The following is a 57,671-nucleotide window of genomic DNA, read 5'->3' on the forward strand; positions in this document are numbered from 1 at the left end:
GGTCGAACTGTCGCTGCCCTCATAGCGCAGCTTCGCCAAGGGTGACGTGAAGCTCTGCCAGGCATCGGACGAGATGTGGTCGACCCGCAGCCCGGCTCCGACGCGGAGACGGTCGGCAAGCGCGTATTCGGCGAAGCCGTAAGCCGCCGCGCCAATCTGGTCGATCTCGGTATGGCGGTCGGTCGACATGGAGCCGAGATTGAAATCGGCATCCGTATCTTGACTGAAGGCGTTCAGGCCCACCACCCACTTCACAGGTCCCTCGCTGGTCGAGGTCAGGCGGACCTCCTGGGATATCGTGCGATCGCTGAGATCCATCTCGGTGACGCCGAGCAGTAGAGGAGAGCCGTCGAAATCCAGCACGAAATCGCGGTCGAACGTGGTGAGGCCGGTAATCGCGGTCAGATCGAACCCTTCAAAGCTGGTGCCAAATTCCAGCGCGGTGACGGATGTGCGGCGTTGCTCCCATGAAGGGTCGGAATAGACGCTTTCATAGCGGTCGGTTGCAAGCGGGCCGGAGACATAGCGGAACTGTTCCTTGTTGAATTTCTGGTCCTCGACCAGCGTGGTCAGTCGCAGATAGCTTCCATCCAGCGAATCCCATTCCACTCCGGCGAAGCCGGTGGTGCGCTGGTTTTTACCGCCGTCATCGGCCCCCGTGACGGGGTTCGAGATCACGCCTGGATCGCGGGCATGTTCCACCCCGAAGACCAGCGCGGGGCCATCCGCAGCGCGACCCGACCAGAGAACCGAGCCATTGCCGCCAATCGGAGACGCCCCCGCATCGGAGCCCGAGAAGCCGAGATTGATTTCGCCGCCCTCGCTGCTGCCAGGTTTGATCGTTTCGAAGGTCACAAGCCCGGCTTCCGAGTTGCGCCCGAAGGTCGTGCCCTGCGGCCCCTTCAACAGCGTCACATTCTCCGCGCCAAAGAAGTGCGGCAACTGGATCGTGCCCATCGGCAGCGCCACGCCGTTCACCAGATAGCCGACCGGATCGGCGAGCGCGTTGTCAAAGGACGTCATACCGCGAACCACCAGACGCTCCTGGGAATTGGCGCGCTGGAAGACAGTGTTGGCGGAACGGGTCGCCATGGCGCTGAGATCGGGTGAGACCGGCTGCTTCAGTTCGTCATGGCTGAGCGCCGTTGCCGTCACCGCGACCTTGTGCGCGAGTTCCTGCCTGCCATCGGCGAAAACGGTGATCTCATCGAGATAGACCGTGTCTTCTTCTGCGAGCGCCGTATTCGCCACAAGACCTCCAGCCAGTAGGGTGGGCAGACTCAAGAACGCGCTGCTGCTCAAAAACAATCGGGACAAGTGATATTGGGACATGCACGGCCTCCTTTTCGTGGAGGTTCGTGCCATGGCTGATCGTGCGAATCTTGAAGTTGACGAAATTACTCTTGAATATGACGAAAGCGGTCAGGATTTTCTCGCGCCCACACGTCGCCAATCACTGGCAGTGACGCCATAGCGTTTGCGAAAGGCGTTCGACAGATGGCTTGCATCGGAAAAGCCGCATTCTGCCGCGATCTCAGTGAAGCTGCGGTCCGTGAGGCGGATCAGGCGTTCGGCCGCTTGCAGCCGCAGGTTTCGCAGATGTTCGAAGACCGTCATGCCGGTTTCCGACCGGAAGACCTGATTGAGCGTTACATGGCTCAGGCCCGCTTCGCGCGCGACCTCTGCCATCGTAATCGTCTGGTCCAGGCGCTCGGACAGAAATGCCGTCACACGCGCAACGAACAGGGTATTGTCACCCATTGCATTGCCGAGGTTTGGCGTGGCCGAGAGTTCTTCCAGCGCATGGCCAATCAGGGCCAGGCACTGCCCTTCCTTGCGCAGCACCGCTGCCGGATCGGTGCGCCCGTCGAGCAGCGTCTCGAGCGTGGTCTTGCCGGGCACTGGCAGGCGCAGGCGCCGAAACGGAGCAGCTTGCGGCAGTGAGTGTTCCAGAACGCTCACAAGCGCCGGCGAAATCCGGGAGATGGCCAGGGCGATGACGAGGTTCGAGCAACCGTCGCCCTGCTCGACGATCCGCCGTAATCTTCTGCCGCCGGAGCGGATGATCCAGCCCTGTCCGCCGGTGATCTCATGCGCTGCGGCCTGCGGATCGATCAGCAGCATCCGGCCCGAAAGGTTGAAAGCGAGAATCAGTTGATCCTCCGGGCGGCGGATGTCGTCGTCATGCCGGATGGATGGGGAGAAATGGCTGTGTGCCAGCACGAGTTCCGGATTGATCCGCAGCACCTCGACATGGGTGTCGCGAAGTCCGGGCAGTGTCACCGAGGTCGTGTGCCCCGGCTCATAGGGGGTGAAACGATGCGGTTCGATCAGGTTCATGCCGGTCTGTATCCAGGGACTTGACCATATGCGCCGGGAATATGACCAGGAGGAAATTGCCCATGGCCGCTGCAACTGTGATGGTCAAGCATCTCTTCTCCAATTCCACGTGGCTTGCCGGTTCGGGCTGTGTTTGTGTCGCGAGAGCGAAGGCTGGCAGCGTCTCTCCGTCATAGGATGATTTTACTTGAGTGAAAATATCATGTTATTGGTGTCTCTGCATGGTAGATTTTTGGGGGTGGTCTACCCCCTGATGCAGAATCCTGATTTTCACTACCGCTGTTTGCGGACCGGCAGACGAAACACTGCAAGGCTCTGCCACAGCAACATGGGAAGTGCACTGAAGACGAGGATGATGGCCCACATTTCCGGTGTCGGGACAATGACGCCCAGCACGCTCGCGAGAACTGGCACATAGACCGGAACGATCAGTAGAAACAAGCAGAGTGAGAGTGCTGCCCAAATCCAGGGGTTGTGCGTGATCCCATTGTTGATCAGCTGCGCGTCGCTAGAGCGCATGTTGAATACATGCCAGAGCTGCGAGAATGCGAGCGTTAGAAATGTGATTGTGACTGTCGCATCGCTATTGTCGCCCCGATACACGGAGGCACCCATTGCCGCAAAAACCGCTGCACCCATCAGTATGCTATGCAAAACAGTTTCGATCCACTGCGGCTGACCGAGTATAGGTTCCTGCGGCCTTCTCGGAGGCCCCTCAAGCACATTGCCGTCACCTTCGCCAAGTGCCAGCGCAAAGGCGGGGAACACGTCCGTAATCAGGTTCAGATAAAGGATTTGCAACGGCAATACCGGCAATGGCAGCGAGGAGAGGACCGCAACGCCGATGACAAGAATTTCTGTCAGGTTACACGCCAGAAGATAGGCAGTAAAACACCTGATATTGGCAAAAATGATCCGTCCTTCGCGTATAGCGGCGACGATTGTCGAAAACGCGTCGTCAATCAGTATCATTGCGGCAGCCTCACGGGCGACATCCGTGCCACGCATGCCCATCGCAACGCCGATATCCGCCTGACGGAGCGCTGGTGCATCGTTTACCCCATCGCCCACCATTGCGACGATCTCCCCTGCAGCCTGATACGCTTTGACGAGATCAAGCTTCTCCTTGGGACTCACGCGTGCGAATATTCCAATACGCGAGAGTTCGTCACTTCCGTTTGCGGAAAGCTGCGCTACCTCGACACCCTCAGCAACACTGTCGTCATCGGAAAGCAGGCCGACGCTCTTGCCGATGCTGCGCGCGGTGGCGGCATGGTCACCGGTGACCATGACGACTTTAATGCCAGCTCGGTGGCAGGCAGCAATGGATTGCGCAACATCTAGACGGGCCGGGTCCTCAAGTCCGATCAATCCAAGGAAGGTGAGGCCCTCGTAGGGATCGACACAATCCCTTCTTTCAGTCTTTGCAGCCAAGGCAAGCACCCGCAATCCCCGATGTGCAAGTTCGTCGATGCGGTTGAGCCAAAGCTCTCGATCATCGGCGCAGAGCGGCTGCGGTTGCCCATCGAACGACATGAATTTGCTGGTTCGCAGCACCGCTTCCGGAGCACCCTTGATAGCATAAAGATAGTCGAGCCCGTGATCATGGATCGTGGCCATCATCTTACCAACATTGTCAAAGGCCACTTTTCTCACGGCCGGATAACGCTCCAGCAGCTTCCTGCGCGAGTAGCCTCTTTCGAGCCCGGCACGCAGCAGTGCCACCTCCATCGGATCTCCGGCACCTTCTGATCGTAACTCGTCGAGCGCGGCGTCATTGCACAGCACGGCAACCTGAAACAGGGCCGCAAGCTGGCTGTCGTCGTTGGCCTGCACCGCCGCAGGACTTCTGGTTGTCTCAACCTCGCCGCCTGGTAGCCAGATGCGGCGAACTGACATCCGGTTTTCAGTGAGCGTGCCAGTCTTGTCAGTCAAGATAACAGTCGTTGCGCCAAGTGTTTCGACGGCAGGAAGATACTCGACAAGTGCGTTTTTCCGAGCCATCCGCCACATCCCGCGCGCAAGGGTGAGCGTCGCGACAATGGGCAGGCCTTCGGGGATCGCTGCAACGGCAAGTGCGATCGCGGCCTGCGCCATCAGAATGATATCCTTCCCGTTCAAAATTCCGACCCCCGCGATGAGGAGCGAGAGCGCCAGCGTCACCCAGACGAGCTGCGATGAAAGATTCGCAAGTTTCCTTTCAATCGGCGAACGGCTGGGTCCGGCCTCTGCGACGAGTTTGGAGACCTGGCCGATCTCGGTTGCAAGACCGATGCCGGTCACAACTCCAGTCGCTGAACCGCGGGTGAGAGCAGAACCCTTGAACAGCATGGAATGCCGGTCGCCAAGCCTTGCCTCGGTCGGTACCGGCGAAAGGGACTTGGCAATGGCGACGGACTCGCCCGTAAGGGTGGATTCGTCGACTTGCAGGCCTGCGCATTCAATTAGCCGCAAGTCTGCAGGTACGGCATCACCCGCATCGAGAAGAACGATATCTCCCGGCACCAATTGTTCCGCCGGGATCGTCCTGTCGTGGCCATCTCGGCGCACACGCGCAGTCCTTGACTCCATGGATCTCAATGCTTCTATCGAGCGGGCTGCTTTTAACTCGGTGAAAAATCCGATCAGCGTGTTGAGCACCAGCACAATTACGACAGCGATCGCCTCTTCAAATTCTTCGAAATAGGCTGCTAGCGCGGCGGCACCCAAAAGCAGAAGAACAACAGGGCTGCGAAGCTGGTGAATGATCAGTGTAAGGACGCGTGCCGTTCGCTTGGCTTCGATCGTATTCTTCCCAAACTGCTTGCGCCGATGCTCAACCTCGCCTTCGCCCAATCCTTCAGTAGGCGACACCCGCAATTTTTCGAGGGCGTATTCGAGGGTCAAAGCGTGGTAAGGAACATTAGAATCGTCCTGATTTGACACCTCGGGTCTCCTGATGCTGATTGATTGAATTCCGGCAGGCTAGCTGCACTCTCGCCCAAATCGTTGATCGTTCGCAATTGGGCGCCACAATCAGTGGAACTTACAGCTCATAGAGACGGCAATCGTAAAGATTGGCAACGCAGATTGGACTGTAACCGGTTTGGCAGACATTTCAGAGCCACACGCTGCGGCGGTTTCGAATGCCTCGGAACTGATGCTGTCGAGATGCGTGTGGCGGCGGGTGCTGACCTGAGGCCATACCCCGGATGGCTGGTAACTAGAGCAGGCCGGGGCCAGTCCAGTTTTCAGGATTTTCGTGCTGAACTCGAAGCTTGGCAGGATCGCCGGAAATTCTGTCCAGAAGGGCGGCAATCTGAGCGATGGCAGCACGTCAGTTTGCCGACAGTGCACCCAAAAGCCGATCAATTGCGGACACAGGTTCGACATGGATGATGGCTGTCGAGCACAGGCTCACGCCAAGTCCCATCGCCATCGACACGAGCACCAGAACCGTGCCATTGGCCAAGGTTATGCGCGACCATCGAGACCGAACGATAGGCCCAGGTCTCCAGAAAATAGACGCCGGCAATCCCGGTTGCCGAGAACACGCAGAGAGGAAGCGCCTTGTGGCGGAGCTCGATCAGGCCCCGGCGGTACCTGGCAAACGGAAGACAGATCGATGCGGCGATAACGAAGGCGCCGAAACACTTGAAGAAGGCGATCTCGGCGTGGCCGGCGCCTGCCTCAAAGGCAATGCGGCTGAACGGCCCGATCGTGCCGTTCGCCATTGCTGCCAGGAGCGCCAGAATTTCCGGCCGCAGTCCCCGTGCAAGAGATGACCCGGACACGGCGGCCCTCCTTCCCGGCTGCTTGTGCATGGCTCCTCCAGACTTTGAAATGTCTGCTGGAATAAATGCCGTGAGTTGCCGACCTCAATCGATATCCGACCAGGCGGCAAAAGCGTCGATGAACGAGCACTCGAGGGTGTCTACGAAACTCTGGGCTATTCATTGTCCGGCAGTCGGACAAGTTTGAATTTCAACTGGATTTCAATCGGATGGCGTCCGTACTGTGCCTCATGTGAGAAGGAAATAGGTCCCGGCTTCTGCCTGAAATGCACGGCTTGCTACCGCAGTGCTGCAGTAAATGCCGGGTGGGAGGAGTGGACGCATGTCGATTATTTCACTTGGCTATATGGGGATCAATTCCAAGAAGCTCGGCGATTGGGAGGGCTTCGCGACGGATCTGCTTGGCATGCAGAAGGTGGATCAGGGCGGTCCCATGCGGATGTTCAGGATGGATGATCGCAAGCAGCGCCTGATCGTGACCGGCGAAGGCGAGGAGGACCTCGCCTTCATGGGTTGGGAAGTCGCCTCATCCGAAGATCTTGAAGCTCTGGCGGCTAGGCTCGAGAATGCGGGGTTCCCTGTGACCTTGCATGGAGCGTCGCTGGCGGACCAGCGTCACGTTGCCCGGCTGATTTCCTTCCATGATCCGGACGGCAACCGTCTGGAAGCATTCTGCGGACCCGAGATTGCCAGCGATCCCTTCCTGTCGGGACGGCCGATCAGCGGTTTCAAGACAGGGTCTCTCGGAATGGGTCATGCCGTACTGCATGTGGCTAACGTCGAGGGCATACTGCATTTCTACAGGGACATACTCGGGTTCAAGGTGACCGATTACGGACTGACGCCCTACCCACTCTACTTTTTCCACGTGAATGGACGCCATCACAGTTTTGCGATGGTCGGTTCCGGCCGCAAGGGCATCCATCATTTCATGGTCGAACTGCTGTCGCTCGACGATGTGGGCCAAGGCTACGACATAGCCCAGCAGCGTGACGAGGGGATCGCCTACACGCTCGGCCGTCACTCAAACGACCATATGATGAGCTTCTACACCAACACGCCGTCCAAGTTCTTCGTGGAATATGGCTGGGGTGCTCAGGTGGTGGATCCCGAAACCTGGAAGCCGTTCGAAACGCATGAAGGGCCTTCAACCTGGGGGCATGAGCGCGTTTATCTTCCCGAAGACGATGCGGTCAGAATTCGGATGCGCGAGATGCGGCACAAGACCGCCCGTGATGGTTTCCGCGCTCCCGATCCGAAACCGAATTGTGCATGGCTCGATAGCGTCGTGCGTGCCGAATAGGAAGCTTATTTCAGATCAGTAAAAAACGAAGAGGAGACGACATTGCGAGTTGCATCATTCATTTTACCGGACGGCACTGCATCTTACGGGGTGATCGAAGGCGACACGATCAGAGACGCGGGTGCCACGCTGCGTGGAAAACATCCCGATCTGAAGGCGCTAATCGGGGCAAATGATCTTCAGGCGCTGACTTCTGCCGATGGTGAAAGACTGGCGATCGGCAGTGTCAAGCTGGTCCCGACTATTCCGAACCCGGACAAGATCATTTGCATCGGGCTCAATTATCTGGGCCACATCAAGGAGACCGACCGGGACAAGCCTGAGTATCCATCGATTTTTACCCGCTATCCTTCGACACTGGTCGGACATGACCAGCCCATGATCCGGCCAAAGGCTTCGGGCATGTTTGACTACGAGGGCGAGCTTGCGGTTGTCATCGGCAAGGCCGGACGCGCCATTGAGAAGGACAAGGCCTTCGATCACGTGGCCGGATACACCTGCTTCAACGATGGATCCATCCGCGACTATCAACGGCATACGACCCAATTCTGGGGGGGCAAGAACTTTGACCGGTCGGGCTCCATGGGACCGTGGATCGTCACGGCCGACGAGTTGGGTGACGTCGACAAGCAAACTCTGGTCACGCGGCTCAACGGTGAAGTCATGCAGCAGACCTCGGTTGGCGACCTGGCATTCAAGGTGCCGGATCTGCTCGCCTATCTTTCCACGATCACGGAGCTGTTGCCGGGCGACATTATCGCAACGGGGACACCGAGCGGGGTCGGATTCTTCAGAGACCCAAAGGTGTTCATGAAAGCCGGCGATCAGGTCGAGGTCGAGATTTCCGGTATCGGAACGCTCCGAAACGTCATTGCCGACGAATAACCAGAACAATCGCCAGGAAGCTGGGAGGACAACGATGATACCGACGCGCACAGAAGTCGCCGTGATAGGTGGCGGCCCCGTCGGCCTGACTGCAGCAAGCCTGCTGGGCCGACTTGGCATCAATTGTGTTTTGTTCGAGCGCAACCAGACAACGGCCTTTCATCCAAAGGGTCACGTGGTGAACACCCGGACCATGGAAATTTTCCGAATGATGGGTATGGCCGATGGTGTCGACGCAGAGGCACTTCCACTTGAACGACACGCCGGTATCGGGTTCGTCACCAGCCTTCTTGGCGATGAGATCGGCGCGATCAAGACGCGTAGCGACCCTGAATGGGCCCGCGTCGAGCGCTCTCAGAGTCCCATGCTGAAGCGCTCCTGCCCGCAGGACAGGCTGGAGCCGGTGATCCGTAAGCATGCGGAAGGCTTCGAATGCGTATCGCTGAACTTCGGCTGCAATGTCATCGGCATCGAACAGCAGGATGAAGCCGCCACGCTGAGATGGGAGGACGCCGGCGGCAGTTCCGGCAGCACCCAGGCAAAATACGTGATTGCCGCCGACGGTACGCGCAGTGAAGCGCGCGATGCCGTCGGTGTCGGCATAAGCGGCGAATCGATGGGGCAGCAAATCGGGATCTATTTCCACGCCGATCTTTGGGAATATGTGAAAGACCGGCCTTACCTGCTCAATTGGATATACAATTCCAAGACGTCAGGCGTGCTCATTTCTCTGGATGGTCGCCATCGCTGGACCTACAATTTCGGCTATGCGGATAACGAGACGCGGCATGACTTTTCCGGAGAGCGCTGCTTGGACATCCTCCATGCGGTCATCGGCACAGACGATATCGAAATCGAGATCAAGAATATCATGCCGTGGCGAATGCAGGCCCGTATTGTCGACGCCATGTCGTCGGGGCGGGTCTTCTTCGCCGGCGATGCCGCGCACCCGCTGCCGCCGACCGGCGGACAAGGGGTGAACACCGGCGTTGCCGATGTTCATAACCTGGCATGGAAGCTGGCTCTCGTGCTCAAGGGGTTGGCGCCTGAAAGTTTGCTGGAGACCTATGACACGGAGCGCCGACCGGTCGCCAAATTCAATGTCGAGCAGAGCGCGCGCAATGCCCGGGCCATGGAAAAGAAGGGCCTGTCGGGAATGCTGTTCAATGACAGCAAGCTCCTGTCCAAACTTGAGGGACCCGCGGGTGCGGCAAACCGGGCGAAGCTTGCCGAGGGCATTCCGGAGCAGCGCGCGCATTTCGACTATCCGGGCCAGACTTTCGGTTTTCGCTATGAGTCCAGCCTCGTCACTGGAGATGGAACGCCCGCGCCGCCAGTCGAGGTTGAGACCTACACGCCAACGGCGCGTCCGGGTCACCGCGCTCCGCATATTCCGGCACATTTCGACGGCCGGGACATTTCGATCATCGACCTTTTCGATCTCGGCTCCTTCACACTTCTCGCGGGCCCGAAGGGGCAAGCCTGGAAGGCGGCGCTCGAAGACGTGGACGGCAAGACACTGCCCAAGGTCAATGCCTATCTGCTTGGAAGCGACCTCGATGTTGAAATCGACCTGGACGCCTGGAAAGAACTGTATGGCGTCTCGGATGAGGGGGCAGTTCTCATTCGTCCCGACGGTCATGTGGCGTGGCGCTGTTCCCAAGGCGGCGATGCGGAGGCCCTGATTGCCGCGCTTCGCAAGTCAATTGGCCGGAATTCCACGTCTGGAGACGAAATCGTTGCGAGAAAGACCGTGCTGAATGCTGCATCCTGAATACCAGACAGCAGTCATCATCAAAGGAGCCGGTGGTCCCGAAGTCCTCGTCGCCGAGCGGGTGCCCGTTCAAAGTCCCGGCCCCGGCGAGGTGCTGATCCGGGTTTCGGCGGCAGGCGTGAACCGGCACGACGTGCATCAGCGTGCGGCGGGAAAGCACAGCGATGGCCAGGCCGTTCCCGGGCTCGAGGTTTGCGGTACCATCGTTGCCGTAGGCGAAGGCGTGGGCGGCGTCGCCAAAGGCGAGCGTGTCATGGCGCTTGTCCAGGGCGGCGGATATGGCCAGTATGTCGTCGCAAATGCCGGCCTGGTGATGCCGGCCCCCGTTTCACTGTCCGATGCCGAGGCCGCTGGCATTCCGGAAGCCGTGTTCACGACATGGTGGAACTTCTTCAATCTGATGGCGCTTGAGAAAGATCAGTTTGCGTTGTTTCACGGCGGCACAAGTGGTGTTGGTCACATCGCACTGCAGGCAATGTCGGCCCTAGGGTATAATGTTCTGGTAACCTGCGGCAGCGACAAGAAAGTGTCGGCAGCTCTGAATTTCGGTGCCAGGGCCGCCTTTCGTTACGATGACCCAGAGCTTGCGGACAAGGTTCTGGCGGCCACCGGCAACAAGGGCATATCGGCACTTCTGGATGTTTCGGCCGGCGCACACCTGGCCCAGGATCTGAAGATGATGGCCCCGGATGGTATGATGGCGCATCTGTCCGGCGGTGGCGGAGCCGATCTCGGCGTTCCGTTGCGGGAGATCATGGCCAAGCGCATTCGCATCACCGGTTCGCTGCTGCGCCCGCTGCCGATGGCGCGCAAGATTGCCGTCGCCAATATGATCCGCAAGGATGTCTGGCCGCTCTTCGGACGCGAGGTGCGGCCTCAGATCGACGGCAAGTTCGACTTCACCAAAGCGGCCGATGCCCATCGCATGATGGAAAACAACAGCCATATCGGCAAGATAATCCTTGAAGTCCGCCACGATTGAATGGCCAGCAAGCGGCCTTCGGGTAGCGAAAGGTAGGCTTGTCCAGCTGCGATGCGTCGCGGAACGTTCTCCGCTCAATTTCAGTACGCTGCCGAACTGGCATCTGGATGGGTCACTTGCCTTGGCATCACGGCTGATTTTCGACTAATAGGGGGTGACCGCGGACTTGAAAACGCGAAACATGGCATTGGCAAAGCCTTGCGCTTATGCACCCGGAGAGCAGTTCGAGAATGGCCACCAAGGGCGGATCACGCTACACAAGGATGCTCGATCAGTTTACGGAAGACAAGCCGGCCTGGACCGTGGCCGATTTGGCGAGCCAGCTCGATATCGCCAGCAGCACTTTATACAAATGGGTCCGGGAACTCGTGGCGCTTGGCTTTCTTGAGGCCACCCTCGACGCCCAATATCGACTGGGTCCGGCGTTCCTGGAGTTCGAACGCCGTTTGAGGCGAACTGATCCCCTGTTGCGCGCGGGTGATGTGTTTCTCGCAGACCTTGTCGAGAAGGCAGGGTTTGAGTGCACGGCGATTCTGGCACGGCTTTATGGAAACAAGGTCATGTGCGTCGCCGATGCGCATAGCGCAGGCATGCAGTTGACCAGCAGCTTCGAAAGAGGGCTGCCCATGCCTTTGACGAAAAGCGCGACATCGCGCGCCATCCTCTCCGTGATCGAATCACGCCGTCTGAAGCGCTTCCTCCAGCGTGAAACCGAATTGACGGGGCAATCATTGAGCCGATTTCTGGAGGATGTTTTTACAACGAGAAAGCAGGGATACTGGATATCGCATGGCGAGGTCGATCCGGGTGCAATGGGCATTGCCGTTCCGCTTTTCGACCGGCAGCTCGGGCTCGAGGCTTCGCTCAGTCTCGTGGTGAGAACTGATGATGTCACCGAGGAAGAACTTGGCGGAGTGATTGCTCTGCTTGCGCAGAAGGTCGAAAGCATAAGGTCGTTTCTGGCGGCATGGCATAAGGCGCCTGAAGCCGGATAAGACTTCAGGGGCACGCAGTGTCGAGCACCCGCACCCCTGAAGCAGACGTAAGCGTCCTATGATCGCAGAATGGCCTTGCCCCATGTGTTGAGGGACCGCGCCTCGTGCGGCCAGTCTTCGCACGGGCGGTCGTGAATGACTTCAAGCTCAGCCGAAATTTCGATCCAGTTGCCGTCCGGATCGGCGACAAAAGCAAAGAGATTATGGCCAGGTCCATGCCGACCTGGGCCCCATATCAACTGAATATTCTTGCTGGCGAAATGCTCGCACCAGTCGCGAAGATAATTCCATTCCCCGGCTTCATAGGAATGGTGATCCATGCCAGTGCGGTCGCCATCAAACGCGGCAATGGTGTGGTGCTCGTGATTGGACGTCACGAAAATCGTAGCGATCGATCCGTCCTCGCGCACCACGCGGTCAACCATACGGAACCCGAGTTTCTCGTGATAGAATTCATAGAATCCGGTGATATTCTGTGTTCGATAGGTCATGTGCTGAACTGGGCCCCAGATAGGTTTTCCGCTGTTTGCCCGGGGCCAGCCCATTGCTTTCACATAAGCGGCTTTCGATAGTCCGAACACAACGACATTGCCGTCGTAATCGCGCACGGCGAACGCGCCGTCCCTGAAATAGGGCGACGGGCTTTCGAACATTTCAACGCCCTGCGACCGCGCTCGCTCGCGGATCATTTCCAGACCGTCGGCGTCTCGCACCGCAAGTCCGGAAAAACCGAGCTTCCGGTCTTCCCCCTTCAAGACGATCATGCGGCGGGCCGGTCCTTCGCACCGCCATTCCGTATCGGAGATCTGTTCCACCTCCATCTGCATGGCGCTGCCGTAAAATGCCGCAAGCCTCTCCGGGTTGGCGCTTTCGAAGGCAACGTGGTGAAGGTAGGCGCCAGCTTGGGCGACGGTATCGGACATTTGCATTCTCCTCCAAGTTTTCACGTTGCAATATTATCTAAAAAAGAGAATACTGCAACGAAATAGAATTGCAAAAAAGCAATCTCCCGATCCGCGCATTTTTGATGAGGATCGGGATTGAGGGGGCAAGCATCGCAATCCGGCAAGCAGGAGGAGCAGAAGTTGGAAGATTCCAAAGGGAAATGTCTGGCGCAGACATCGGCATGTCGCGGGGCAATCGACCGCGACGATGTTGCGTTGTTTCGTTGCAGCAGACGACCGATCGTCAAAGCATCCAGCCGCCATTACGAAGAGGGGCTGATTTGATGACAGAGCCGACCGGGCGTGACCTTCACGCATCAAGCTTCATATCGCCGATCTCTTGCGCCGATATTTACGATACCTTCCATGCCGAGGTGGACGTCTGTTTTCTGCAGTTCAGAAGCCTTGGAAAATGGAGGTCTTTCTTCGGGCCGGCGGAGACGGTTTCGACGTTCGAGGATCACTCGCCGGTTCTCGCTGCGGTTTCTACTGCCGGCAACGGACGTGTCCTTGTCGTGGACGGCGAGGGGTCACTGACGACCGGCTTGATGGGGGATCGTCTTGCGGACATCGCCAGACTTAACGGCTGGGCTGGTGTTGTCATCAATGGGGCGGTTCGCGACAGCTTGGCAATCGATGCCATGGAGTTTGGCGTGAAGGCGCTTGGCACGACCGCAAGGCGGGGATGGCATGCGACCTCGGGCAAGCTTGGAGAACAACTGCGTTTCGGTGGCGTCACCATCAATCGCGGCGACTGGATCTATGCCGATCGGGACGCGGTCTTGGTCAGCAGATCGGAGTTGGAGTTGGCCTCCGTCAAGGGCGCTTTGATATCTGAAGACAACGGGAGGGAAACCGGGACGACCGGACTTGAAGGCGCGTCCTGATCGTCCGGGAAAATCGGGTCGCTGCGATATGCTGACCAAAACCGGCATACGTGAAGCGACGACATGCATGCCACATGACGATGGGTAGGAACATGACAGAAGTTATTGAGACCGACGTGCTGATCGTCGGAGCAGGCCCGGTAGGGTTGTCATTTGCAAACGAGCTTGGCTATCACGATATCGACTATGTCCTTGTCGACGAGGGGGAGGGCAAGATCTTCTTCCCGGCAGGCGAAAATATCTTTTCGCGCACGATGGAACATCTGCGCCGCTGGGGCATCGCCGAGCGGGTGCGCTTCGGTGACGCGATATCGCCCGACTATCCGCGGAACATGGGATTCTGCACCACCGTAGACGGCTGGCCGTTGGCACTGTTTCCGGGCGTGTCCAATGCACAAGCGCCCGTGAAGGATCCGTATTCGCCGGAAGGCGGATTGTTCTATCCCAAAAAAGGGTTCGATTCTGCATTGCGGCAGGCCGCGGAGGAGAACGGCGGCGATCTGCGATACGGTCACAGGCTGATTTCGTTCGAACAGGATTCCGAATATGTGACGTCCACGGTTGAACGCCTGAAGACCGGAGAAACGTTTCGGATACGCAGCCGATATCTCGGGGCATGCGACGGCGCGCGCAGCACCGTTCGCAAACAACTGGGCATCAATTACATTGGAAACTTCGGCGAGGGGTTCAATTTTGCGGTATACTTCCGCTGCCCCGGCCTCGGAGATAAGCTCAAGAGCCTGTTCGGGCAGGACATGGCACAAGTACATACGGTTTGCCATGACAATCGTGCCTATCTCACGGCAGTCGACGGCCGTGATGAATGGCGTTTCTCCATGTACACGGAAGAAAAACGGGATTTTGACCCGAAAGAAGTGGTCGCAGCGGCCATCGGCCAGGGACTCGCGTTCGAGGTGATGCAGGCCCAGCCGTGGACAGGTCACCGCGTCGTCGCCGAGCGCTATAGGGACAACCGTGCGTTTCTGCTTGGCGATTCAAATCATCTCCGTTGGCCAAAGGGTGGATTCGGCGCCAATACTGGTATCGGTGATGCGGTAGATCTCGGTTGGAAACTTGCCGCGCGATTGCAGGGTTGGGGTGGAGAGGCTTTGCTCGACAGCTACGAAATCGAACGCAGACCGATCGCAACACGCAATACCAACGAAGCGGCAAATAACCGGGTGTTCGACGGCATGATCGTTCCGGAGCCGCACTTGGAAGACGATGACAAGAAGGGAGAGGAAGCGCGCCAGCGGATGAGGGACCTCCTGTTCGCCCTGCGTTACCGGGAGTTTACAACGGCCGGAATTCAACTGGGACATCGATATCGTCAATCGCCGATCTGCATTCCGGATCACAGTCTGGAGCCGCCGGACGATCACATGCTTTATCGCCCGTCAACATATCCCGGCGGCCGGGCGCCGCATGCCTGGATGCATGCTGGCCGTTCAACGCTGGATCTGTTCGGCAGGGGGTATGTCCTTCTGGCTTTCGGCAAAACAGCAGGAACCGATGCGTTCCTTGCCGAGGCCGAACGCATGGGCATACCTGCCGAAATGCATCTGATTGAAGAAGAGCAAATCGGTGTGCTTTATGAGAAACCGCTGGTGCTCGTGCGGCCGGATGGCCATGTCTGCTGGCGTGGTGACCAGCTTCCCCAATCATCAACGCAATTGTGGAGCACGGTTGCGGGCCGGCAGAGTGCGGATGGACCATGAGTGGTGTGATGGTGCTGCGGGCGTCCGCCGCAGATCGAGGCGATCACGGGCCTTGTCGGGTTCAGGCGCGTCTTTTGCCGACCGGTTGCCCGGAGGCCGCCTTCGGCGGCATGCCATCGCGCTGTCCCCGCAATACGGTCATGATAGATGTATCGATGCGCCCAAACTTTACCGTTGCCATGCCGCATGCGATATTTTGCCTGAAGGCGGACTTTCTCCGGAACGCGCGGGTCTGTAGCTAACATGACGCAAGACAATTACGTGCGATCGCTGCAGCGCGGTATCGAAATACTACAGATCATAAACCAGAAGAACGGTCTGAAGGCTGCACAGATCGCGGCCATTGCGAAGATCCCCCGGTCCTCCGTCTACCGGCTGCTGGAAACTCTGGAGCAGATGCGTTTGATCGTAAGAGACCAGACCAGTGACAGCTGGCGCGTTGCCGTTCATGCGAAGTCGCTCAGTTCCGGCTTTCGCGATGAAGATTGGGTCATTCAAACGGCTGTTCCCGAAATGGTGCGGCTGGGTCGTCAGGTTCTCTGGCCACTTGATCTGGTTACATTCCGCAATTCGGTCATGGAGATCCGGGAATCCACACATAATCTCAGTCCGTATTCTCTCGATCATGGGATGGTCGGTTTGGGTCTGCCCATTCTCAATTCATCAAGCGGGCGAGCCTATCTGGCCTTTTCTCCCGATGATGAGCGGGAACACGTCCTGGCCGCCCTGAGCGTTGAGCTCGGCGTAGAACCGCCTTTCGTGACCATGGATGGTCCATTGGAAAGGATACTGGGCCAATGCAGGGAGTTGGGCGTCGGATTTCGTCGTGAGGGCTTTCGACGCGAAACCATGAGCATTTCGGCTCCGGTCGTTTTCAAGAAGCGCGTAATTGCATGCTTGACGATGGTCTGGATCAAGTCGGCGCTGAGCTTCGAAACGGCCGTGGCAAACTATCGTGATCTGCTCGTTCAAACCGCCGGCAGCATCGCCAGTCAGGTCGAAAAGCTGGACATCGAAATCGAACAGGCGAACGATTGATTTCCCGTACCGCGGGCCTGAGCGTGCTTTTCTGAAGCGAAATTGGGGGGCATGGCGCTGGTCCGCATCAACGGGATCCAGCGCCTGGATGCGTCAGAGTTTTGATGCGTCCATATTCAGCTTGTGTTTCGCAACCGCCGCCTGCTCTCGCGCCAGCGCCCGCTGGAATGAAGGGCGTGCGCGAACCCGCTCGGCATGGGCTGTCAGAGAGGGATAATCTTCCAGGTTAAATGCACCCTTTGCCGCTGTGCTGAACACCCAGTACACGTAGACATCAACAATCGACCAATGCTCGCCGTACCACCATGTGGAAATCGACAGCGTTTCTTCGGCGAACTTGGCTTCCTTGTTCAGCTTCTCCAGTCCGTCCTCCGCAATCCCGTCGACGTCGCCCTTCGTCCATTTCTGGGGATTCCTGATTTGGCGTACCATGGGATGCAGCATGCTGCTGCACCAGACAAGGTCGCTCAGCCCCCGGGCATCATCATACGGATCGCCGCTACGGGGTAGTAAGCCGGCGTCGGGGTAAATCTGGTGCAGGTAAGACAGAATGGCCGGATTTTCGGTCAGTATCTTGCCGTCAACCGAGAGCGTAGGGACCTTCGCCTTCCGGTTCTGGGCAATATATTCGGGGCTGTATTGCTGGTTTCCGCGTATGTCGACCCACTGGTCGACATACGGAACGCCGGCCTCTTCGAGTGCTGACAACGTCACCCGTGAGCAGGCGCCCGGATAGGCATATATGACGGTTTCGCTCATGTGTTCCTCCTATGGCGGTGTAAATATCGCGAGGGCGACGAGATCGACGGGCATCCTTTCGGACATTCCGTTCGTTTTGAATCTGGCCCGGTCCTGGTTGGTTGTTCGGTAAGGTGTGCCGTGTTCCCGGTGCCCTCAGACGCGGGCGAAGATGCCCGGTTCACCGCCTGAGAGTACGGACATTGGCCGCCGGCGGTAACATTTCGCGCACCTGGAGATCGCACTCGAATATCTCCCGCAGGCGTTCCCTGACCGTGTGGCCATGTTCCACGACGAGGTTTTCCGCGCGCGACGATTGTCCTCTTCGAACCGCTCCGAAGATCGCTTTGTGCTCTCCGTGCGCCTCTTCCATGCGGGCCAATCCGTCCTCATCCTTCTTCAACGTGAAAAGAAAGGTAGACGGTGAAACGAGAGGCATACGGCTGAGGTTCGCATAGACCTTGTTGAGCGTGGAGCGATTGGCTGCCTGGATGATGTTGAGGTGGAACTTCTCATTCGCACGTGTCCATCGCGACAGCTTCTCGGCCGACGTTCCCGCACCTGACAACAGGTCATCGCACTCGGCAATGCACTCTTCGAAGACTTCCAGGGCCCTCCCGTTCAGATGCCCCTCCTCCATTGCAGTGCGGATGGCGAGACCTTCGAGGGCGCTGCGTACGTCATATGCGGACAGGATATCGTCAACCGTAAATTCGCAGACGGTGAAGCCTCTGTTCGGGTGCCCTTCAACAAGGCCGTCGGCCTCCAGCATGCCCAGAGCGACGCGAACCGGCGTACGAGAAACGCCGAACGTCTCGGCAATGTCCCGCTCTTGCACGCGTTTGCCTGCCGGCAGTTCTCCACCCAGTATCATTTCGCGGAGCTTCTGCGCCACGATTTCGGTGTTGGTGAGCGTTCCAGCCCGCATCTGGAGTTTGCTCTGCGACTCTCCGTTCGAATGTGCCACCTATCACTCTCCAGCGCTTCAGACTTCACCTTCTACACCAAACCGACCTTTTGTGGGGAGCTGACCGGCCGCGTTAAGAGCTAGCCAGCTTGGTGTAAATCGTATGTGTATGCCAAATAGCATGCCATTTTGCAAAAAATCAATAAATCTCTTTGCGTTTTGCCATCGATCAATTAGTTTGGCATGCCATAAGGGAATTGAAGGCGAGTTTGGAGGAGCGAGCAGGCGTTGCTCAAAAGGCGACGTTGCCTCGAAAGCGGCGGCAGAATGAGTGGAGGGGACGGCATGTTTTTGGAGTGCGGCCGCTCATGGCAGCTGAGGAGTTCTCCGGGATCGCCATCTCTGAACAGCTGGGCTTCTTCTCTCTTTAGGATTCGATTTCCTGTGAAAGAGAATGGAATTAGACGTAGTATAACTTTCTTTGGGAGGAAAGATTGTCAAACTTTAGAGCTTTTACGAAAATAGTATCGGTGGTCAGCGTCGCCTGTTCCACGCTTCTATTTGTATCTGCCAGCGCTTATGCGGCAGAAAAACTGAGACTGGTGACCAGTCTTCCAGCGCCTTCTTTCCTGTACAAGGACATTATTGCGGTCTGGGCAAAAAATGTCACGGACGCGTCCAACGGCACGCTTGATGTGGAAGTGTTTCCGTCCGGGGCTTTGGGCCGGGATCCCGCGTCGCACCTCGACATGGTCTCTCACGGCATCGCCGACATCGGCTATGTTGTTGCCGGCTACACGCCGGGCGCTTTCCCCGAAACAACAGTGATGGAATTGCCTGGCGTAATTCCCTCTGCGACGATCGGTTCGCTCGCCGGTGCCAGGATGGTGAAGCAGGGAATGTTCAAGGGCGTGGGCATGGACGGTGTGATGATACTGGGCATGTTCTCGACCGCACCGACCATTCTTCACACCACCTCCAAGATCGGAAATCTGGATGAGCTCAAGGGCGTGCGGCTTCGCGGAGCGGGTCCGCAGTTGCTGGCCTCGATCGAGGCTCTCGGGGCGACACCTGTTGGCGGGATCACAAGTTCCAACCTCAGCGAGGCTTTGTCACGCGGGCTTGTCGGCGGTTCGGTGAACGAATGGGTCGCGGCGACGATTTTCGGCGTCATTGAGTCCGCGAAGTTTCACGTCGATGTCAACATGGGAACCTCGCCAATCATGGTCGTGATGAACAAGGCGAAATACGAATCCCTTTCGGACGAACAGAAGGCAGCGATCGACAGCAATTCGGGGGAGGCTTTTTCCCGGCTCTGGGGTGAGCAGTTCGATGCGAACAACGATAAGCTCCGCGCCAAGGCTCTGGGAGATCCTTCCCAGCAGATGGTGAACCTTGCGCCCGAAGAAAAGGCCAAGTGGGACGCGCGCCTGCAAACCGTCGTCGACGGCTGGATCAAAAAAACTCCAAATGGCCAGCAAATCTTCGATGCTTACAGCGAAGCAATCGCCAAGGCGAGCAAGTAGTCCATCCGAATTTGGCAACGGCCAAACGACAGCATCATTTGGCCGTTGCCCATGCTCACCTTTCATATTCATCAATCTGATGTCGGCTGAATCCGGATCTCACCTTTGCAGAGTGGAGTAAAACATTTGCCGTTCATAGATAATATTGCGCGCCATGCAACGCGATGGCTGGCTCTGCTGGGCTTTGGGGGGCTCCTGGTCCTTGCGATCATGACTGCAGTGGATGTGATCTCCCGGTCATTGTTTTCCACTCCGATACATGGGGTCAACGACGTCAGTTCGGTCGTCATGGCGGTCGTGATCGCATCATGCATACCCGCGAGCCTTTACGACCGCAGCAATATCACGGTCGAGGTTCTCGGCTCCGTGGGCGGGCCGTGGCTTGAGCGTCTGCTCAGGGTTTTCTCCAGCCTTGTGGTCTTCATCTTCATGTTGCTGATGGCCTGTTACTTTGTGCCATATACGGAAGAAATCTACACGACCGGGCGCCAGACCTGGGTACTGGCTTGGCCGGTTTGGCCCTGGTGGGTCGCGGCAACGACGTTCCTGTTCTTGGCCGCTGTCGTGCAATTCCTGAATTTAATCAATGATATCATTGTTATGTTGACCGGGGGACGGGTCGATCCGCAAGGGATCGAAACGAAGCCAGCCAAATCGCATGACGCAAACTCGGAAAGTGGTTTGTAAAAATGGAGCCTTCTGTCATTGCTCTGATCGGCTTCGTCGCCATGTTCACGCTGGTCGCGCTCCATGTGCCGATCGGTGTTTCCATGGCCGTCGTCGGTATTGTCGGCTTTGCCTCGATTGCCGGCTGGGACCCCGCGCTGTCGCTTCTCGCTTCGGAACCCGCTTCGACAATGGCTAGTCTCGATCTGGCCGTCATACCCCTGTTCATGCTCATGGGCGGTCTCGCCACTGCAGGCGGCCTGGCCAAGGACATATTCGAGACGGCGGAAGCGCTTGTGGGGCATCGCCCCGGTGGCCTTGCCGCCACGACCATTGTCGCCAGTGCCGGTTTTGGTGCCGTTTGCGGCTCGGGCGTTGCCACCACCGCGACATTCGGGCGGGTGGCCCTGCCGGAGATGCTCCAGCGCGGTTATTCCCCCGGCAGTGCGGCCGGCGCGGTTGCCGCCGGCGGAACCCTTGGTATCATCGTGCCGCCTTCGAGCATCATGATCCTGTACGCCGTGCTGACGGAACAGTCCGTTCTTTCGCTCTTCACGGCGGCCGTCATTCCGGCCATTCTTTCCGTGACGCTCTATATGATTGCAATCTGGTTTGTCGCCAAGCGCAACCCGGCTGCCATGCCTGGAACAGAGCGCCTCCCCTACAAGGATCGGATCAGAGCCATAGGCAAGTCGTGGGGCGCCATAACGCTGGCGATTATCGTGCTGGGTGGCATTTACTCGGGGGTCTTCACGGTCAACGAAGCAGCCGCAATCGGCGTGGTTCTGGCATTCCTGTTTGCGATCTTTCGCGGCCGTCTCAACCGCAAGACGTTTCTGGTCGTGCTGTCGGATGCCAGTGTGTCCACCGTGATGATCTACATCATGGTGTTTGGGGCAATGATATTCTCCTACTTCATCAGCATATCGGGTGTGACGACCGACATTGTGGTCGGTATCAACAATCTGAACCTGCCCCCGCTTGGAGTTATCTTCGTGCTGGTGGTGGTCTATCTCTTCCTTGGGTCCATCTTTGACGAGGTGGCCGCCATCGTTGTGACGCTGCCGTTCGTGTTGCCGATTATCGTTGCGATGGGCTACGATCCGGTGTGGTGGGGCATATTGAACGTTGCTCTTGTCGGTGTCGGCATGCTGACACCGCCCATCGGTATCAATGTTATGCTCTTGAGTTCCATGCGATCGGACATTCCTCTTTTCACGATCTATCGGGGAATTACACCGTACTTCCTGGCGGATTGCGTTCGCATCCTGATCCTCGTTCTGTTTCCTCAAGTGACGCTGTGGTTGTTGCATGCAGTTTAGAGCACATCCATTGAACGCAGAATCGGCTTGAGGATTTCTTCGCTACCGGAATTCGGATTCCCTGGCTCCGAATGATGGTTTGGTCGGATGGAATATGCCCCGAGCTTTCAGCGATGATTTTCGGAGCCGCGTCTTGACCGCTTCACGCGATGGCATGTCGGCGCGCTGTCGGCATGATCGAAGAGGCAAAAAACATCACGCTCGACGAGATGGTCCTGCGACTGGCCGAAGAATGGGTGTCTCCCTTGGCTGCTGCGGTATTGATGTCTGGCTGCGAAAGCGCGTCTGGACATTCAAGAGGGGACCGCACCTGCATTGGAGCAGGAACGCTCCGACCTTCTGAAGCGCGGCCGGGACTGGTTCGACGGGCAGCTCGATCTCGATCCGGCACGTCTCGGCTTCGAGGTCAGGCTATTTGCGGAGAGCGGTGCCGTTCCCAGATCCCCCACGGATACTGGAAAGCGACATTCATCGGAGCACTCAGACTTTCGAACATGACCGCACCCTTGGCCCTCGACTGCGCGATGAACGGGATCGCGTTTCTGGCCTATCTTGCGCTGTTTCTCGTTCCAACCGTGGCACCGGGCAACATCACTGAAGGCGGTCTTGCGCGCAAAAGCCGAGCGGACCATCGATGCACTTTTGGATGCCGTCGCCCGTCGAGTTCGAGAAGCAGCAGAAAATCTAACCCGAGGGTGTCTACGAAACTCGGGGCTATTCAAAACCTGCAAATTCTCCCACTCGGGAAGTTCGCGTCAAAGCCCTCGGCATAAGCCATGGTGAGCTTTTGCTTTTTGGGCTTGACCTGCCCCCGAAGTCTTATCCGGCTGTGATTTGAGCAGGACCATCAAGTTCATAATGCCTGACCGCGGCCGTTGGGCAACTTTGCCACATGCCCGTCAGCCCGGCATGATGCGAATAAGCTTTGTCAATGTCTCTATGAGGTTGGATCTTTCCGACTCTTCAAGGCCTCTGATGCCCTCCAGAAGGTGGGACGATCTAGCAACCGCTTTGCGCGTCTTGTTGAGCAGCTCCAGTCCTGCGTCCGTGATCTCGATATATATGGTCCGCTTGTCGGAGGGATGGGGTACCCGCTTGAGGCAGGACCGTTCCTCCAGCCGTGTCAGCCTGCCGGTGATCGCGCCGGTCGTCACCATGCAAAGGCTTGCAAGGTCGCTCGGTCGTAGGGACTGCCCCTGCGGGCATTGGGCGAGATGAGTAAGAACATCGATTTCTCCGACGCCAATACCGAAGGGCGCAAGAATTGACTGCAGGGATTCCTGGTCCAGTTGGTAGAGGTGGCGAATTCTCATGGCGATCGCGATCGGGGAACTGTCCTCACCAGGAAAATCATTCTCCCATTGCCGGACAAGTCCGTCGAAGATCTTCTGTGTCTGAGAAACAGGGCGGTCCTTGGTATCAAACATCTTGCAGCCAAATCTCCGAAGCTCGTTGGAGCCTAGCAAAGCCAGGCACCATGCGCAAATTGCCGTTTTGCCTATAGATCCTAAGACGCAACTTCGAAACAGCCTGTGTTGACAAAAATCATTTTAGCACTAAGATACCACTAAATTAAATGAGGAGGAGGTTATGAGGTCAATGTGTCATGCGATGGTCGGCGATCTGCCAGCTGTCCGAAGCTCGGATGCATTTCCAAGCCTGGAGACGCTGAAGGCCGCTTTCGGGCAACTGCCGTCCGGTGTGGTCATCGTCACCAGTGTCGGGCCTGCCGGTGAACCCACCGGCGCTACGGTCAGTTCGTTCAGTTCCCTGTCCTTTTCCCCACCCCTGGTGGCTCTGGGTCTGGCAGACAGTTCCAAGACCTTGGCCGCCATTCTCAATCATCGGCATTTTGCCGTCCATTTCGTTTCCGAACCCAATCGGGACGTCGCGCTTCGTTTCGCCTCAAGTGCAGGCAACAAGTTCGATGGAGTGGCCTGGACACTTTCCGAAAAGGGAGTGCCGCTTCTCGCGGATTTCCACACGTCCATAGAGTGCGTGCTCGACAGCACGCATGCCGCCGGCGACCACCAGCTTCTCACCGGCCGGGTCATTTCGGCCTCTGTCGATCAGGAACCCGGCGCGCCGGTCGCCTGGTTCCGCCGCGGCTTCCATTCGTGCCAGCCGCTCGCCGCCTCCTGACTACCTGAAGCCGCGACCGGCATCCATGAAAAGATAAGGACAATATCGTGAATATGACCATGAAACCCTTTGAACAGCCGATGGGGCCGAAGGGGCTTGAATCGCCCTATTCGACCGAAGTCGGACGGAGCATCCGGGAACAGGCTTCGCAACTGGTGCCATTGCTGCGCAAGAATGCGCTGGAAGGCGAAAAGCGCGGCGCTCTTGCCGACGAAAGCCTCAAGGCGCTGAATGACATCGGCGCTTTCCGGCTCACCTTGCCGACGGAATTCGACGGCCATGCGCTCGGTGCTCGCGACGTCGTTGAGATCGTCAGCGAGGTGGGGCGTGGTGACGGGGCAGCCGGCTGGATGATCTTCGTGGCCGGTGGCCTGCGCAATATCCTGACCTTCCCGGACGAGGCCGTGAAGGAGATTTTCGACGGCGGGCGGGACTGGGTCGGTCCGCTCGCGGCCGGTGCCTCGATCTTTGCGACCAAGGTCGGTTCGGCGCGACGGGTCGAAGGCGGCTGGATGGTCAGCGGTTCGTGGCATTTCGGAAGCGGCTGCAAGCACGCCAAGTGGATTGCGGTCGGCGTCGACTACGAACGGGCGCCCGGCGAGATGAGCCGCGCTATGACGATCCTCGATGCCGAGCAGGTCGACATCATCGACAATTGGCATGTGATGGGGATGAAGGCGACCTCGTCGAACAGTCTCACCGTCAAGGAAGAGCAGTTCGTGCCCGATCGCCGCTTCATGGACATGCGCGACTTTCCGATGCGCATGGACGAGACGCGGCGCCGTTACAGCGGTCTCGCCAGCAAGTTCGATGCGCGCGGCCTGATGCTGCTGACCAATCTGACGCATATGGCGATCGTGCTGGGCATGGCCCGAGGCGCGTTGGATTGCTACGTCGAGATGGCAAAGAAGCAGCAGCCGTTCAACCTGCCTTACCCGCGGGTTGCCGAAATGGCTTCGACGCAGGTCTGTGCGGCGAAAGCCTACGCCATGATCAAGGCGGCGGAAGCCGTCGCCTATCGCGCCGCCGACACGCTGGATCGCCATGCCATCGAAGGCATCGAGATTTCGCACGAGCAGGAGCAGTCCATGATGATGGAGGCAGTCTATGCCACCAATTCACTGGATGGGGTGCTCGGGATGTTGCAGCTCAGCATCGGCTCGGCAACGGTCAGCGACAACAACCCGGTCCAGCGGTTTGCGCGCGACGTCCGCGTGGCATTGCTCCATGGGGCAGTCCGTCTCGATCCGACGGCCGAAATCTTTGGGCGCCAGCTGATGGGAATCGCGCCGTTTCCGATGTTCGCCGGCGGATTGCCCGACCGGTCACAGCCAGCGCCAGCGAAATAATCCGAAGTCTGTGCGGTAGGAGGCCGCACAGACAACTCAACGGGAGGAGAGACTTTGGAACAGGGAGTGAGGGTGCACGCCGTCAGAGAGCCGGCGAATGCACGAGGTTTTGAGTTCAGCTATGACGCCTGGAGGGTTCTCGGCGCGCTTTGGCTGGTTGTGCTCCTCGTGGTGGCGGTGCCAAGCGCTGGCATTTCCGTCATCAATGCCCGGATGATCGCCGATCTCCATATCGACAGATCTGTCTTTGGTCTGGGCTTCGGCATGTTCGTCATGATGATGGGCTTCCAAGGCCCGATCGTGGCGATGTTGATGCAGAAGTTTGGATACCAGCGGACTGTCACGTTCGGCTGCTTCATTCTGGTCATCGGCTCCGTCGTCATGGCGACAGTCGTCAGCACTGGCTGGCAATATGTCATGGGCTTCGGGGTCATTGTCGGCACCGGCGTCTGCGTTGCAGGCATGCTGCCCGCTCAGGCCGCCATTGCAAGATGGTTCCATGTCCGCCGCGCCCTGGCCGTATCGGTCGTGCTTTCGGCAATCGAGTTCGGCGGCTTTCTGTCGCCGCCGGCGCTCGACCGTCTGCTTGCCGTGACGGACAACAACTGGCGCTTCGGCTGGTGGGTGATTGCCGGGCTCGCAACCGTGGCGCTCCTGACCACGCGGCTGGTGCTCAACGAGCGTCATGTCGAACGGCTTGTCCTGGACAACCCGACGGTCGCGGAGACGCAAAGCGAGTCCACCGTCTTCAAGAGCCGGGTTCACTGGACCCTGAAGGAGGCGGTCAAAACCAGGGCGTACTGGCTCATTCTGGCCTATATGAGCGTGGCCGGCGTCGCATGGGTGTTCCTGATGGCTCACGGCGTCGTTCACCTTCAGGACCTTGGCTACTCATCGAGTGAAACGGCCATGGCCATGGCGATCACCATCGTCGCATCCTTCGTTGGCAACATGACAGCTGGCTTCCTGGGCGACCGGATTTCGCCTGCGGTCATCGCGGCCGCCGGTATGGTTCTCGTCACCATCGGCTTCTTTCTGCTGATCCAGCCGCATGGGTTCGACGGGATCTGGATGTATGCGGTGCCGGCGGGCATTGGCTACGGCGCTTCGCAGGTCTGCCTGATGACGCTGCTGGGCAACTACTTCGGCAGGGAATCCTTCTCGGCGATGTTTGGATCGATGATGCCTGCGTCAACCCTCTGCGCCGCCGCAGGCGCGGCCGGTGCCGGCGCGATCTTCGACCAGACCGGATCGTACGGGCTGATGTTCGAGATCATCATCTGCCTTTGCGGGATTGCAGCCTTCGCCATTCTCGTCGCATCGCCTCCAAGGCATGCCGGCGACAAGAGGACACGGCTCGCCGACGCCATCGGCCGCTGAGGGATTTTTTGGGAGTGGGAGGATTATTATGCGCATCAGCTTCATGCATGCTGTGCCGGCTTTGTTATTGCTCGCGACGTCCGTTTCCGCACAGGAAACATCCGGGCAGGACGGGGGCGTGAAAATCAATGTGCCACGGGTTGGCCCGATCGGGATCGAGCCGGAACCGGTTTATGTAGGGCCGCTGGCGGAGACAGGTGCCTGGCTTCACGACCACGGCATCGACATCAATCTTGATTACGTGAACATCTACCAGAATGCGCCTAATTTCGGCTTTACCGAAGGTTCCTCGGCAAATTACGGCATGTTCGTCCTGGGTGCGACCGGCAACATCACACCCGATCTCAGGGTCAAGTTGGTGGAGACGATCAACCACCCATCCTACAATGTCGACAGCTACCTGTTCGACCTTTCGAACTCGTTCTTCCCGGTCCCGATTGTCGATTCCGATACGGACCTGTCGAGGCTCACGGTCGAGGCCGACTTTCTCGATGACCGGCTTGAAGTCGAGGGGGGGCGCCTCGGCCTGGGGCAGGACTTCATGAAACGCGGCTTTTGCGGTGGTATTGGCTGCGTGAACTCCACGCTGGCGATCACGCTCAACATGCCAGGCGAAGCTCTCTCGGTCTGGGGCGCGCGGATGGCTTACGACATCAACCCGAATACGACATTCGGCCTGGGCATGGTGGAGGACAACCCCGATAACTGGCAGAGCGGAAACGGTTGGGACTGGGGGCAGGGCAGTGCAGACGGCGTCATAGCGATTGCCAATGTGAGCCATGAGGAATCGTTCTTCGAGAATGCCAATCCCCTCAAATACGAGGTCGGCGGCTATTACCGCTCCACTTCGTATGAGGATGCACTCTACAATTCTGGCTGGGGCAATCCGACATTCGGACCTTCCACCAAGATCGTCGATCACAAAAACACGGTAGGCCTTTACGGTCAGTTCCGTAAGGTTGTCTGGAGCGAGCCGGGCGAAGGCCCGATTCCGGAAAATCTCGCGCTTTACGGCGGGGTATTCCATACGTTCGGCAGCGGCCAGGCCTATCCATGGGAAGCCTATGCGGGCATCGAGTATTCCGGTTTCTGGGATGCCAACCCGGTAGCGACGATCGGCGCGTCCGTTCATTACATCCGGCTCAGCGAAAAGCGCGCCGAATATGAACGCAATGCGAGGCTCTTCATCTCCGGTGTTGATGAAAAGCAGCCGCAGGACACGTTCATGTTCGATGTGCACGGCAGCCTTGGTGTGTTCCAGCGGGGCATTCTGGATATCGGTGCGGCCTACATCGTCAATCCCAACACGTCAGTCCTCGCGGACTACTCCAGCTCACGGCAGAAAGACGGCTTCGTTTTCTACGCAACCCTGGCTTTCGATATCAGCGGCGGCCTCGGGCTGTCCCCATTGCGCCGGCCTTAAGCCCGGCGCTGCACTTCAGAAGGAAAAGACATGGAACAGGACAACAAGGAACAGCTCGAGCGCAACAAGCGTCTGGTTCGAGATTTTTATCGCCGTGTTTTCGACGGCCAGAATGCAGACGCGATCAAGGATTTCGTGACCGAAGACTATCGCCAGCACTGCAGTCACATTCCAAGCGGCCTCTCTGGCCTCGAGGATTTCGTCCGGGCGGTCTTCCCGAACGGACCAGTGCCGGAACCGGAGGAGATGCGCATCCCTCCGACCTTCATGATTGCCGAGGGCGACATGGTGGTTCTTGCCGCCTATCTCCCCCAACCGGAGCCCGACGGCAGCGGTGAGAGCTACGACTATTACATCTTCGATGCCTTCCGCGTGCGCGGGGACAAGCTTTCCGAACACTGGAGCAGCGTCAACAAGATTGCACCGCCAAAGCATTGATTGAAATGCACAATACAAAGATTGGAGTATGAAAATATGAAACTTTATGAGGTCCCCGGCGCCTGCTCGACGGCATCGCGTATCGTCCTGGAGGAGGGGGGCATCCCCGTCGCTCTTGAAACGGTCGATATCCGCACGAAGAACCTCGCGGACGGCACGAGTTATCTGGCGGTCAACCCCAAAGGCCAGGTTCCCGCACTGGTGCTCGATGACGGACGGATTCTCACCGAGGGGGCGGTGATCATGCAATACATCGCCGACCAGGTGCCCGATTCCGGCCTGCTGCCGCCGCCGGGCAGCTTCGAGCGGTACCGTGTGCTGGAATGGACGAACTACATCGCCACCGAATTGCACAAGACCTTTTCGCCGCTGAACCGGCCGAATACGCCGGTCGAGTATCGCGAACAGACGCGATCGATGTTCCTGCCGCGCGTCTTCAGCGTGCTCGACGCCCGTCTGGCCGAGAGCCCGTACCTTGCCGGCGATACGTTCACGATTGCCGACGCCTATGCCTTCGTCGTCCTCGGATGGGCCAAGAGGGTCGATCTCGACCTCTCCGCCTGGCCGCGGATCGGGGCCTATCTCGAGCGGATCGGCGAGCGCCCCTCGGTGCGGAAGGTCATGTCATCGCATCCGGTCCATTAAACGGATGTGGCCTTCGGGCCAAGGACTGAACCAATTCCGGACGGTTAGATAACAGACCGTCCGGTTCCCTGCGGGCCTCGTCCGCAGGATCCGAAAATATCTCTGGCGAGCGTTTTCCCTCCGCACAGGCACCTGTGCGGCAAGGGTGCCTGCGACCTTTGAAAAAGGCTGCGCGGCTTTCCGGAGGAAGCACCTACTCAAGAGAAGGAACGGGAATGACTTATTTAATTCGGCAAATGGGACATGTTGTCATCTCTTCACCCGACCCGCTCGGAGCCGCGGAGGATCTGTGCGAGGTCGTGGGTCTGCGCATTACCGAACAGGATGGGGATTCGGTCTATCTTTCAAGCAACGACCGGCATCACGAAGTGACATACGTCAAGGGTGACGGCAAGGCAGTTGCCTGCGGCCTGGAGGCTGTCGGGCCGGAGGCGGTCGAGGAAGTGAAGCGGCGCGCATTGTCCGATGGACTGACGGTGCTCGACGACAAGCCGCTCGGCAAGCATTACGACCGCGCCGTGCGCCTGGTGGCTCCTGGCGGCACGATCTTCGAAGTTCACACCCCGATCGCCCGCAACCAGCCGCGCCGCTACAATTACTCGACGCCTGGCGCTCGTCCCCGCCGCATCGAGCATATCAATTCCTTTGCGCCGGATACGCTGGCCTTCGGCGAGTTCTGTGAAAAGGTGCTGGGCATGAAACTCTCGGACCAGACCGGCGATGACGGGCTGCGCTGGTATCGCGCCGAGGACGGCTATCACCATACGATCGCCATGGGACCCGGCGAGCCTGGCCTGCATCACTATGCATTCGACCTCCATTCGCTGGAGGATCTGGCCGCCATTGCCGACAATCTGACGCTCAAGGACCGGGCCTTGGTCTGGGGGCCGGGCCGTCATGGCGCCGGCGGCAACATCTTCACCTACTACGCCGACCCGCATGGCTGCCTGGTCGAGAACTCGATCGAGCTCGACCGCATCGACAATGATGCGACCTATGAGCCGCGCACCTGGGACATTTCGGAAGGCTTGGCCGGCCGTTGGCTCAACCTGTGGGGCACACCGCCAACGCCCGGCTTTCTGCGCCCGGGAATTCCGTTTGACCCGGACTTCTGATGGCGGACCATGCTGAATGGATACCGACCCCGCGTGCGGTGACGGAAGCCAAATCATGACGGAATGCAACGCCATGATTTTTGGCTGTGAACCTGCCGGAAAGGTGCCGGCCCTGCAGTCGCTCGACTGCGGCCACACGGTGGCGATTGTGGAGCGCCGGCCCGGCGCCACGTGACCATTCGATTTTCTACACCGCTTTAGCCTTCCAAAGGAGATACACCATGGGCTTCAAACCGAACCCCGAACATCGCTACCGGATGCCTGTCGTTTTCGGCCCTGCGATAGGTCCGCGTCAAAAGCCGGGTGGCGGGATGTGGTCGCTGGAAGAAACCGGTACCATGAATGCCGAGTGGATGGCGATTACCTATCGCACCGATCCCGACAGGCTGAAGGCGCTTCTGCCGCCCGGCATGAGCCTGCGCGGAGAGCCGCTGCTCAGCGTATCCTGCGCCTGGTTCAAGAACCTCTATTGGCTTGCTGGGCGCGGCTACGGCATATTGTCGCTCGACTTTCCGGTAATCTACAAGGGCAAGACCGAGACGCTCGAAGGTTCCTTCTGCCCGGTGATATGGGAGGGCCAGCCCGAAGCGATCCTCACGGGCAGGGACGAGATGGGCTTCCCCAAACTCTTCTGCGACATGCCCGAAATCGCCTGGGATCGCCATAAGGGGACTGCGTCCTGCGAGACGTCCTGGTTCGGCTTCAGGTTTTTCGACATCGCGCTCACAGACATGGTTGAAGAAGACGCTCCGCCCAGCCTGCCCGGGTCCGGCGGCGGGGCTGCCATGTACTACAAATACGTGCCCCGCACCAATCCGCGGCACGGCGCGGGCGCGGATGTTGCCTATGTCACCACACCGGCGCCGCGGCCGGGTGAGGGACGGCCGGACGCGATCAGTTTCGAAGGCTATGATTTCAAGCGTTGGAAGGCGAAGGGCAGCTTCAACTGGCATCGCGCCACGTTCGAGCAGCTGCCGACGACTTTCCATATCGTCAACGCGATCGCCGACCTTCCCTGCCTCGAAATCGTCAAGACCGAGATGGTTGCCTTCTCGGGGCCGGGCATCGGCGTCTCGGTCAACAGCATCCGGCCGGTCGAACCCGCCGAGTAAACAGGAGAAAGACATGAAACTTGCCAGATTTGAAGTTGAAGGAGAGGCACGGCTCGGCCGGGTGGAGGGCGATCGGATCATCGACCTCAGCGCGGTGGCGCCCGAGCTTGGCGGTTCCATGCGACAGCTGATCGAGCGGTTGCCCGAACTTCGCCCGGCCATTGAAAAGACGGGGACGCCGAGCTTTGCGCTGTCCGAGATACGTCTGCTGGCGCCGATCGCTGATCCCAGCAAGTTCCTGGCGATCGGCATGAACTACAAGGCGCATGCCGAGGAGGCTGCAGCAGCCGGTATTCCGACGCCGAAATCGCAGCTGTGGTTCAATAAGCAGGTCTCCTGCATCAACGACCCGCATGGCGACATCGTGATTCCGGCGGTTTCGGACAAGGTGGACTACGAGGCGGAACTGGGATTCGTCATCGGGCGGCGATGCCGGCATGTCAGCCGGGACAATGCCCGCTCCGTCGTTGCCGGATATTTCGTCGCCAACGATGTAACCGCGCGCGACTGGCAGTTTCGTTCTCCCACCTATACGCTTGGCAAGAGCTTCGACACCCATGGGCCGATCGGTCCGTGGATCACGACCGATGACGAGATTGCCGATCCGCACGCACTGACGCTGACGCTCTCGCTCAACGGGGAAGAGCGGCAGCGGTCGTCGACCGGCGACATGATTTACGACATCTGGGACCAGATAGCTTATCTGTCGACGGTAATGACATTGGAACCGGGCGACATCATCGTGACCGGGACGCCATCGAACGTCGGCATTGCGACAGAGACGTTCATGAAACCGAACGACGTCGTTCGTGTCGAAGTGGCAGGTCTCGGGGCGATCGAAAACCGGTTCGTCGCGGAATAGGCAAAATGGCCACAAACTTCGAACTCTTGATCGGCGGCCATCAAGTGGCCGCCGATCAGGCTGGACGTTTAACCGCATAGCTCCTCGCAACGACGAGATTGCCTCGACCGTTGCCGCCGTCTCGGTCGAGGACGCATTGAGGGCGGTCGCCGCGCCACATGCCGCTTATAGGCCGGGCTGGTCGGCCACTGTCCCACACGAAAGTCGCTAGCCCCCGCTGAAGGCCACCAAGCAGGAAGATGATGCTGGCCAGGCCGAAGACGGCGACCCAGAAGACTTCCGACGGTCCGAACAGCAAGGTAACCTTCGGCAGCGGCGGTGCGAGCACCATGAGTGCGATGCCGCTGGCGATGCCGCCGATCGAGGAGGACACCACGGCGACCTGCAGCGCAAAGCCGCCTTCGCCCTTTTGCGCCATCGGATAGCCGTCAAAGGTGGTGGCAACAGCGGCGGGCGTTCCGGGAATGCGCAGAAGCACGGCCGGAATGGCCCCGCCATACAGGCCGAGCGCCAGTGAAATCCGCCGCGTTCTTCTCAGACACCTGGCTGTTCCGCCACGCAGTCTGGTCCCATGAAGCCGGATGGCTGGTCCTGTACGATAGAGGCCGTCCATCCTAGAAGTGCAATGCGGTTGAAATTTCGGACAGCGTGCGCGGCTGGAACAGGACGGTGGATGGAGTTTCTTCCAAACAGCATGGTGTCATTCGGCGCGGCCTGCTACCGGGGCATTACCGGTTTCGGCTATGCCCTGATCATGGCCATCGGGGTTTTCGGCGCCGTATCGCCAAACCTGCTCGTACCGCTGATCCTCATCAACGACCTGGTCCTGACCATCCTCATTCTGGTCGATCGCAAGCATGGTGCTGTCGACTGGCCGGTGGCGCTGTTCCTGCTCTTTTTCGGCTTCTTCGGCGCCGTGTCCGGGGGATTGCTCGCAGGCTATCTGGACGAGGGGACCACGCGGCTGCTGATTGCGGTGGTCGTGTTCGTTGCCGCCCTCGTCGCCATGGTCCATGAGCCGCCCCGCTGGCTGTCGGGAAAGGCTGTCGGGGCCGTCACCAGTCTCGTGGTCGGTTTGTTGCTGGCGACGTTCGCCGTCGGCGGCCCGCTGATCGCCGTCTGGCTTCTCGCCGGCGGCACGCGGCGCGAGACGACGCGCGGAACGCTTGCCGTCTTCTTCGGGGCGGTCGATCTCTTCAGTATTTTGAGCCGGCTGTTCCTCGGGCAAATCGATCCGCAATTACCGTTGCAGGCGCTGGCCTATCTGCCCGTGACGATTGCCGGATATTATCTCGGACATTTCATCGGTCCGCGACTGAGCCAGAAGGCATGGGTCAGGGTCGGCGCCGGCGGCCTTGTGCTCATCGCGCTTGCCGGTGCCTTCAAGGCGCTCCAGATGCTTCACCTGGGCTTTGGACCAATCCACTGACGACGCCGTCAATCCAGGCGGTGGTCGCCCTTACTGACAAATTTGAACGACGGAAGGTTTGCAACATGACGAAAACCGCACTGATTACAGGGGCCACCTCCGGATTTGGCGACGCCATTGCCCGGCGATTTGCGCGGGAGGGCTGGAAGATCATCGTCACCGGCCGCCGCAAGGATCGGCTGGAGACCCTGGTGGATGCCCTCGGAGGACCGGAGTGGGTGTGCCCGCTGGTCTTCGATATCCGCGACGAGGCGGCCACGCGTGCAGCCCTGGCCGACATTCCGGAGGCCTTCAAGGAGATCGACGCGCTCATCAACAATGCCGGACTTGCGCTTGGTACCGGGCCGATCGATCAATGCGATCTCGGTGACTGGAAGGTGATGATCGATACCAATATCACCGGCCTCGTGACCATCAGCCGTCTCCTGATCGACACGCTGATCGACCGCAAGGGTCTAATCGTCAATCTGGCGTCGGTCGCCTCGAACTGGCCGTATCCGGGCGGCAATGTCTATGGCGGGACGAAAGCTTTTGTGCAGCAGTTCTCGCTCGGCCTGCGCTCCGACCTCTCGGGCAAAGGTGTGCGGGTGACCTCCATCGAGCCGGGACTGTCGGAAAGCGAATTCACGCTTGTGCGCACGGGTGGCGACAAGGCGGCCTATGACCGGCTTTATTCCGGTGCCGATCCGCTGCAGCCGGAGGATATCGCTGAGACGATCTACTGGGTGGCGTCACTGCCGGCACATGTGAACATCAACTCCGTTGAAATCATGCCGGTCAGCCAGTCCTGGGCGCCTTTCCAGGTCGCACGAAAATAGGGAGCAGGCAGAGCCTGCTCCCTTTCACGTGTCTGCGGATTGCAGCGGGGCCTATCCGAGAACCTTTGTCAGGGCGTTGTCGATGGCACCGGTGATGGCGTCGACATCGGCGGCGGTGACGATCAGGGCCGGGCTCAGGCACAAGGTATTGTTCATTCCGGGTACGGATCGGTTGGTCGCGCCGATGAGCACCCCTTGCGCCAAGCAATCGGCAACCACGGCCTGGACCTTCTTCTCCTCCAGCGGTTCCTTGGTCTTGCGGTCGGCAACCAGTTCCGCGCCGCAGAACAATCCGAGCCCACGCACATCGCCGATCACGGAGTGCTTTTCCTGCAGCGCGCGAAGATTGTCCAGCACACGGTTGCCCATGTTCGTCGTGTTCTCGAGCAGGTTTTCCTCCTCGATGATGCGCATGTTCTCAAGCGCCGCTGCCGGGCCGGAGACGCATCCGCCGAAGGTCGAGATATCGCGGAAATGCGACAGCGTGTCGGTCGGATCGTCCTTGAACATGTCGAAGATCTTTTCCGTCGTCACGGTGCAGGAAATGGCTGCGTAGCCGGAAGCCACGCCCTTGGCCATCGTGACGAAATCGGGCTCGATTCCGAAGTGCTGGTAACCGAACCATTTGCCGGTGCGTCCGACGCCGCAGACGACTTCGTCGATGTGCAGCAGGATATCGTATTTCCGGCAGATCTCCTGGACTCTCTCCCAGTAGCCCTTCGGCGGCACGATCACGCCACCGCCCGCCGTCACCGGTTCCAGGCAGAGGAGGCCGATCGTGTCGGGGCCTTCGCGCAGGATGACCTCTTCGATGGCATTGGCTGCCCGTTCGCCGTAGTTGTCGACGTCGCCCCACTGGCTGCGGTATTCGAGGCAGTGCGGCACTTCGACGAAGCCCTCGGGTAGAGGTCCGTACTGTGCCTTGCGCTCTTCCTGTCCGCCGGCAGCCAGGCACCCAAGCGTGGTGCCATGATAGTCGCGGTCGCGGTAGAGAATCTTGTACTTCTTGCCGCCGTGGTGACGATGGGAAATCTGCCGGACCATCTTGAAGACCTTCTCATTGGCCTCCGAGCCGGAGTTCGAATAGTAGACCCGGGTCATGCCGGGCATCTTGGTCATCAGCTTCTCGGCGAACAGCGCACTGGGCACCGAGCCCGCTGCACCGGCGAAATAGTTCAGCTTGACCAGCTGATCGCGAACGGCGTCGGCAATCGACGTGCGACCGTAGCCGACATTGACGGTCCACACGCCGCCCGACACGGCGTCGAGGAACTCGCGACCGGTCGCGTCCCACAGGCGCATGCCCTTGCCCTCGACGAACACGCGCGGGTCGACGGTTTCGAAAGGCTTGTGCTGGACGAGATGGTGCCACACATGCGCGCGGTCGGCTTCAATGACATGGCTCAGATCGTTGGGGTTGGCAGCGATGCCCATCTTGCGCTCCTTGGCGTTTCGTTGATACGGCATCTATAGCACGTGGCGTCGCCTTGCGGGCGGCATTCGGCGTTCTGGCTCCCTCAAAAGCCGAGTCTGGCTGGCGGGTCAGGACCGGCAGTCGGAGATGGCCTCGGAGAGCAGCGCAAGTCCCGGGCCGATGCGCTTTTCGGCAATCGCGGTGAAGCCCAGCCGAAAGAAGCGCCGGCCGGCTGCTGGATCGGCGAAGAAGGCCGCGCCCGGCTCGATCAGAACGCCTTTCTCACGCGCAACTCCGGCTAGCACCGCGCAGTCCACCCCTGGCGGAGCCTCGACCCAGAAATTCTTGGCGCCCGGACTGCGCTGCCAGTTGCAGTCGGACAGGCATTCGCCAAGCATCGCCGTCATGTGCTGGGCGCGCTTCTTCAGAACGGTGCTCATGCGGTCCATGTGCTGTCGATAATGGCCGAGGGCAAGGAAGGTTGCGAGGATGCGCTGATTGTTGATCGGCGGATGGCGCAGCAGAAGCCGGCGAAGAACGCGCAGCTCCTGGACGACGGAGGGGGGCGCGACGATGTAGCCGATGCGCAGGCCCGGCGCGAGCGCCTTGGAGAAGCTGCCCACGTAGACCACGCGACCCGTCCGATCGAGGCTTTTCAGGGACGGGACGTCCTGCAGCGGGTCGGTGGAAAGCCCGCCTTCATAGTCGTCTTCGACAATCAGGACATCGTCCGCCTCGGCGCGTTCGAGAAGCGCCTGGCGTCGTGAAAGCGGCATTGCGGATGTGGTCGGGCAATGATGGCTGACCGTCAGGAAGGCGATGTCGCAACGGCCGAAGGTGTCGTCGACAATGACGCCGTCGCCATCCATGTTGAGGTTCTGCCGGCCGCTGGAGGCGAGGTCTACCATGTTGCGCAGGTCGGCATAACCGGGGTCCTCGACGCCGGCAATCGTGTCGCGTCCGACCATCAGCTGCACCAGCATCGACAGTGCCTGCTGGGAGCCGAGCGTGACGATGATCTCGCCGGGATCGGCAAAGATGCCGCGTGACGGCAGGACCTGAACCCGCAACTGCTCGACGAGGTCCGGGTCGTCATCGTCCACCTGATCGCCTGCCCAGCCGTAGATTTCCTTGACGCTCGAGGTCACCCGGACCGCTTCGCGCCAGTTGTTGGTGGGGAATAGGGATGGGTCGAACTGTCCGAACACAAAGGGGTAGGGGAAGGCGAGCCAGTCGCGCGGCTTGTCGATCTGCCGCTGGAGCGAGGGGCGGATCGCGAAGCCCGCCTGCCAGCGCAAGGAGCCCGCCTCATCCCGGTGCCGGTCTGATGCGCGTTCCTGAACCGAAGGCGCGACATATATGCCCTGCCTTTCTGTCGCGACCAGAAAGCCTTCGTCCACCAGGGTCTGGTAGGCGCCGGTCACCGTGTTGCGCGCGACGTTGAGCAACGCCGCCAGTCTTCTGCTCGAAGGCAGCCGTGCCCCTGCCGTCAGCGTGCCGGTCTGGATGGCGTAGACCAGCGCGCGTCGGATCTGGACATTCAGCTCGACGCCGTTCCGGTCGATCCCTGAGAAGAGACGGGTCCAGACGATGTCCGGATGTGTCGGTGCTGACTTTGAGATTTTGAAGCTCATCGGTTCGGGTTGCGCGGCAGGGCTGGGCCCAGACGGTGTGTCGAATTAACCGGGTTGGGCTAGCTGGGGCAATGGTTCAGGATTTCCTCCCAGAGGAATTCCTCGATGTCCGTGTGCTTGCCGGCAAGCCTCAGGGCCGACACCGTCAGCACGGTTGACGGAAGGACGTCGCTCAGATCGAAAAGCAATCCGGCCTTGATGCTGTCGCGCGCAATGCTTTCGGGCACCCAGGCGATGCCGACGGCGTTGACGGCAAACTGCAGCGCGGCGAGCGTCAGGGCCGTCTCCACCTTGCGCCGGACGAATTCGCCGCTGCTGATTTGCGGCAGGAGTTCTTCGTTGAATATCCAGCCGAGGAAGGCATCGCTCGGATAGGCCACGATCGGGAGTTCGCCGCGGGCGTAGCAGTCATTGAGCAGGTTGAGGCTGCTGGTCGCGAAGACCGGAATGAAGCGCTCCGTGTCGATCTGGGCCCGCTCGAAATAGTCTTCCGCGCGGCTGTCCGCTTCCGCGGCGGATTCGTAGTTGAGCAGAAGGTCCGCCTGCTTCGTCATGAGCAGGGCCAGGCACTCGTCGCGGTTGGCCGAGCGCAGCCGGACACTCACGTCGATGCGCTTGGAAAGCGTCTCGACGATCGCGGGTGCGCGCGTGGCAGTGATGGCATGCTGGCTGGCGATGATGATGCGGTTGTTGGTTTCGCGACCGTGGCGGCGCAGCTCGTAGACCAGTTCCTTCGTCTGCGTGACAAGCCGCTTGATGTCTTCCTGCTGTGCCGAGATCGCCGACTTCAGGCCGACCGGTTTGCGGTCGCGGTCGAACAGTTCCGCACCGATATACTCCTCGATCGCACGGATCCGCCGTGAGAAGGCCGGCTGGGTAACGTTGCGGCGTGTGGCGGCCGCGTTGAACGAGCCGGTCTCGATGACGGCGACGATATCTTCCAGCCATTCCAGCCGCATGGAATTTCCCTAACATGCATTCTTTGCATAATAGGCGCAAAAAACGGCATTTGATCAAGGGCATTAATTGGGTTTCTTATGAATTATGCAATATTCATGAAGGTTGGTTCCCATGCATCTGTCTCGTTTCCCTCGTGTCCACCTGGCGCATCTGCCGACCCCGCTGGAGCCGCTGACGCGTCTTTCGGCCGAACTCGGCGGGCCGGAAATCTGGATCAAACGTGACGACTGCACGGGTCTTTCGACCGGTGGCAACAAGACCCGCAAGTTGGAATTCCTGATGGCGGAAGCTCAGGCCCAGGGCGCCGACATGGTCATGACGCAGGGCGCGACCCAGTCCAACCATGCGCGCCAGACCGCGGCGGCGGCGGCCAAGCTCGGTATGCAGTGCCACATCCTGCTTGAGGACCGGACCGGTTCGAACGATCCGAACTACAATGCCAACGGCAATGTCTTCCTCGACTATCTCCACGGCGCGACGGCGGAGAAGCGTACGGGCGGTCTCGACATGAACGCCGAAATGGAGGCGGTGGCCGACACCTTCCGCGCCAGTGGCAAAACCGTCTACACGATCCCCGGCGGCGGCTCCAATGCCACCGGCGCGCTCGGTTACGTCAACTGCGCCTTCGAACTGGTATATCAGGCCAATGAGCGCGGGCTGGTGATCGATCATCTGGTCCATGCGACGGGCAGCGCCGGCACGCAGGCCGGCCTTGTCGCCGGTCTGAAGGCCATCAATGCGAAGATCCCGCTGATGGGGATCGGCGTGCGTGCGCCGAAGCCGAAGCAGGAGGAAAATGTCTACAAGCTCGCATGCGCTACGGCGGAAAAGCTCGGGTGCCCTGGCGTTGTGGAGCGCGAGGATGTCGTCGCAAATACGGATTATGTCGGCCAGGGCTATGGCATTCCGACCGCCGAAACCATCAAGGCGATCGAGATGTTCGCCCAACTCGAAGGCATCCTTCTCGATCCGGTCTATTCCGGCAAGGGTGCCGCGGGGCTGATCGACTTGATCGGCAAGGGCGTCTTCAAGAAGGGTGAGCGGGTCGTGTTCCTGCACACGGGCGGATCGGCAGCGCTGTTCGGCTACACCGGTGCATTTTCCTTCGATCACGCTGCGCCGATCGCAGCCGAATAGGATAAAATTTCCATGGCGCCACAGCCGTTTACAGGGGCTTTTACGCAGCAGGAGCAGCTCGACGATGCTGCGATTGCCGCCGCCGTACGCGTCATGAAGACCGGGCGGCTGCACCGCTACAATACGGTTGCGGGCGAGACCTCGGAAGTGGCGCTGCTGGAAGCGGAGTTTGCGGCATGGCAGGGCGTACCATATTGCCTGGCATGCGCTTCCGGCGGCTATGCGATGCATGTTGCGCTTCTCGCAGCCGGCTTGCGGCCGGACGAGCCGGTGCTGACCAATGCCTTCACGCTTTCGCCGGTGCCGGGCGCCATCGTCAATGCGGGCGGAAAGCCGCTTCTCGTTGAATGCACGCGCGACCTTGTCATCGATCTGGAAGATCTGGAGCGCAAGGCCGTGTCTTCCGGCGCCCGTTTTCTGCTTCTCTCGCACATGCGCGGCCACATCGTCGACATGGACCGGATTGTTGCCATTGCCGACAAGTTCGGCATCTCGGTCATCGAGGACTGCGCGCACACCATGGGCGCGCAATGGGGCGGCAGGAAGAGCGGCAATTTCGGTCTCGCCGCCTGCTTCAGCACGCAGACCTACAAGCATATGAATTCGGGCGAGGGCGGTCTTCTGACCTCCGACGATCCGGAGTTCATGGCGAGAGCCATCATCCTGTCCGGCTCCTACATGCTCTATGAGCGTCATGGTGCCGCCCCGGAGATGCGCTACTTCGAACAGGTGCGGCTTGAAACGCCCAACTGCTCGGGCCGGATGGACAATCTGCGGGCGGCGATCCTCAGACCGCAGCTTGCGGGGCTGGAGGCCAATATCGCGCGCTGGAACGAGCGCTATCACACGATCGAAACGATCCTGCAGGGTTCCGGCCTGTTTCATCTTCCGGAGCGTCCCGCAGCGGAAAGTCCGGTCGGCAGTTCGATCCAGTTTCTGATCGAAGGCATATCGGAGGCGGATGCGCGACGGTTCGTCAGCGACGCGAAGGCGCTGGGTGTCGAGCTGAAATGGTTCGGCGACGCCAATCCCGTCGCTTTCACCAGCAACCACCACAGCTGGCGATTTCTCGACGACCAGCATTTGCCGCAGACGGATGAGGTTCTGTCCGGCGTGTTCGACATGCGTATACCGCTGACCTTCAGCCTCGACGACTGCGCCCATATCGCCGACATCATCGTCCATTGCGGGCGCTCGCTGTCGCTCAAGGGAGCCGCTTGATGGCAGGGGCAAGGTTCAGGCGGCGGATCGGCATTATCGGCGGCATGGGCCCCGAGGCGACGGCGCTGCTGATGAACCGGATCATCGCTGCCACCCCGGCCGAGGACGATGCCGATCATGTGCCGATGTTCGTCGACAACAATCCGCAAATTCCCTCGCGCATTGCAGCCCTCATCGAAGGCAAGGGCGAAGATCCGGGGCCGGTGATCGCCGGGATGGCATCGAGGCTCGAGGCTTTCGGCGCGGAAGCGCTCGCCATGCCGTGCAATACGGCGCACCACTATGCGGACCGGATTTGTGCCGCGGTGACGATCCCGTTCCTCGACATGGTGCAGCTTTCCGCTACGCGGATGGCTTCGCGGATGGGGGTCGGCGCAAAGATCGGCATGCTGGCGTCGCCGGCCGTGCGGATCACCGGCGTTTTCGACCGCGCGTTTGCCGGCACGGGTTGCCAGCCCTTCTACCTCAAGGATGACGCGCCTCTTCTGTCTCTCATCCGGCACATCAAGAAGGGCGGCAGCCTTCAGGAGGCGAACGCTTCCATGCTGCGCCTGTCGGAAAGCCTCCTGGATCAGGGGGCGGACAGTCTTCTGATCTCGTGTTCGGAGCTGTCGCTGGTTTCGGCGGCCGCGCCGCCGGACGCTTTTACACTGGATACCCTGGACGTTCTGGCGGAGGCCTGCGTGGCCTTCTCCACAGGCGAGGAGGGGTGATCCGATCCATACCTGCGGCCAGAGAAAAACAGCGGGGACTGGCCGCAGTCCCAACCAAAAGCCCGCATCAAACCAAAAAATCTGGAGAGTGGAATGTTTAGGACTTTATTGAGTGGTGCAGTCGCGGGCGTCATGACCGTGCTGATTTCCAGCTCCGCAATGGCGGAAACGATCATCATCGGCCACTTCGGCAATCCGACGCCGATGCAGCTCCTGGCGAGCTCCGATGCCATCCAGAAGGCCACCGGCTGGGACGTCGAATGGCGCAAGTTCGCGTCCGGCACCGACGTCATCGCGGCAATGGCCTCCGGCGACGTCGTGCTTTCGGAACTCGGTTCCTCGCCATTGGCGATTGCCACCAGTCAGGGCGTCGACATTCAGCTGATCGCCTTTTCCGACGTGATCGGCAGCGCGGAATCGCTGATCGTCAGCAGTTCGTCCGGCATCAAGACGCTCGCCGACCTCAAGGGCAAGCGCATCGCCGTGCCGGTCGGCTCGACCGCGCATTTTTCGCTGATCGGTGCGTTGAAGCATGAAGGGATCGCCGAAAGCGAAGTGACCATCATGAACATGCCGCCGGACCAGATCGCCGCCGCATGGCAGCAGAACGCCATCGACGCCGCATGGATCTGGCAGCCGGTGCAATCCGAAATCCTGAAGACGGGAACGCTTTTGCTCGGCGCCGACAAGACCGCGGAATGGGGCTACCCGACCTTCGACGCCTGGGTGGTCAACACCAAGTTCGGCGAGGAGAACAAGGACAAGATCGTCGCGTTCCTGAAGGAAGTCGATCGCGTCAACAAGTCCTATCTGGCGGATCCGGCCAAGTGGACCGTCGACAGCGAAGAGGTCAAGACCCTTGCATCCGCCACCGGTGCCGATCCGGCGCAGGTTCCGGAAATCCTGAAGGGCTTCACCTTCCTGCCGATGGCCGATCAGGTGTCCGACACATGGCTTGGCGGTGCTGCCAAGACGCTCAAGGGAACCGCAGACTTCCTGAAGTCCGCCGGCCGCATCGATGCGGTTGCCGACGACTATACGCCGTTCGTCAATTCCACCTATGCGGACGCTGCGAAGTAGCCCCACCGCAGTCCCGCATCCCCGGACCGAGGCTTTTGCCAAGGTCCGGGGAACAACAGGAGCATGACCCATGGTGCTGGAAATCAAGAATGCCTCCGTCATCTACCCCTTCGCAGGCGGCCGCGCGCCGGTGGAAGCGCTCAGAAAGATTGACCTCACGCTGGACGAAGGCGATTTCGTCGTTGCGCTCGGGGCTTCGGGTTGCGGCAAGTCGACCCTTCTCAGTCTGATCGCCGGCTTCCTGTCACCCACCAGCGGCGAAATTCTTCTCGACGGCCGCAGGGTGGAAGGGCCGGGGGCCGACCGGTCCGTGGTCTTCCAGAAGCACGCGCTGATGCCCTGGCTGAATGTGCGTGAAAACGTCGCCTTCGGCCTGAAACTGCAGGACCGGCCAAAGGCCGAGCGTGACAAGATCGCCGACGATTTCATCGCGCTCCTCGGGCTCAACGGCTTCGAGGAGTCGCCGATTTACGCCCTTTCGGGCGGCATGCAGCAGCGGATCGGCATTGCCCGGGCGCTGACCTGCGACCCGCGCGTGCTTTTGATGGACGAGCCGCTTGGCGCGCTCGATGCGCTGACACGCGAAAAGGCGCAGGAACTGATCCTGAAAATCTGGGAAAGCACCCGCAAGACGGTCTTCTTCATTACCCACAGCGTGGAAGAAGCCCTGTTCATGGGCACCAAGCTGATCGTGATGTCGCCGCGACCGGGGCGCATCACGCATCGTTTCGACCTGCCTTTCTCGCGCCGTTTCATCGAGGGTGCGAAGGCACGCGACATCAAGGCCTCAGCCGACTTCATCAAGCTTCGCGAAGAGGTGCTCGGCATCATCTTCGCCGACGAGGAGAATACAGCATGAGCGACGCCATCGAACAGAGCGCGGAAAGCGCAGCCGCAGAAACCAAATCCCGCCCCACGACCGTCAGCCTTATCGGACGCCTTTCAAAGGCGAAGGCGACGAGACCCGGGGAAACCTACGGTGTTCCCGGCCAGGGCGACACGCTGCTTTTGAGCATTGCGACGATACTGATCCTCATCGCCGTCTGGTGGCTGGTCACGGCCATGGGGTGGGTCAAGCCGCTCTTCGTGCCATCGCCCGGCGCCATCGTCTCCAAGTTTCTCTCGACGATCGAGTCAGGCTTCACCGGGACGTCGCTTCTCGTCCACATCGGGGTTTCCACCGGTCGGGTCTTCAGCGCCTTCATTCTCGCCTGCGCCATCGGTATTCCGCTGGGCCTGGCGATGGGCATGAGCCCGCTCATCCGCGGCATATTCGACCCTCCGATCGAGTTCTACCGGCCGATCCCGCCGCTGGCCTATCTGCCGCTGATGATCATCTGGTTCGGGATTGGCGAAACCTCCAAGGTTCTGCTGATATTCCTGTCGGTCTTTGCGCCGGTGGCGCTCGGTGCTCGCTCTGGCGTCAAGTCGGCGGCGATCGAGCAGATCCATGCGGCCTATTCCTTCGGCGCCAGCCGCTGGAAGGTCATGCGCTATGTGATCCTGCCCGCTGCCATGCCGGAAATCCTGACCGCGATGCGCATCGGCATCGGCTTTGGCTGGACGACGCTGGTCGCTGCCGAAATGGTCGCCGCGACCAAGGGGATCGGCTACATGGTGCTGTCTGCCTCGCAGTTCCTGCAGACGCCGACGGTCATCATGGGCATCATCATCATTGCCGCCATCGCCTACGCGTTCGACATGCTGATGCGCTTCATCGAGCACAAGCTGGTGCCGTGGAAGGGCAAGGCCTGATCGGCTTACCGATACTCACAACTCCTATCGTCCCGGCCCAGTCTCGAGGGAATGCCCAATGCCGCGTGTCTATCTGAAAAAGGCGGAGAAAACCGCCGAGAGCGATTCAGCCTCCGTTACCGAAACGGTACGGACGATCCTTGAGGAGATCGAGAAGGGCGGCGACGCCGCGGCGAGAGCCTATGCGGCGAAGTTCGATCGTTACGACGGAGAGATTGTGGTCGGTCGCGCCGCGATCGAAGCGGCAGCCGCCAGCCTGCCGCAGAAGGTCAAGGACGACATTCGCTTCGCCCACGACAATATCCGCAAGTTCGCCGAGGCGCAGAAGGCGACACTGACGGAAACGGAGATCGAGATCGTGCCGGGCCTTGTGGCCGGGCAGCGGGTCATTCCATGCCAGGCGGCGGGCTGTTATGTGCCGGGCGGTCGGTATAGCCATGTCGCCTCGGCCATCATGACGGTGACGACCGCGAAAGTCGCCGGCTGCGGCCACATTACCGTCTGCTCCCCGCCGCGCGCGGATGGCATTCACCCGGCCATTCTCTACACCGCCGACCTGTGCGGCGCCGATAGCATCCTCGCCATGGGCGGCGTGCAGGGCGTGGCCGCGATGGCATTCGGCCTGTTCGGCCAGCCGAAGTCCGATATTCTCGTCGGACCAGGCAATCAGTTCGTTGCCGAGGCCAAGCGGCTGCTCTTCGGCCGCGTCGGCATCGACATGCTGGCCGGGCCGACCGACAGTCTGATCGTGGCAGATGCTACCGCAGACCCTCAGATCGTTGCCGCCGACCTCGTTGGACAGGCGGAACACGGCTACAATTCTCCGGTCTGGCTGGTGACCGACAGTATGGAGCTGGCAGAGACAGTCATCAGGATCGTACCCGATTTCATCGAAACGCTGCCGGAACCGAACCGCGCCAGCGCGATCGCCGCCTGGCGTGATTATGCCGAGGTGATCGTCTGCGCGGATCGCGAGGAAGTGGCCGCGACTGCCGACGACTATGCGCCGGAGCATCTGAGCGTGCAGGCGGACGATCTGGACTGGTGGCTTGCGCGGCTCAAGTGCTACGGGTCGCTGTTCCTCGGCGAGGAAACGACGGTCGCCTATGGGGACAAGTCGGCCGGCCCCAATCACGTTCTGCCGACCTCCGGCGCCGCGCGATACACGGGCGGCCTGTCGGTGCACAAGTTCATGAAGGTGGTGACCTGGCAACGCGCGACGCAAGCCGGTTCCAGGCCGGTGGCGCTTGCGACGGCCCGCATTTCGCGGCTGGAGGGAATGGAGGGCCATGCCCGCACCGCGGATATCCGGCTGCGCAAATATTTCCCGGGCGAAAATTTCGACCTGTCGGCGGCCGAATAGAGCGCATGACCATGCTCACCCTGAAACAATCGGGAGAGAGCGGACCGCCGCTTGTCTTCGTGCATGGCTATCTCGGTGGCGCCGGCCTCTGGGACGGCCAGTTGCAGGCCTTCTCCGACAGCTTTCGCTGCATTGCCCTCAATCTCGCTGGTTTTGGAGACAGCGCCGGCCTGGTCGCGCCGGATACGATCGAGGGCCATGCGCGGCAGGTGCTCGACACGCTGACCGACGCGGGCATCGAGACCTTCCATCTCCTTGGACATTCCATGGGCGGCATGGTTGTCCAGCAGATGGCGGCGATGGCGCCCGAACGGATCAAGCGGCTGGTCCTCTACGGCACGGGTCCGGTCGGCATGCTGCCCGACCGTTTCGAAACGATCGACGTGTCGCGCCAGCGGCTGAAGGCCGAAGGGCTGCAGGCGACCGCCGCTCGCATTGCAGCCACATGGTTCGAAATGGGCGAACGGGCGGAGCGCTATCCGGTCTGTCTGGCAGAGGGGGCAAAGGCCACCATGCAGGCCGCTCTTGCCAGCCTCTCCGCCTGGGAGACATGGGACGGCTCGGACAATCTTGCGGCCTTTCCCATGCCGACTTTGGTGATCTGGGGCGACGGCGATCGCTCTTACGGCTGGGGCCAGCCGGAAAAGCTCTGGCGCACGATCCCCGACTGCCGGCTGGCCGTCGTCCCCGGTTGCGCACATATCGTGCACCTCGAAAAGCCCGACATCTTCAATGCGATTGTCAGGGATTTCCTCGACCAGTAGTTCATCGCATGTGCCCATAACTTGAGCGGTGAGCCTAAAAAGAGGACGACAGGCAATTTTCTTATACAAAACCAAACCATCATCGTTTTGAATTTATTGAAATTTCTGATTTGGCACCGAACTTGCTTCGTCTAATTCAGAGTTGGCCGCTAGGGTTCCGGCGCCTCATTTGAGGGCGTGACTGGTCCGAGAGCAGCCACCGGCAGGGAGACATCCTGTCGGGTGCACGGCGGGACAAAAGCCCGGGAGACCTCGTTAGCCAAGGGATTGGCGGCGTTGGTCTTTGCCGATCCCTTTTTGGAAAATGACAAAAGGGGAATACCAATGCAGACTTTCAAGCACATCCTTTCCATCACCGCTCTTTCGGCTTCGCTCGCTGTGGCAGCATTCGCGCCTGCGCATGCGGAAGCCAAGAAGGAGTTCAAGGTCGCCTGGTCGATCTATGTCGGCTGGATGCCGTGGGGCTATGCGGCGGACCATGGCATCGTCAAGAAGTGGGCGGACAAGTACGGCATCACCATAGATGTCACGCAGTTCAACGATTACGTCGAATCCATGAACCAGTATACGGCCGGCCAGTTCGACGCCGTGACGCTCACCAACATGGATGGCCTGTCGATCCCGGCTGCCGGCGGCGTCGACACGACTGCGGTCATCGTCGGCGATTTCTCGAACGGCAATGATGCCGTCATCCTGAAGGACAAGGACAAGTTCGAGGACATCAAGGGCCAGAAGGTCAACCTCGTCGAATTCTCCGTGTCGGAATATCTCCTGGCGCGCGGTCTTGAAAGCATCGGCATGAGCCAGAAGGACGTGACGATCGTCAATACGTCGGATGCCGACATGGTCGCCGCCTACAAGACGCCGGACGTGACGGCCGTGGTCACCTGGAACCCGCTGGTGTCGACCATTCTGGAAGAACCCGACGCTCACAAGGTCTTCGACAGCTCGCAGATCCCCGGCGAAATCATCGACCTCATGGTCGCCAATACCGACGTGCTGAAGGACAATCCGGATTTCGGCAAGGCGCTTGCGGGCATCTGGTACGACACGATGAAGGCGATGACGGGCGACAGCGACGAGGCCAAGGCCGCGCGCGAGGAAATGGGCAAGGCATCGGGCACCGACCTCGCCGGTTTTGACGCGCAGCTCGCCGCCACCAAGCTCTTCGACAAGCCGGAAGATGCGGTCAGCTTCACCACGTCTGCCGACCTTCCGAAGACCATGGACCACGTACGAAACTTCCTGTTCGAGAAGGGCCTGCTTGGCAGCGGTGCTGCCTCCGCGGACGTCATCGGCATCGAGATGCCCGATGGCTCCGTGCTCGGTGACAAGGGCAATGTGAAGCTCCGCTTCGCGACCACCTACATGGACGCCGCCGCCAAGGGCGCGCTCTAAGTCGGAACGGTATGACGGGGACCGGGCGCATAGCCGGTTGGTCCCCGTTGCCACTCGATCACCGGAGAGGACCATGCGCTGGATCAATACGCGCCCGTCGAACGGACTGAAGCTCGCGCTCGCGCTTCTGCCCTTCGCCGCACTGCTGATCGCCTACATGATAGGGTCGGCGGCGCGGCTGGCGGAAAACGCAAACGACAAGCTTCTGCCGAGCTTCGCGGGCTTTGCCGACGCCATCAATCGCATGGCCCTGATGGCGGATGCGCGCACCGGCGATTATCTGCTGTGGGCCGACACCGCGGCGAGCCTGACCCGGCTTTTCTCGGGCATCGGCATCGCGACTGCCATCGCGCTGGCGGTCGGCATGCTGATCGGCATGCTGCCCTATGTCCGGGCCTTTCTCGCTCCGTTCGTCGCCACCATTTCCATGGTGCCGCCGCTTGCGCTCCTGCCGATCCTGTTCATCATCATGGGCCTCGGCGAGGCGTCCAAGATCACGCTGATCGTCATCGGCGTGACGCCGATCATGATCCGCGACCTGGCGCTGAAGGCGCTGGAACTGCCGCGCGAGCAGATCATCAAGGCCGAGACGCTCGGCGGTTCGTCCTGGCAGATTGCGCTTCGCGTCGTGCTGCCGCAGATCCTGCCGCGGCTCTTCACCTGCGTGCGCCTGCAGCTCGGGCCTGCCTGGCTGTTCCTGATCGCCGCCGAAGCCATCTCGTCGGATGCCGGTCTCGGTTACCGTATCTTCCTCGTCCGCCGCTATCTGGCGATGGATGTGATCTTTCCCTACGTCGTCTGGATCACGCTGCTCGCCGTCGGGACCGACCTGATCCTCGACCGGCTGCGCATCGCCATCTTCCCCTGGTCCGACCTGGAGAAGAACGCATGAGCCGGCTGGTCATCGACAAGGTCTGGAAGGAATACGGCGACCAGATCGTTCTGGAAAACGTCTCCATCGAGATAGAATCCCGCGCCTTCGTCGCGCTTGTCGGCCCGTCGGGCTGCGGCAAGACGACATTCCTGCGCATGCTGCTTGGCCAGGAGCGCCAGACGCGCGGCACGATCCTGATGGACGGCGAGCCCTTGCCGCAGGAACCGGGACCCGACCGAGGCGTCGTGTTCCAACGCTATTCGGTCTTTCCGCACCTGACCGTCCTCGGCAATGTGCTGATCGGCAAGGAAATGACGAAAGCCGGCGTGACAGCCAGGCTGTTTGGCGCCGCGCGCCGGGCGGCAATCGACGAGGCGCGGGAGCTGATTGCCGAGGTCGGGCTTGCGCATGCCCAAGACAAGTATCCGGCGCAGCTTTCCGGCGGCATGCAGCAGCGCCTCGCTCTGGCACAGGCCCTGATCATGAAGCCGAAGGTGCTGTTGCTCGACGAGCCCTTCGGCGCGCTCGATCCCGGGATCCGTGCCGAGATCCATCAGCTGATGAAACGGCTCTGGCACGAAAACCCGATGACGGTTGTGATGGTCACGCACGACATGCGCGAGGCCTTCACGCTGGCAACCCGGGTCGTCGCCTTCGAGCGTCTGCGCGACCGGCCGGAGGAAAAGCTCCGCTACGGCGCGACGATTACTCGCGACATTGCGATCTGGCCGCCGCGCAAGGCTGGCCAGGCGTCTCTCATTCGGCCTGACCGGGACGGCCCGGTTCTGCAAGGCCAATAGCCGGGACGGCCCGGCCAACTTGATGATGAAGGAGAAGAACCGTGCACATCAGACGTTCTCCGGAAGAAATCGCCGCCAACCGCGCGCGCTATGAAGAGCATCAGAAGAAGGGGCTCGAATTCGCCCCGAAGGCGCTGCCGGGCAAAAGCCCGTTGCCGGCGCCTGAAATCGCTGCCGACAGGATCGTTCACCGCGAAGTCATACCCGGCGGCTGGTACTGGTCGACGAAGGTGAAGAAGAACGAGGTCCTGCGCGTCAGCCTCGAAGACGGCTTCTCGACGCTTTCGTTGGTTGCCTGGAATGCCAGCGATCCGTCCGAACGGCTGAACCTGCCCGATACGGTGAAGCTGCAATGGACCACTGGGCTTGGCAAGGGCAGGGTGATCTTCTCCGACATGGGCAAGGTGATGTTCTCGATCGTCGAGGACACGTCCGGCGCCCATGACTGCCTGATGGGCGGTTCTACCGCCAGCTCGAATGCGAAGAAATATGCGACCGCCAACAGCCAGGCGACGCGTAATACGCGCGACAACTTCATCATCGCGGCGACCAAGCTCGGTCTCGACAAGCGCGACCTGCCGGCAGCGCTCGCGCTTTTCGCGCCGGTTCGGGTGGACAGCGAAGGTCGCTTCGTCTGGAAGCCGGAGCTTCTGAACGGGGCCGACTATGTCGAGCTCCGGGCGGAGATGGACATGGCCGTCGTCTTTTCCAACTGCCCGCATCCCCTTGATCCGAATCCTGCCTATGCCCCGAATGCGGTGACCGTCGCCCGCATTGCCGCAAGCGAACCGGCGGCGGACGACCTCTGCCGGACGGCAACCGCCGAAGCCGTTCGCGGCTTCGAGAACAACGCCTTTTCGGAAGCCTGAGGGGAGGACACCATGACCGATTTCGTTGCAACATCGCCCGCCCGCACACCCGAGAATGCGGTTCAGGACCATTACATTCCGGCCGAAGCGCCGTTTTCGACTTTCGTGAAGAAAGGGCAGATCCTGCGCATCGAGGACAGCTACGGCCAGCAGGCCGTCGATACGCTGTTCTATAACGCGACTGATTTTTCCGAGCGCTATTCCAACCAGGAGACCATGCGCGAGCAGGGCGCAGCCTACATCACCACCGGCACGAAGATCATGTCGAGCGAAGGCCGGATCATGGCCACCATGACCGCCGACAGTTGCGGCCGGCACGACACGTCCGCCGGCGCCTGCTCCTGCGAGAGCAATACCGTTCGTTTCGGCCATGGCACGAAGTACCTGCATGCCTGCCGCGACAACTTTGTCATCGAGGTCTCGAAGCACGGGATGAGCAAGCGGGACGTGGCGCCTAACATCAACTTCTTCATGAACGTGCCGATCGAACCCGACGGCAAGATGACGATCGTCGACGGCATTTCCGCGCCCGGCGACTACGTGGAGATGAAGGCGGAGATGGACGTGCTGCTAGTCATCTCCAACTGCCCGCAGATCAACAACCCCTGCAACGGCTTCGATCCGACACCGATCCGCGTCCTTGTCTGGGACGATGAGGCCTGAGCCATGTTCAAAAAGGTGCTCATTGCCAACCGCGGCGAAATCGCGGTCAGGATCATCCGTACGCTGAAGAAACTCGGCATCGCCTCGGTTGCCGTCCATTCGGATGCCGATCGTTTCTCGAAAGCCGTTCTGATGGCCGACGAAGCCGTCCGGCTCGGTCCCGCGCCGGCGGCTGAAAGCTATCTCGACGTCGATGCCGTCGTCGCCGTCTGCAAGGCGACGGGGGCGGAGGCCGTCCATCCCGGCTATGGCTTCCTGTCGGAGAATATCGGCTTTGCCGAGCGGCTGAAGGCGGAGGGTATCGCCTTCATCGGCCCGAAGCCTGAAAACATCTCGGCCTTCGGGCTGAAGCACACGGCGCGCGAACTTGCCAAGGCGAGCGGCGTTCCCTTGCTGCCGGGCTCGGATTTGCTCGACAGCGCCGATGCGGCCCTCGAAGCCGCCGAGGCGATCGGTTATCCGGTCATGCTGAAGTCGACCGCCGGCGGCGGCGGCATCGGCATGCAGCTCTGCGCCGATGCGGGCGCCCTGAAATCGGCCTTCGAGAGCGTCCAGCGCACGGCGCGCGCGAGCTTCGGCGATGCCCGCGTCTATCTTGAACGCTTCGTCGCCAAGGCCCGCCATGTCGAGGTGCAGATCTTCGGCGACGGCAAGGGCAGGGTGATCGCGCTCGGCGAGCGTGATTGCTCGCTGCAGCGGCGGAACCAGAAGGTGATCGAGGAGACGCCGGCGCCGGGATTGTCCGACGCGGTCCGCAGGCGTCTGCACGCGGCGGCAATCTCGCTCGGCGAAAAGGTCGCCTATGCTTCCGCCGGCACTGTGGAGTTCATCTACGATCCGGCCCGCGAGGAATTCTACTTCCTTGAGGTCAATACGCGCCTGCAGGTCGAGCATCCCGTCACCGAAGCCGTGTTCGGGATCGATCTCGTCGAATGGATGATCCGCCAGGCGGCCGGCGAGGACGTGCTGAGCGGAAACGAGATCCTGACGCCGCAAGGTGCCGCCATAGAGGCGCGCATCTACGCGGAGATGCCGCATGCGGATTTCCGGCCGAGTGCAGGCCTTTTGACCGAGGTCGTCTTTCCGTCCGACGTGCGCGTCGATGGATGGATCGAGACCGGGACGGAGGTCACGCCCTATTACGACCCGATGCTCGCCAAGCTGATTGTTTCGGGTGAAGACCGTTCTTCGGCGATCGCTGCACTGGAAAAGGCGCTCGACGGCACGTCCCTTTGCGGCATCGAGACCAATCTCGACTATCTGAAGGCGATTGCCGCCTCGGACCTGTTCGGCCAAGGCGATGTCGCCACGACGGCGCTGAAGGATTTCGACTTCGTGCCGGACGTGATCGAGGTGATCGCTCCCGGCGCGCAGTCGAGCCTTCAGGAACTGCCCGGCCGTCTCGGCCTCTGGCATGTCGGCGTGCCGCCGTCCGGTCCTATGGACGACTATTCCTTCCGCCACGCCAACCGTCTCGTCGGCAATCATGACGAGACGGCTGCGCTGGAGCTGACGGTTTCCGGTCCTGTGCTGAAATTCTTCTCCGACGTCACCGTTGCCCTTGCCGGTGCACGGATGCCGATGAAGCTCGATGGCGAGCCGGTGCCGCATGATGCGGCCTTCGGCGTTAAAGCCGGCCAGACGCTGGCAATCGGTGCGATCGACGGGCCGGGCCAGCGCGCCTATCTGGCCGTTGCCGGCGGGTTTGCCGCCCCGGTGGTCCTCGGTTCGCGTGCAACCTTCGGCCTTGGTCAGTTCGGCGGCAACGCCACTGGCACGCTGAAGGCCGGCCATGTGCTCAGGCTTGCACGCACCTCCCAAGCCGGTGTCGTGCCCGCCGGCAAGCCGGCGCCGCTCACGCGGGAATGGCAGGTGGGCGTCGTCTACGGTCCGCACGGCGCGCCGGACTTCTTTCTTGAGGAAGATATCGAGACGCTGTTTGCGACCGAATACGAGGTGCATTTCAATTCCGCGCGTACGGGCGTCAGGCTGATGGGGCCGGCGCCGAAATGGGCGCGCGAGGATGGCGGCGAGGCCGGTCTTCATCCCTCCAACCTGCACGACAATGCCTATGCCATCGGCGCGATCGACTTTACCGGCGACATGCCGATCATCCTCGGCCCGGACGGGCCGAGCCTCGGCGGATTCGTCTGCCCGGCGGTGATTGCCCGCGACGAGCAGTGGAAGATGGGCCAGTTCAAGCCGGGCGACAAGATCCGCTTTCATGCGGTGTCCCGGACCGACGATGCGGTGGCCGGCCCGATGGTCATAGGCATCGGTGAAAAGGCGGGCTCGCCGATCGTCGGCGGCAGCGACGAAGGCGAGGTGCCGGTCGTCTACCGGCGGCAGGGCGACGACAACCTGCTCATAGAATACGGGTCGATGCAGCTTTCGATCGGGCTCAGGTTGCGCGCCCATCTGCTGATGCAGGCTCTTCAGCAAGAGAAAGTGCCCGGCCTTGTCGACCTGACGCCGGGCATCCGCTCGCTGCAGGTTCATTATGACGGCACGGCGTTGACGCGCTCCCGCCTCGTTGGGCTGCTTGGCGAAATCGAGGCCTCGCTGCCGTCGATCAACGCGGTGAAGGTTCCGAGCCGCACGGTGTGGCTGCCGCTCTCCTGGAACGATCCGGATGCCGAACTGGCGATGCGCAAGTACCAGGAACTGGTTCGTCCGAACGCGCCCTGGTGCCCATCCAATATCGAGTTCATCCGCCGGATCAACGGGCTCGCCGACGAAGAGGCGGTGAAGCAGACGATCTTCGATGCGAGCTATCTGGTCATGGGGGTCGGCGACGTCTATCTCGGCGCGCCGGTGGCGACACCGCTCGATCCGCGTCAGCGGCTGGTGACGACCAAGTACAATCCTGCCCGCACCTGGACGCCGGAAAACGCGGTCGGCATCGGCGGCGCCTACATGTGCATCTACGGCATGGAAGGCCCCGGCGGCTACCAGCTGTTCGGCCGCACCATCCAGATGTGGAACACCTGGCGGCAGACGCCGGTCTTCGGCCACGGCAAGCCCTGGCTTCTCGATTTCTTCGACCAGGTCCGCTTCTTCCCGTTCAGCCACGCCGAGCTGACGGAGGCGCGAGCGGCCTTCCCGCATGGCGGCTACCCGATCCGTATAGACGACGGCACGTTTTCCTACGCGGAATACGAGGCCGGGATCGCGGCCAATGCCGCGTCGATCGCCACCTTCAAGGCAAGCCAGCAGGCGGCGTTCGAAGCCGAACGGCGGCGCTGGAAGGAGCAAGGCCTCGACAGTTTCACCGTCGACGAGGGCCCTGGTCACCATGCCGGCGGGGATATTCCGGAGGGTTGCTTCGGTGTCGAGAGCGCCGTGCCGGGCAATGTCTGGAAGGTTCTCGTCGAGGAAGGCCAGACCGTGGCGGCGGGCGAAACGCTCGCCATCATCGAATCCATGAAAATGGAAATCACGATCACTGCCCATGCTGCCGGCCGCGTGAAGGAACTGCGCGCCGGAGCCGGGCGAAACGTAAGAGCCGGCGATGTGCTGGCCGTGCTTGAGGACATCTGATGCTGCCCGAAATTCTCGACCTTTCATCTATTCGCGACGCCTATGCCAACGGAATGACGCCGCTCGATCTCGTCGAAGAGGTGATCGCCCGCTGCAACGCCTCCGACGATCCGGCGATCTTCATCACCCGTGCGCCGGACGATATGCTTCGTTCTGCCGCCCGAGAGCTGATGGCGCGCGCGCCGGAGCCGAACTCGCTGCCGCTATGGGGCATTCCGTTTGCGGTGAAGGACAATATCGACGTCGCCGGGCTGCCGACGACGGCGGCTTGCCCGGCCTACGAATACAGCCCAGAGACGGATGCGACCTTGATCGTCCGGCTGAAGGCCGCCGGCGCGCTGGTGGTCGGCAAGACCAATCTCGACCAGTTCGCGACCGGCCTCAACGGCACGCGCTCGCCCTATGGCGCACCGCGTTGCGTCTTCGATAAGGCCTATGTTTCCGGCGGCTCCAGCTCGGGCTCCGCCATCGCCATGGCCTCCGGCCTGGTCGCCTTTTCGCTCGGGACGGATACGGCCGGTTCGGGCCGTGTACCCGCCGCCTTCAACAATCTGATCGGTATCAAGCCGACGCCGGGACTGGTGCCGAACACCGGCGTCATTCCCGCCTGCCGCAGTGTCGATGTGGTGACCGTCTTTGCCGCGACCGTCGGTGACGGCATTGCCGTGCGCAAGGTGATGGAGGGCTATGACGCCGCCGATCCGTTCTCGACTGAGGCCGTCCCCGTCGGCTTGCCGGCATCTGGCCTCCGTATCGGCGTCCTCGACGGCGCAGAGCGCGAGTTCTACGGCAACAAGGCCTACGAGGCGTTATACGATGCCGCAATCGAGCGGGCGAAATCCTTGGGCGCCACCATCGTTCCCTTCGACTATGCGCCGTTCCGCGAGGCGGCCGAGCTTCTCTACAACGGCCCATGGGTGGCCGAACGCCTAGCTGCGGTGAAGGATTTCATCGCCACCAATGCCGATGACTTCGACCCGACGGTGCGCACCATCATCGAGGGCGCCAAGGCTTATGACGCCGTTGCGACCTTCGAGGGCAAGTACAAGCTTGAAGCGTTGCGCCAGAAGGCGAAAGTCGAGTGGTCCAAGGTCGATGTGCTGATGCTGCCGACGTCGCCGACGACCTACACTGTGGAGGAAATGCAGGCCGATCCGATCGCGAAGAACGGTCATTTCGGCCGCTACACCAACTTCGCCAATCTGTTCGGCTATGCCGGCATTGCCATTCCCGCCGGCTTCGATGCGGACGGCCACCTGCCGTCCGGCGTGACGCTGATTGGTCCGGGCTTCTCCGATGATGCGCTCGCCCCCTTCGCCGATCAGATGCACCGGACGCTTGCCGCCGGCATGGGCAAGGACAAGACGGCCGCAATCTCCGAGGCGAGCCGCATCCTGCCCGCGGATGACGGCATGATCTCCATCATGGTCGTCGGCGCCCATCTGACCGGCATGCCGCTGAACCACGAACTGACCGGTCCGGGCGGTGTTTTGGTCAAGACCTGCCGAACGGCGGGCGACTACCGGCTCTTTGTCCTGCCAAACACCACGCCGCCAAAGCCGGGCCTGATCCGCGAACCGGGCTTCGCTGGCAAGGGTCTGGAGGTCGAGGTCTGGAAGCTGCCGCCCGCCGCCTTCGGCAAGTTCGTCGCCAATATCCCGGCGCCGCTCGGCATCGGCAAGATCACGCTCGATGACGGATCGCAGGTCTCGGGCTTCCTGTGCGAGGTCCACGCCGTTTCCGGCGCTCGCGAGATCACCGAACTCGGCGGCTGGCGGGCTTATATCAAGGAGCTGCGCGGCTAAACACGTTCGCCGGATAGCGGTGCCGGGGGCACCGGGCCTTTATGGCGCCGCGCTGCCCTTGGCTTCCACCCGTTCGACCTGGTGCAGAAAGTCGGCTATCTGCACACGATTTCGGCCATCGCGCTTGGCGCGGTACAGCGCGGCATCGGCGAGGTTCAGGACGATCTCGAAGCTGTCGGTCTCCGGCGTCCCAAAGGCGATGCCGGCGCTGGCCGTGCAGCGCACGCTCGTCTCCCCGATCCGAATTTCACGGGATGCAAACCTGCGCAAAATATCGCCCGCGACCCGCTCTGCCCTGGCCGGCAACGTGTTGGTGAGGACAATGGCGAACTCCTCGCCCCCCAGACGGGCCACGATCTCCTGGCCTTCGACACCATTGTTCAGTTCCTCGGCGAATATCCTGATCACCATGTCGCCGGCTGCATGGCCATGCTGGTCGTTGATCGACTTGAACAGGTCGATGTCAAAAGTGACGACTGCAGTCTTCGTGTCGATCGGTCGGCCGGAAACATGCTCGAATAGCGCGCGACGGTTGAGCAGGCCGGTCAGCAGGTCGGTGTTTGCCTCATGGCGGTGCCTTGCCGCGAGTCGCCACTGATGGAGCGCGAGCGACAACGCGCCAATACCGGACATGCCGGCAACGCAGATCGCTAGATTGAGATTTTCCGCCCAGTTCTCCGGGGCATGGCCGAGAACCCACTGGCGCCGACTGAGGAGGACGGCAGCGCAAAGTGCGAACGAAATTCCGCTGAGAATGTAGAGAAAGACCATTCCGGTCAGCGGTCCGGGCGCCTCCGCGCGGGCGCGCCAGTACTGCCACCCGGTGCCGATTAGCAGTGCGGCCGTGGCGGTGTTCATCAAGATGAATCCCACCCCGTCCAGACCCCACAGGATCAACGCGAGGCCGGGTACGATCGTGGCGACCGCGAGAGCGGATGACAGCATCCAGGGGCTGCGACCGGTTCTGAACTGCACGGATCCGGCATAGATCGTGCTGAAGCCCGCCATCAGGCTGGCATAGGCGAGACATGCCCTGAGAACGCCGGTTTCCAGTGTGTAGTCGCTGAAGATGAAGATGCCGACGATGATGAAAAAGAGGGCGACGACCAGCGTCAGGAGGAAGGAATCCGCGCGTCGCGAAACCCAGGTTCCGAGAAGAGTCAGCATCAG

The 57,671-nt window shown here is 60.5% G+C and carries 51 protein-coding genes, 1 pseudogene and 1 riboswitch (2 of these 53 running past the window's edge); of the genes and pseudogenes, 39 read left to right on the forward strand and 13 right to left on the reverse strand.

Features of this window, described 5'->3' with window-relative positions; all coding sequences use genetic code 11:
* The 4 genes from ACU5AY_RS02145 to ACU5AY_RS02160 all read right to left on the reverse strand — a co-directional run.
* Nucleotides 1-1,284, reverse strand: the 5' portion of a protein-coding gene (locus ACU5AY_RS02145) for a TonB-dependent receptor (RefSeq protein ID WP_446827806.1). It extends 762 nt beyond the left edge of the window; the window shows 1,284 of its 2,046 coding nt (coding positions 1-1,284); its start codon is at nt 1,282-1,284; its stop codon lies beyond the left edge, outside the window.
* Between the two features lie 138 nt (nt 1,285-1,422).
* Entirely contained in the window at nt 1,423-2,340 is a 918-nt protein-coding gene (locus ACU5AY_RS02150) for a helix-turn-helix domain-containing protein (protein ID WP_446827807.1), read from the reverse strand.
* A gap of 273 nt (nt 2,341-2,613) precedes the next feature.
* The gene (locus ACU5AY_RS02155; RefSeq protein WP_446827808.1) at nt 2,614-5,265 is read right to left on the reverse strand and encodes a cation-translocating P-type ATPase; all 2,652 of its coding nucleotides are present in this window, start codon (nt 5,263-5,265) and stop codon (nt 2,614-2,616) included.
* A gap of 422 nt (nt 5,266-5,687) precedes the next feature.
* Entirely contained in the window at nt 5,688-6,113 is a 426-nt protein-coding gene (locus ACU5AY_RS02160; protein ID WP_446827809.1) for a hypothetical protein, read from the reverse strand.
* A gap of 322 nt (nt 6,114-6,435) precedes the next feature.
* Here ACU5AY_RS02160 and ACU5AY_RS02165 point away from each other — a divergent pair, with 322 nt between their 5' ends.
* The 5 genes from ACU5AY_RS02165 to ACU5AY_RS02185 all read left to right on the forward strand — a co-directional run bounded on the left by ACU5AY_RS02165 (nt 6,436) and on the right by ACU5AY_RS02185 (nt 12,052).
* Nucleotides 6,436-7,416 carry a VOC family protein gene (locus tag ACU5AY_RS02165; protein ID WP_446823149.1) on the forward strand — a complete coding sequence of 327 codons (981 nt, stop codon included), beginning with the start codon at nt 6,436-6,438 and terminating at the stop codon, nt 7,414-7,416.
* A 42-nt stretch (nt 7,417-7,458) separates the two neighbouring features.
* Nucleotides 7,459-8,301: a fumarylacetoacetate hydrolase family protein gene (locus ACU5AY_RS02170; protein ID WP_446827810.1), complete on the forward strand. Its 843-nt coding sequence runs from the start codon at nt 7,459-7,461 to the stop codon at nt 8,299-8,301.
* A gap of 34 nt (nt 8,302-8,335) precedes the next feature.
* Nucleotides 8,336-10,075 (forward strand): FAD-dependent monooxygenase, encoded by a 1,740-nt coding sequence (locus ACU5AY_RS02175; protein WP_446827811.1) that lies wholly within the window; start codon nt 8,336-8,338, stop codon nt 10,073-10,075.
* The gene (locus tag ACU5AY_RS02180; RefSeq protein WP_446827812.1) at nt 10,062-11,057 is read left to right on the forward strand and encodes an NAD(P)H-quinone oxidoreductase; all 996 of its coding nucleotides are present in this window, start codon (nt 10,062-10,064) and stop codon (nt 11,055-11,057) included. The genes ACU5AY_RS02175 and ACU5AY_RS02180 overlap by 14 nt, the downstream gene beginning before the upstream one ends.
* Before the next feature lie 230 nt (nt 11,058-11,287).
* Nucleotides 11,288-12,052, forward strand: coding sequence for an IclR family transcriptional regulator (locus ACU5AY_RS02185; protein WP_446827813.1), 765 nt, complete (start codon nt 11,288-11,290; stop codon nt 12,050-12,052).
* Nucleotides 12,053-12,108: 56 nt separating this feature from the next.
* Here the strand turns inward: ACU5AY_RS02185 and ACU5AY_RS02190 are convergent, their stop codons facing one another.
* Complete coding sequence (locus tag ACU5AY_RS02190; protein ID WP_446823154.1) at nt 12,109-12,975, reverse strand: VOC family protein; 867 nt, start codon at nt 12,973-12,975, stop codon at nt 12,109-12,111.
* Nucleotides 12,976-13,280: 305 nt separating this feature from the next.
* On the opposite strand from ACU5AY_RS02190, the gene rraA reads away from it, so the two are divergent.
* The 3 genes from rraA (at nt 13,281) to ACU5AY_RS02205 (ending at nt 16,639) form a co-directional block, all read left to right on the forward strand.
* Nucleotides 13,281-13,883, forward strand: a complete 603-nt coding sequence (rraA, locus tag ACU5AY_RS02195; RefSeq protein ID WP_446823155.1) for a ribonuclease E activity regulator RraA — start codon at nt 13,281-13,283, stop codon at nt 13,881-13,883.
* A gap of 92 nt (nt 13,884-13,975) precedes the next feature.
* Nucleotides 13,976-15,601 carry an FAD-dependent monooxygenase gene (locus ACU5AY_RS02200; RefSeq protein WP_446827814.1) on the forward strand — a complete coding sequence of 542 codons (1,626 nt, stop codon included), beginning with the start codon at nt 13,976-13,978 and terminating at the stop codon, nt 15,599-15,601.
* 243 nt (nt 15,602-15,844) lie between these two features.
* Entirely contained in the window at nt 15,845-16,639 is a 795-nt protein-coding gene (locus ACU5AY_RS02205; protein WP_446823157.1) for a helix-turn-helix domain-containing protein, read from the forward strand.
* A gap of 93 nt (nt 16,640-16,732) precedes the next feature.
* Here the strand turns inward: ACU5AY_RS02205 and ACU5AY_RS02210 are convergent, their stop codons facing one another.
* Nucleotides 16,733-17,398, reverse strand: coding sequence for a glutathione S-transferase family protein (locus ACU5AY_RS02210; RefSeq protein WP_446827815.1), 666 nt, complete (start codon nt 17,396-17,398; stop codon nt 16,733-16,735).
* 160 nt (nt 17,399-17,558) lie between these two features.
* Entirely contained in the window at nt 17,559-18,344 is a 786-nt protein-coding gene (locus ACU5AY_RS02215; protein ID WP_446823159.1) for a GntR family transcriptional regulator, read from the reverse strand.
* 470 nt (nt 18,345-18,814) lie between these two features.
* Here ACU5AY_RS02215 and ACU5AY_RS02220 point away from each other — a divergent pair, with 470 nt between their 5' ends.
* From ACU5AY_RS02220 to ACU5AY_RS02235, 4 genes and pseudogenes are all read left to right on the forward strand, one after another.
* On the forward strand, nt 18,815-19,810 hold the full coding sequence (locus ACU5AY_RS02220) for a TRAP transporter substrate-binding protein (protein ID WP_446827816.1): 996 nt from the start codon (nt 18,815-18,817) through the stop codon (nt 19,808-19,810).
* Between the two features lie 126 nt (nt 19,811-19,936).
* A complete protein-coding gene (locus ACU5AY_RS02225) occupies nt 19,937-20,497 on the forward strand; it encodes a TRAP transporter small permease (protein WP_446823161.1) in 561 nt (186 codons plus the stop codon).
* Between the two features lie 41 nt (nt 20,498-20,538).
* Nucleotides 20,539-21,798: a TRAP transporter large permease gene (locus ACU5AY_RS02230; RefSeq protein ID WP_446827817.1), complete on the forward strand. Its 1,260-nt coding sequence runs from the start codon at nt 20,539-20,541 to the stop codon at nt 21,796-21,798.
* Nucleotides 21,799-21,965: 167 nt separating this feature from the next.
* Nucleotides 21,966-22,391: pseudogene (locus tag ACU5AY_RS02235) on the forward strand (IS630 family transposase); the annotation flags it as partial.
* A 306-nt stretch (nt 22,392-22,697) separates the two neighbouring features.
* Here the strand turns inward: ACU5AY_RS02235 and ACU5AY_RS02240 are convergent.
* The gene (locus ACU5AY_RS02240; RefSeq protein ID WP_446823163.1) at nt 22,698-23,225 is read right to left on the reverse strand and encodes a MarR family winged helix-turn-helix transcriptional regulator; all 528 of its coding nucleotides are present in this window, start codon (nt 23,223-23,225) and stop codon (nt 22,698-22,700) included.
* Between the two features lie 172 nt (nt 23,226-23,397).
* Here ACU5AY_RS02240 and ACU5AY_RS02245 point away from each other — a divergent pair, with 172 nt between their 5' ends.
* The 10 genes from ACU5AY_RS02245 (at nt 23,398) to ACU5AY_RS02290 (ending at nt 32,264) form a co-directional block, all read left to right on the forward strand.
* Nucleotides 23,398-23,940: a flavin reductase family protein gene (locus tag ACU5AY_RS02245; RefSeq protein WP_446827818.1), complete on the forward strand. Its 543-nt coding sequence runs from the start codon at nt 23,398-23,400 to the stop codon at nt 23,938-23,940.
* Between the two features lie 59 nt (nt 23,941-23,999).
* The gene (locus ACU5AY_RS02250) at nt 24,000-25,289 is read left to right on the forward strand and encodes an acyl-CoA dehydrogenase family protein (RefSeq protein ID WP_446827819.1); all 1,290 of its coding nucleotides are present in this window, start codon (nt 24,000-24,002) and stop codon (nt 25,287-25,289) included.
* 72 nt (nt 25,290-25,361) lie between these two features.
* Nucleotides 25,362-26,669 carry an MFS transporter gene (locus ACU5AY_RS02255; RefSeq protein WP_446827820.1) on the forward strand — a complete coding sequence of 436 codons (1,308 nt, stop codon included), beginning with the start codon at nt 25,362-25,364 and terminating at the stop codon, nt 26,667-26,669.
* Between the two features lie 28 nt (nt 26,670-26,697).
* Complete coding sequence (locus ACU5AY_RS02260; protein WP_446827821.1) at nt 26,698-28,092, forward strand: carbohydrate porin; 1,395 nt, start codon at nt 26,698-26,700, stop codon at nt 28,090-28,092.
* Between the two features lie 30 nt (nt 28,093-28,122).
* On the forward strand, nt 28,123-28,530 hold the full coding sequence (locus tag ACU5AY_RS02265; protein WP_446827822.1) for a nuclear transport factor 2 family protein: 408 nt from the start codon (nt 28,123-28,125) through the stop codon (nt 28,528-28,530).
* A 36-nt stretch (nt 28,531-28,566) separates the two neighbouring features.
* Nucleotides 28,567-29,175, forward strand: coding sequence for a glutathione transferase GstA (gene gstA, locus ACU5AY_RS02270; protein ID WP_446827823.1), 609 nt, complete (start codon nt 28,567-28,569; stop codon nt 29,173-29,175).
* A 215-nt stretch (nt 29,176-29,390) separates the two neighbouring features.
* Nucleotides 29,391-30,290 (forward strand): VOC family protein, encoded by a 900-nt coding sequence (locus tag ACU5AY_RS02275; RefSeq protein WP_446827824.1) that lies wholly within the window; start codon nt 29,391-29,393, stop codon nt 30,288-30,290.
* 16 nt (nt 30,291-30,306) lie between these two features.
* Nucleotides 30,307-30,465 (forward strand): hypothetical protein, encoded by a 159-nt coding sequence (locus ACU5AY_RS02280; RefSeq protein ID WP_446827825.1) that lies wholly within the window; start codon nt 30,307-30,309, stop codon nt 30,463-30,465.
* A gap of 46 nt (nt 30,466-30,511) precedes the next feature.
* Nucleotides 30,512-31,402, forward strand: coding sequence for an acetoacetate decarboxylase family protein (locus tag ACU5AY_RS02285; RefSeq protein ID WP_446827826.1), 891 nt, complete (start codon nt 30,512-30,514; stop codon nt 31,400-31,402).
* 13 nt (nt 31,403-31,415) lie between these two features.
* Entirely contained in the window at nt 31,416-32,264 is an 849-nt protein-coding gene (locus tag ACU5AY_RS02290; RefSeq protein WP_446827827.1) for a fumarylacetoacetate hydrolase family protein, read from the forward strand.
* Nucleotides 32,265-32,319: 55 nt separating this feature from the next.
* Here ACU5AY_RS02290 and ACU5AY_RS02295 read toward each other — a convergent pair whose 3' ends face one another.
* The gene (locus ACU5AY_RS02295; RefSeq protein ID WP_446827828.1) at nt 32,320-32,742 is read right to left on the reverse strand and encodes a tripartite tricarboxylate transporter permease; all 423 of its coding nucleotides are present in this window, start codon (nt 32,740-32,742) and stop codon (nt 32,320-32,322) included.
* 195 nt (nt 32,743-32,937) lie between these two features.
* On the opposite strand from ACU5AY_RS02295, the gene ACU5AY_RS02300 reads away from it, so the two are divergent.
* Both ACU5AY_RS02300 and ACU5AY_RS02305 read left to right on the forward strand, forming a co-directional pair.
* Nucleotides 32,938-33,693 (forward strand): TSUP family transporter, encoded by a 756-nt coding sequence (locus ACU5AY_RS02300; RefSeq protein ID WP_446827829.1) that lies wholly within the window; start codon nt 32,938-32,940, stop codon nt 33,691-33,693.
* 65 nt (nt 33,694-33,758) lie between these two features.
* On the forward strand, nt 33,759-34,511 hold the full coding sequence (locus ACU5AY_RS02305; protein ID WP_446827830.1) for an SDR family NAD(P)-dependent oxidoreductase: 753 nt from the start codon (nt 33,759-33,761) through the stop codon (nt 34,509-34,511).
* 51 nt (nt 34,512-34,562) lie between these two features.
* Here ACU5AY_RS02305 and tpa read toward each other — a convergent pair whose 3' ends face one another.
* From tpa to ACU5AY_RS02320, 3 genes are all read right to left on the reverse strand, one after another.
* Nucleotides 34,563-35,978 carry a hypotaurine--pyruvate aminotransferase Tpa gene (gene tpa, locus ACU5AY_RS02310; protein ID WP_446827831.1) on the reverse strand — a complete coding sequence of 472 codons (1,416 nt, stop codon included), beginning with the start codon at nt 35,976-35,978 and terminating at the stop codon, nt 34,563-34,565.
* 75 nt (nt 35,979-36,053) lie between these two features.
* Entirely contained in the window at nt 36,054-37,559 is a 1,506-nt protein-coding gene (locus ACU5AY_RS02315; RefSeq protein WP_446827832.1) for an aminotransferase-like domain-containing protein, read from the reverse strand.
* A gap of 59 nt (nt 37,560-37,618) precedes the next feature.
* Nucleotides 37,619-38,518 (reverse strand): LysR family transcriptional regulator, encoded by a 900-nt coding sequence (locus tag ACU5AY_RS02320; RefSeq protein WP_446827833.1) that lies wholly within the window; start codon nt 38,516-38,518, stop codon nt 37,619-37,621.
* Between the two features lie 112 nt (nt 38,519-38,630).
* Between ACU5AY_RS02320 and ACU5AY_RS02325 the strand changes: the two genes are divergently transcribed.
* The 15 genes from ACU5AY_RS02325 to atzF all read left to right on the forward strand — a co-directional run bounded on the left by ACU5AY_RS02325 (nt 38,631) and on the right by atzF (nt 56,501).
* Nucleotides 38,631-39,656 carry a D-cysteine desulfhydrase gene (locus ACU5AY_RS02325; protein WP_446827834.1) on the forward strand — a complete coding sequence of 342 codons (1,026 nt, stop codon included), beginning with the start codon at nt 38,631-38,633 and terminating at the stop codon, nt 39,654-39,656.
* A 12-nt stretch (nt 39,657-39,668) separates the two neighbouring features.
* On the forward strand, nt 39,669-40,877 hold the full coding sequence (locus ACU5AY_RS02330; protein WP_446827835.1) for a DegT/DnrJ/EryC1/StrS family aminotransferase: 1,209 nt from the start codon (nt 39,669-39,671) through the stop codon (nt 40,875-40,877).
* Nucleotides 40,877-41,590: an aspartate/glutamate racemase family protein gene (locus tag ACU5AY_RS02335; RefSeq protein WP_446827836.1), complete on the forward strand. Its 714-nt coding sequence runs from the start codon at nt 40,877-40,879 to the stop codon at nt 41,588-41,590. The genes ACU5AY_RS02330 and ACU5AY_RS02335 overlap by 1 nt, the downstream gene beginning before the upstream one ends.
* A 93-nt stretch (nt 41,591-41,683) precedes the next feature.
* The gene (tauA, locus tag ACU5AY_RS02340; RefSeq protein ID WP_446823183.1) at nt 41,684-42,670 is read left to right on the forward strand and encodes a taurine ABC transporter substrate-binding protein; all 987 of its coding nucleotides are present in this window, start codon (nt 41,684-41,686) and stop codon (nt 42,668-42,670) included.
* Nucleotides 42,671-42,740: 70 nt separating this feature from the next.
* Complete coding sequence (locus tag ACU5AY_RS02345) at nt 42,741-43,529, forward strand: taurine ABC transporter ATP-binding protein (RefSeq protein ID WP_446827837.1); 789 nt, start codon at nt 42,741-42,743, stop codon at nt 43,527-43,529.
* Nucleotides 43,526-44,425, forward strand: a complete 900-nt coding sequence (locus ACU5AY_RS02350; protein WP_446827838.1) for an ABC transporter permease subunit — start codon at nt 43,526-43,528, stop codon at nt 44,423-44,425. The genes ACU5AY_RS02345 and ACU5AY_RS02350 overlap by 4 nt, the downstream gene beginning before the upstream one ends.
* 58 nt (nt 44,426-44,483) lie before the next feature.
* Entirely contained in the window at nt 44,484-45,788 is a 1,305-nt protein-coding gene (gene hisD, locus ACU5AY_RS02355; RefSeq protein ID WP_446827839.1) for a histidinol dehydrogenase, read from the forward strand.
* A 5-nt stretch (nt 45,789-45,793) separates the two neighbouring features.
* Nucleotides 45,794-46,552, forward strand: coding sequence for an alpha/beta fold hydrolase (locus ACU5AY_RS02360; RefSeq protein ID WP_446827840.1), 759 nt, complete (start codon nt 45,794-45,796; stop codon nt 46,550-46,552).
* Nucleotides 46,553-46,690: 138 nt separating this feature from the next.
* A riboswitch (guanidine-I (ykkC/yxkD leader) is annotated at nt 46,691-46,803 on the forward strand.
* A gap of 73 nt (nt 46,804-46,876) precedes the next feature.
* The gene (locus ACU5AY_RS02365) at nt 46,877-47,950 is read left to right on the forward strand and encodes a putative urea ABC transporter substrate-binding protein (RefSeq protein ID WP_446827841.1); all 1,074 of its coding nucleotides are present in this window, start codon (nt 46,877-46,879) and stop codon (nt 47,948-47,950) included.
* 73 nt (nt 47,951-48,023) lie between these two features.
* On the forward strand, nt 48,024-48,842 hold the full coding sequence (locus ACU5AY_RS02370; protein ID WP_446827842.1) for an ABC transporter permease: 819 nt from the start codon (nt 48,024-48,026) through the stop codon (nt 48,840-48,842).
* Entirely contained in the window at nt 48,839-49,624 is a 786-nt protein-coding gene (locus tag ACU5AY_RS02375; RefSeq protein ID WP_446823190.1) for an ABC transporter ATP-binding protein, read from the forward strand. The genes ACU5AY_RS02370 and ACU5AY_RS02375 overlap by 4 nt, the downstream gene beginning before the upstream one ends.
* A gap of 41 nt (nt 49,625-49,665) precedes the next feature.
* Nucleotides 49,666-50,493, forward strand: coding sequence for an urea amidolyase associated protein UAAP1 (locus ACU5AY_RS02380; protein WP_446827843.1), 828 nt, complete (start codon nt 49,666-49,668; stop codon nt 50,491-50,493).
* 12 nt (nt 50,494-50,505) lie between these two features.
* Entirely contained in the window at nt 50,506-51,156 is a 651-nt protein-coding gene (locus tag ACU5AY_RS02385) for an urea amidolyase associated protein UAAP2 (RefSeq protein ID WP_446827844.1), read from the forward strand.
* A gap of 3 nt (nt 51,157-51,159) precedes the next feature.
* Nucleotides 51,160-54,696: an urea carboxylase gene (gene uca / locus ACU5AY_RS02390; protein WP_446827845.1), complete on the forward strand. Its 3,537-nt coding sequence runs from the start codon at nt 51,160-51,162 to the stop codon at nt 54,694-54,696.
* Nucleotides 54,696-56,501 carry an allophanate hydrolase gene (gene atzF / locus ACU5AY_RS02395; RefSeq protein ID WP_446827846.1) on the forward strand — a complete coding sequence of 602 codons (1,806 nt, stop codon included), beginning with the start codon at nt 54,696-54,698 and terminating at the stop codon, nt 56,499-56,501. The genes uca and atzF overlap by 1 nt, the downstream gene beginning before the upstream one ends.
* A 39-nt stretch (nt 56,502-56,540) precedes the next feature.
* Here the strand turns inward: atzF and ACU5AY_RS02400 are convergent, their stop codons facing one another.
* Nucleotides 56,541-57,671 carry the 3' portion of a GGDEF domain-containing protein gene (locus tag ACU5AY_RS02400; RefSeq protein ID WP_446823195.1) on the reverse strand. It continues 54 nt past the right edge of the window, so the window shows 1,131 of its 1,185 coding nt (coding positions 55-1,185); the start codon falls outside the window, past its right edge; the stop codon is at nt 56,541-56,543.

The organism is Rhizobium sp. PAMB 3174, assembly GCF_052908375.1.

Coding starts and splice junctions, on each gene's coding strand:
- ACU5AY_RS02350 (WP_446827838.1), top strand. CDS start 43,526: ATGAGCGACGCCATCGAACAGAGCGCGGAAAGCGCAGCCGCAGAAACC.
- tauA (WP_446823183.1), top strand. CDS start 41,684: ATGTTTAGGACTTTATTGAGTGGTGCAGTCGCGGGCGTCATGACCGTG.
- ACU5AY_RS02370 (WP_446827842.1), top strand. CDS start 48,024: ATGCGCTGGATCAATACGCGCCCGTCGAACGGACTGAAGCTCGCGCTC.
- ACU5AY_RS02335 (WP_446827836.1), top strand. CDS start 40,877: ATGGCAGGGGCAAGGTTCAGGCGGCGGATCGGCATTATCGGCGGCATG.
- ACU5AY_RS02165 (WP_446823149.1), top strand. CDS start 6,436: ATGTCGATTATTTCACTTGGCTATATGGGGATCAATTCCAAGAAGCTC.
- ACU5AY_RS02280 (WP_446827825.1), top strand. CDS start 30,307: ATGGATACCGACCCCGCGTGCGGTGACGGAAGCCAAATCATGACGGAA.
- ACU5AY_RS02185 (WP_446827813.1), top strand. CDS start 11,288: ATGGCCACCAAGGGCGGATCACGCTACACAAGGATGCTCGATCAGTTT.
- ACU5AY_RS02190 (WP_446823154.1), bottom strand. CDS start 12,975: ATGTCCGATACCGTCGCCCAAGCTGGCGCCTACCTTCACCACGTTGCC.
- ACU5AY_RS02150 (WP_446827807.1), bottom strand. CDS start 2,340: ATGAACCTGATCGAACCGCATCGTTTCACCCCCTATGAGCCGGGGCAC.
- ACU5AY_RS02180 (WP_446827812.1), top strand. CDS start 10,062: ATGCTGCATCCTGAATACCAGACAGCAGTCATCATCAAAGGAGCCGGT.
- ACU5AY_RS02320 (WP_446827833.1), bottom strand. CDS start 38,518: ATGCGGCTGGAATGGCTGGAAGATATCGTCGCCGTCATCGAGACCGGC.
- hisD (WP_446827839.1), top strand. CDS start 44,484: ATGCCGCGTGTCTATCTGAAAAAGGCGGAGAAAACCGCCGAGAGCGAT.
- tpa (WP_446827831.1), bottom strand. CDS start 35,978: ATGCCGTATCAACGAAACGCCAAGGAGCGCAAGATGGGCATCGCTGCC.
- ACU5AY_RS02375 (WP_446823190.1), top strand. CDS start 48,839: ATGAGCCGGCTGGTCATCGACAAGGTCTGGAAGGAATACGGCGACCAG.
- ACU5AY_RS02290 (WP_446827827.1), top strand. CDS start 31,416: ATGAAACTTGCCAGATTTGAAGTTGAAGGAGAGGCACGGCTCGGCCGG.
- rraA (WP_446823155.1), top strand. CDS start 13,281: ATGACAGAGCCGACCGGGCGTGACCTTCACGCATCAAGCTTCATATCG.
- ACU5AY_RS02230 (WP_446827817.1), top strand. CDS start 20,539: ATGTTCACGCTGGTCGCGCTCCATGTGCCGATCGGTGTTTCCATGGCC.
- ACU5AY_RS02285 (WP_446827826.1), top strand. CDS start 30,512: ATGGGCTTCAAACCGAACCCCGAACATCGCTACCGGATGCCTGTCGTT.
- ACU5AY_RS02360 (WP_446827840.1), top strand. CDS start 45,794: ATGACCATGCTCACCCTGAAACAATCGGGAGAGAGCGGACCGCCGCTT.
- ACU5AY_RS02365 (WP_446827841.1), top strand. CDS start 46,877: ATGCAGACTTTCAAGCACATCCTTTCCATCACCGCTCTTTCGGCTTCG.
- ACU5AY_RS02385 (WP_446827844.1), top strand. CDS start 50,506: ATGACCGATTTCGTTGCAACATCGCCCGCCCGCACACCCGAGAATGCG.
- atzF (WP_446827846.1), top strand. CDS start 54,696: ATGCTGCCCGAAATTCTCGACCTTTCATCTATTCGCGACGCCTATGCC.
- ACU5AY_RS02175 (WP_446827811.1), top strand. CDS start 8,336: ATGATACCGACGCGCACAGAAGTCGCCGTGATAGGTGGCGGCCCCGTC.
- ACU5AY_RS02205 (WP_446823157.1), top strand. CDS start 15,845: ATGACGCAAGACAATTACGTGCGATCGCTGCAGCGCGGTATCGAAATA.
- ACU5AY_RS02250 (WP_446827819.1), top strand. CDS start 24,000: ATGAAACCCTTTGAACAGCCGATGGGGCCGAAGGGGCTTGAATCGCCC.
- uca (WP_446827845.1), top strand. CDS start 51,160: ATGTTCAAAAAGGTGCTCATTGCCAACCGCGGCGAAATCGCGGTCAGG.
- ACU5AY_RS02300 (WP_446827829.1), top strand. CDS start 32,938: ATGGAGTTTCTTCCAAACAGCATGGTGTCATTCGGCGCGGCCTGCTAC.
- ACU5AY_RS02325 (WP_446827834.1), top strand. CDS start 38,631: ATGCATCTGTCTCGTTTCCCTCGTGTCCACCTGGCGCATCTGCCGACC.
- ACU5AY_RS02260 (WP_446827821.1), top strand. CDS start 26,698: ATGCGCATCAGCTTCATGCATGCTGTGCCGGCTTTGTTATTGCTCGCG.
- ACU5AY_RS02275 (WP_446827824.1), top strand. CDS start 29,391: ATGACTTATTTAATTCGGCAAATGGGACATGTTGTCATCTCTTCACCC.
- ACU5AY_RS02210 (WP_446827815.1), bottom strand. CDS start 17,398: ATGAGCGAAACCGTCATATATGCCTATCCGGGCGCCTGCTCACGGGTG.
- ACU5AY_RS02265 (WP_446827822.1), top strand. CDS start 28,123: ATGGAACAGGACAACAAGGAACAGCTCGAGCGCAACAAGCGTCTGGTT.
- ACU5AY_RS02305 (WP_446827830.1), top strand. CDS start 33,759: ATGACGAAAACCGCACTGATTACAGGGGCCACCTCCGGATTTGGCGAC.
- ACU5AY_RS02345 (WP_446827837.1), top strand. CDS start 42,741: ATGGTGCTGGAAATCAAGAATGCCTCCGTCATCTACCCCTTCGCAGGC.
- ACU5AY_RS02240 (WP_446823163.1), bottom strand. CDS start 23,225: ATGTTTGATACCAAGGACCGCCCTGTTTCTCAGACACAGAAGATCTTC.
- gstA (WP_446827823.1), top strand. CDS start 28,567: ATGAAACTTTATGAGGTCCCCGGCGCCTGCTCGACGGCATCGCGTATC.
- ACU5AY_RS02245 (WP_446827818.1), top strand. CDS start 23,398: ATGTGTCATGCGATGGTCGGCGATCTGCCAGCTGTCCGAAGCTCGGAT.
- ACU5AY_RS02330 (WP_446827835.1), top strand. CDS start 39,669: ATGGCGCCACAGCCGTTTACAGGGGCTTTTACGCAGCAGGAGCAGCTC.
- ACU5AY_RS02200 (WP_446827814.1), top strand. CDS start 13,976: ATGACAGAAGTTATTGAGACCGACGTGCTGATCGTCGGAGCAGGCCCG.
- ACU5AY_RS02315 (WP_446827832.1), bottom strand. CDS start 37,559: ATGAGCTTCAAAATCTCAAAGTCAGCACCGACACATCCGGACATCGTC.